The sequence below is a fragment of the Lentzea xinjiangensis genome, assembly GCF_900110955.1.
GTDB lineage: Bacteria > Actinomycetota > Actinomycetes > Mycobacteriales > Pseudonocardiaceae > Lentzea > Lentzea xinjiangensis.
On record NZ_FOFR01000007.1, the window covers coordinates 251,033 to 306,034 of the forward strand.

Sequence of the window (55,002 nt, forward strand, 5' to 3'; positions counted from 1 at the left end):
CCTGGTGATGCTGCAGCAGGGGCAGGCGGACGCGATCTCCACCGACGACACGATCCTGGCCGGGCTGGCGGCGCAGGACCCGTACACCGAGGTGGTGGGGGCGCGGTTCACCGAGGAGCCCTACGGCGTCGGCGTGCCCAAGGGCCGGGAGGACCTGGTCCGGTTCGTCAACGGCGTGCTGGAGCGGATGCGCGGCGACGGCACGTGGCGCGGGATGTACCAGCGGTGGCTCGGCACGCTGGGCCCGGCACCGGCGCCGCCGGTCGCGCGTTATCGGGACTAGGGAGGAGGCCGCGATGGCTGAACAACTCGACCTGCCGGCGACGGGTCCGTCGACGGCACCGGGCACGGCACCCGGCACCGCGCCCTGGTCGGCGTCGCAGGAGGCGATCCGGTCCAGTTCGGGACGGGCGCGCCGCGGCAGCGCGCGGTCGATGAGCCGCGGCCGGCTGGGCGCGGGGCTGGTCGAGGTGCCGCGGGTGCCCTACCGCGACCCCAAGACCGCGGTGCTGACCGATCCCGAGGTCCCCGAGGCGAAGCGGTTCTGCTCGAAGTGCGCCACGAAGGTCGGGCGGGCCCGGCACGGCAAGCCGGGCCGGGTGGAGGGGTTCTGCCCGCAGTGCGGGCACGCGTACTCGTTCACGCCGAAGCTGGCGCCGGGCGAGCTGCTGCACGACCAGTACGAGGTGCTGGGCTGCCTCGCGCACGGCGGGCTGGGGTGGCTGTACCTGGCGCTCGACCACGCGGTGAGCGACCGGTGGGTGGTGCTCAAGGGCCTGCTCGACTCGGGTGACGCCGACGCGATGGCGGCGGCGCTGGCCGAGCGGCGGTTCCTCGCCGAGGTCGAGCACCCCAACATCGTGAAGATCCACAACTTCATCCGGCACGCGAACCGCGAGAGCGGCGGCCTGGTCGACTACATCGTGATGGAGTACGTCGGCGGCGAGTCGATCAAGGACATGATCACGCGCCGCCGCCGGGAGGGCCGCGGTGACGAGGCGCTGCCGCTGGCGCAGGCCGTCGCCTACGTGCTGGAGATCCTGCCCGCGGTGGGCTACCTGCACGGCGTGGGGCTGCTGTACTGCGACTTCAAGCCGGACAACATGATCCACACAGAGGAGCAGCTCAAGCTGATCGACCTGGGCGCGGTGCGGCGCATCGACGACCACCACTCCCCCATCTACGGCACGGTCGGCTACCAGGCGCCGGAGATCGGCACGATCGGGCCGTCGGTGTTCTCCGACATCTACACCGTCGGGCGGGCGCTGGCGGTGATGAGCTTCCCGTTCGACTTCCGCGGCCGCTGCAAGGACCGGCTGCCCACGGTGGAGGAGGAACCGCTGCTGGGCCGGTTCGAGTCGTTCCACCGGCTGCTGCTGCGCGCGACCAACCCGAACCCGGAGCTGCGGTTCTGCTCGGCCGAGGAGATGGCCGAGCAGCTCACGGGCGTGCTGCGGGAGGTGCTGGCGATCGAGGACGGCGTGCCGCGGCCGGGCCTGTCGCGGCAGTTCACGCCGGAACGGCGCCGCTTCGGCGTGGAGGGCGGGCTGGACCTCGCGGAGGTGCTGCTCGCGTTGCCGGCGCCGAGCGTGAACACCTCCGACGCGGCGGCGTCGTGGCTCGCCACGGCGACGACGTCGGACCCGCAGGGGCTGCGCAAGGCGCCGGAGGTCACCGTGGAGGTGCGGCTGCGGATCGTGCGGGTGCTGATCGAGTCCGGTGACACCGCGGCCGCGCTGCGCGAGCTGGAGGCGCTGACGGCGCCGTCGATGTTCGACGAGCCGGAGCTGCACCCGGCCGAGGACTGGCGGCCGGACTGGTACCGGGGTCTCGCGGCGCTGGCCGACCGGCGGCCCGGTGACGCGCTGGGCTTCTTCGACGCGGTGTGCTCGGCGGTGCCGGGTGAGGCGGCGCCGAAGCTCGCGCTGGGCGTGTGCGCGGAGGCCACCGGCGACCTGAAGGCGGCGGCGGGCTGGTACGAGCTGGTCTGGCACACGGACCACTCGTACGTGTCGGCGGCGTTCGGGCTGGCGCGGGTGCTGCTCGCGTGCGGTGACCGGTCGCGGGCGGTCGAGGTGCTGCTGTCGGTGCCGGACACCTCGTCGCAGCACCTGGCCGCGCAGATCGCGGCGGTGCGCGCGCAGCTCGGCGACTGCGGCGCCGAGGACCTCGTGGCGGCCGGGGAACGGTTGCGCGCCTTGGACATCGACGTCCACTCGCACACCCAGCTCTCGACGGAGCTGCTGGAGGCGGCCTACGAGTACGTGACCCGCAATCAGGCCGCCGAGGGCAGGGTGCTGGACTGTGCACTCTCCGAACACGAGCTTCGGCTGGGTCTCGAGCGGCGCTACCGCACGCTGGCCCGGTTCGCGGCCACGCCGGAGGAACGGATCGCATTGGTGGACCGCGCGAACGCGGTAAGGCCTAGGACGTTGGTTTGATGGACACCCTGAAGTGCCCGGAGTGCTTCGCGCCCGTCGCGCCGGAAGACCGGTTCTGCGAGGCGTGCGGACGCAACCTGCTGGTCCGCCGCACGCCGCTGGGCGGGCCGACCGGTCCCGCGCAGGCGTCGTGCATCCTGTGCGGCTCGCCGGACATCGATGACGAGGACTACTGCACCCAGTGCGGCCGGCACCAGCCTTCGGCGCGTGACCGGGTCGAGTACGCGCTGGGCACGGTGTCGGGGGTGAGCGACCGGGGCAAGCGGCGGGCGCGCAACGAGGACTCGATGGCGTTCGGGCACGTGGCGGGCAAGGGTGTCGCCGCCGTCGTCTGCGACGGCGTGGCCTCGTCCGAACGCGCCGAGCAGGCCTCGCAGGCCGCCGCCGACGCCGCGGTGGACGTGCTGCTCAACGCGCTGATCGACGCGGCGGACCCGGAGCAGGCGATGGTCGACGCGGTCGCCGCGTCCTGCTTCGCGGTCGAGCAGCTGGTGGAGGCGGAGCCGGTCGAGCCGGGCGGGCGGGGTGTCGCGCCGTCGTGCACGTTCGTGGCGGCGCTGGTGACGGAGTCGGCGGCGACGATCGGCTGGGTGGGCGACTCGCGGGCGTACTGGCTGGCGGCGGAGGGCTCGCAGCAGCTCACGGCGGACGACACGTGGGCGGCGCAGCTGGTGGCGGAGGGTGTGCTGACCGAGGAGCAGGCGCGCACGGACCGCCGGGCGCACGTGCTGTCGCGGTGGATCGGCGCGGACGCCGGGCCGGTGGTGCCGCAGGTGGTGACGCTCAAGCCGTCCGGTCCGGGGGTGTTCCTGCTGTGCTCGGACGGGCTGCACAACTACCGGCCGCAGCCGGAGGACCTGCAGCCGTTGCTGCCGTGCGGGCCGGAGGAGTTCGTGAAGGTCGCGCTGGAGGCCGGTGGCCACGACAACATCACCGTGGTGCTGGTGCCGTTCGCGCCTGCCGAAGGGTGATCTCCGCGGGCTGGTTTACCGCGGGCTAACCGGAGCGGGGCACCGTCGCGGTGTGAGAATCGTTTCTGTCGCGGCGGTGGCCGCTTTCGCACTGGCCGGGTTGTCCTCTGGCGTGTTGTCCTCTGGGGTGGCGCACGCGGAGTCGGCGCCCGGCTGCGGCCCGGTGACGCAGATCGGCGGCACGGCCTACATCGGCTGGGAGGCCGGTGCGCAGTGGGCGTCGGTGAAGCAGTTCAAGGGCTGCGGGAAGAACTGGGCCTACGTCTACGTCTGGGACAGCTACCACAACCGGGGCGGTGACTACCGCGTCGCGGCCGGGATCCTGACCTCCGGTGGCGTGCAGGGCTACAAGAAGGGCGCCAACCGCCAGCAGGAGGTGTGGTCGTCGGGCACGGACACGCTCAGCGTGTGCACGCAGGCGCAGGGGCACCTGTTCGACAACCCGGAGTACGCGCACTTCGCCAACACGGACAAACGCTGCTGAGATGGGGGTGTGCGGAGGGCGGTGTTGATCGCGGTGGCGGTGGTTGTCACCATCGTCGCCGTGGTCTTCGCCTTTCAGCGCAAGCTGGTCTACTTCCCCTCCCCCGGTCCGCTGCCGTCCGCCGAGGAGGTGCTGCCCGGCGGGCGGGACGTCCGGCTGGTGACGGCGGACGGTCTGCTGCTGGCCGGGTGGCACTTCGTGGTGCCGGACGCGCCGGTGACGGTGATCGTGTTCCCGGGCAACGGCGGCAACCGGCTGGGGCGGGTGCCGCTGGCGCGTGAGCTGACCTCGCGCGGGTTGTCGGTGCTGTTGTTCGACTACCGCGGGTACGGCGACAACCCCGGCAAGCCCACGGAGGAGGGTCTGGCCTACGACGCGCGGGCGGCGCTGGACCTGCTGGACGGGCCGGTCGTCTACTTCGGCGAGTCGCTGGGTGCGGCGGTGGCGGTCGAGCTCGCGACCTACCGGGCGCCGCGCGGGATGGTGCTGCGGTCGCCGTTCACGTCGCTGGCGGCGGCCGGGTCGCACCACTACCCGTGGCTGCCGGTGCGGATGTTGCTGCAGGACAAGTTCCCGCTGGCGGAGCGGGTGGCCGCGGTGGACGTGCCGACGGTGGTGGTGCTGGGCACGGCGGACTCGGTGGTGCCGCCGGCGCAGAGCCGGGCGGTGGCGGCGGCCGCGCGGGCCAGGCTGATCGAGATCGCGGGCGCCGACCACAACGACGAGGTGCTGCTGTCGGGTCCGCAGGTCGTCGACGCGGTGCTGTCGCTCAGCTGAGCGGCGTCCCGCGCGAGTGGTCCCGGGGTGGCCGGCGGGTGTCGTAGGCCGCGCGGGCGGCGTCGATGTGCGCCAGGTGCGTGGTGCTCCACTCGAGCAGCGGCGCGGTGGCCTCGCGCAGGGTCCGGCCCATCTCGGTGAGCTCGTAGCTGACGTGCGGCGGCATGACGTTGTGGACCGTGCGGGTCAGGATGCCGTCGCGTTCGAGGTCGCGCAGCGTCACGGTGAGCATGCGCTGGCTGATGCCGTCGATGGCCCGCTTGAGTTCGGTGAAACGCCGCGGCCCGTCCTTGAGCGTGCGCACGACGAGCAGCGCCCACTTGTCGCCGACGATCCCGAGGACCTCGCGGGCTCGGCACGGGTCCTGCACGGGGTTACCTCCTGGGAACCGGGGCACCGGAAAGTGCCGTATTGCCCGGTGCGCGTGGTGGGGATGACGATGTTCTCGGTTACCGAATGGTACCGAGACACGAGGAGGAACCACACGCGATGGCGACATTTCTGCTGGTGCACGGCGCCTGGCACAGCGGGCGGTGCTGGGACCGGGTGGTCCCGCTGCTGGAGCCGGCCGGGCACCGGGTGCTCGCGCCGTCGCTGACCGGGTACGGCGACAAGGCGCACCTGCTGGGCCCCGGCGTCGGGCTCGGCACCCACGTCGACGACATCGCCGGTCTCATCGAAGGCGAGGGTCTCGACGACGTCGTGCTCGTCGGGCACAGCTACGCCGGGATGGTCATCTCGGGGGTGTCCCACCGCGTTCCGAAGCGGATCGCGCACCTGGTGTTCCTCGACGCGATGGTCCCGCGGGACGGTGAGACCGCGGTGGACGTCCTCCCGGTCGCCCGGCAGCTCGTCGACGCGGCCGTGGACGGCTGGCGGATCCCGCCGATGCCGGAGCAACCGCCGCCGCTGGGCCTGTTCGGGGTCACCGATCCCGGCGACGTCGCCTGGCTGCGCTCGATGCTGTCGGACCAGCCGGTGCGCTGCCTGCAGGAGCCGGTCCGGCTGGACGACCCGGCGGCGCGCACGATCCCGCGCACGCACATCCACTGCGTCGGGAGCCGGCCGGCGGGCATCACCCGGCGTCCCGTCCCGGCGGGCGAGCGGGTGCGGGAGCTGCAGACGGGGCACGACTGCATGATCACCACGCCGGTCGAGCTGGCCGGGCTGCTGCTCGAGGTGGCGTAGCCGGCTCCGGCGCGCGCGGGCGGTCAGCCGGTGGGTGGCGGGATCTCGCCGGAGCCGCGGCGCACCAGCGTCGCGGGGACGACGGCGTGCACGGGGGGTGAGGTGTCGCCGTCGATGCGGGCCAGGACGAGCTCGGCGGCTTTGCGGCCGATGCCGGGCACGTCCTGGCGCACGACGGTGATGCCGGGTTCGAGCAGGTCGGCGAGCCGGAAGTCGTCGAAGCCGATGAGGGCGACGCGGCGGTGCTCCCCGCGGGCGCGCAGCGCGCGCATGGCGCCGACGGTGACGAGGTTCTGCGCGGTGAACAGCGCTGTAGGCGGCCGGGCGAGGCCGAGCAGCGTGCGCGCGGCCGCCTCGGCGGGGGCGTCGCCGTGCAGGTCGGTGCGCACGAGCTCCTCGCGCAGGGTGAGGCCGGCCTGGGCGAGGCCTTCGAGATAGCCGGTGTAGCGCTCCTGGCTGGTCCACAGGGTGCGGCGGTCGCCGAGGAAGCCGATGTCGCGGTGGCCGAGCGCGGCGAGCCGCAGGACGGCGTCGCGGGAGCTGTCGCGGTTGGTGGTGGTGACGCAGTCGGTGCCGCCGAAGGTGGGCGGCCGGTCGACCAGGACCATCGGGGTGCCGCGTTCGCGTTCCTGGTGCAGGGCGTCCTGGTGGCCGCCCGCGGCCATGACGACGACGCCGTCGACGCGGCGCGCGGACAGCGAGACGAGCAGTTCCCGTTGCAGGGCGCGGTCGTCCTCGCTGCTGCCGGCCAGGACGAGGACGCCGCTGTGGCGGGCGCGGTCCTCCACGGCGCGCAGCAGGGCGGAGTCGAACGGGTTGGACAGGTCCTCGAACAGCACGCCGATGGTGGCGCTGCGGCGGTCGGAGCGGCGCAGGCTGCTGGCGGTGAGGTCGGGCCGGTAGCCCAGGGTGCGTGCGGCGGCGCGGACGCGGTCGGTGACCTCGGTGCCGGCGCCGGGCAGGCCGTTGATGACGCGCGAGACGGTCTTGGTGCTGACCTTCGCCAGCGCGGCGACCTCGCGCATGGTGGGCTCGCGGCGCCCGGCACCCTGTCCCATCTCGTCCTTCCCTGCTCCCGACGGCTATTGCGTCAACGATGACGCAACGGTATACCGAAATACTGGCTCGTGTAGCTGCTCTTCCGTTCACGGCAGAGGGATTGCGGACGGGTGGTTACGTCAACGATGACGTAGGAGTGGTCATGCGCAGAGCGGTCGGGTTTGTCAGCGCAGCGGCGGTGCTCGTGGCGGTCACCGCGTGCGGGGGTGGTGGCGGGTCCTCCGGCGGTGCGACGGTGGTGGGGCTGGTCACGAAGACGGACACGAACCCGTTCTTCGTGAAGATGAAGGAGGGCGCGCAGCAGGCGGCCTCGGCCTCGGGTGTGACGGTGCAGTCGTTCGCGGGCAAGCAGGACGGCGACAACCAGTCGCAGGTCGACGCGATCGAGAACCTGATCGCCTCGGGCGCCAAGGGCGTGCTGATCACGCCGAGCGACTCGAAGGCGATCGTGCCGTCGGTGGACAAGGCGCGGGCGGCGGGCCTGCTGGTGATCGCGCTGGACACGCCGCTGGAGCCCGCCGACGCGGCCGACGCGACGTTCGCGACGGACAACTACCAGGCCGGTCTGCTGATCGGGCGGTGGGCGAAGGCGAAGTTCGCGAAGGAGGGCCGGCAGGCCAGGATCGCGTTGCTGGACCTCAACCCGAACCAGGTGTCGGTGGACGTGCAGCGCGACCAGGGGTTCCTGGAGGGCTTCGGCGTCGACGTGAAGGACAAGACCCGCATCGGCGACGAGTCCGACCCGCGGATCGTGGGGCACGAGGTGACCAACGGCGACCCCGCCGGCGGCCGCACGGCGATGGAGAACCTGCTGCAGCGCGATCCCGGCATCACCCTCGTCTACACGATCAACGAACCCGCTGCGGCGGGCGCGTACGAGGCGTTGAAGGCGGCGGGCAAGGACAAGGACGTCGTGATCGTGTCGGTCGACGGCGGCTGCCCCGGCGTGAACAACGTCAAGGCGGGGGTGATCGGGGCGACGTCGCAGCAGTACCCGCTGAAGATGGCCCAGCTGGGTGTGGAGGCGGTCACGAAGTTCGCCGGTGACGGCTCCAAGCCGCAGGACACCGACACCGGGGTCACGCTGATCACCGACCAGCCGGCCGAGGGCGTGGAGTCGAAGGACTCGGCGTTCGGCCTGCAGAACTGCTGGGGCTGAGGATGACGGCCGCGGTGGAGCACCGGGATCGTTCGCTGCTGACGCGCGTGCAGCACCTGCTGCACGCGCAGGCCACGATCGGGCCGGCGGTGGTGCTGCTGGTGTCGGTGGTGGTGTTCGCGTTGCTGTCGGAGCGGTTCCTCACGCCGGGCAACATCTCGCTGGTCCTGCAGCAGGTCGCGGTGGTGGGGACGCTCGCGGTGGGGCAGACGATCGTGATCCTGACGGCGGGCATCGACCTGTCGTGCGGGGCGATCATGGTGCTGACCTCGATCGTGATCGCGAAGGTCGCCTCGGAGACCGGCCTGCCGGGCCTGCCGGCGCTGCTGCTGGGGTTCGTGGTGGGCACGCTGTGCGGGCTGCTCAACGGGCTGCTGGTGACGCGGTTGAAGCTGCCGCCGTTCATCGTCACGCTGGGCACGTTGAACGTGTTCTTCGCGCTGAACCTCTGGTACTCGGGCAGTGCCACGATCCGGGGCACGGACATGCCGTCGTTGCTGCTGTGGACCGGGCAGACGGTCACCGTGGGCGGCACGCGCATCACCTACGGCTCGATCCTGCTGGTGCTGCTGGTGGCGGCGATGGCGTTCGTGCTGAAGAACACCGCGTGGGGCCGGCACGTCTACTCGACCGGTGACGACCTGGAGGCCTCGCGGCTGTCGGGGATCCGGACGGCGCGGGTGCTGCTGAGCGTGTACGCGACGGCGGGGCTGATCTACGCGGTGGCGGCGTGGACGCTGGTCGGCCGGATCGCCTCGGCGAGCCCGCAGGCGGGGCAGACCGACAACCTGGACTCGATCACGGCGGTGGTGATCGGCGGGACGTCGCTGTTCGGCGGCCGCGGCGCGGTGGTGGGGTCGTTGATCGGCGCGTTGATCGTCGGCGTGTTCCGCAACGGTCTGGCGCTCGCGGGCGTGGACGTGCTGTGGCAGACGATGGCGGTGGGGGTGCTGATCATCGTGGCGGTGTCGCTGGACCAGTGGATCAGGAAGGTGAAGGCATGACCACCCCGGTGCTGCGGGCGAGAGGCCTGGTCAAGCGGTACGGCAGGGTGACGGCGCTGGCGGGCAGCGACCTGGAGCTGCTGCCGGGGGAGGTGCTCGCGGTGATCGGCGACAACGGGGCGGGCAAGTCGTCGCTGATCAAGGCGCTGTCGGGGGCGGTGGTGCCGGACGAGGGCGAGATCTTCCTGGACGGTTCGCCGGTGTCGTTCGCGACGCCGATCGACGCGCGGAAGGCGGGCATCGAGACGGTGCACCAGTCGCTGGCGGTGGCGCCGTCGCTGGACATCGCGGCGAACCTGTTCCTGGGCCGGGAACGCCGGCGCAAGGGTGTGCTGGGGTCGGTGTTCCGGATGCTGGACCGGCAGGGCATGCGGGAGGAGGCGCGCCGCCAGCTCGACGCGCTGGGGATCATGACGATCCAAAACCCGGGCCAGGCGGTGGAGACGCTGTCCGGCGGTCAGCGCCAGGCCGTGGCGGTCGCGCGGGCGGCGGCGTTCGGCAGCCGGGTGGTGATCATGGACGAGCCGACGGCGGCGCTGGGTGTGCGGGAGTCGCGCGCGGTGCTGGACCTGATCGGGCAGGTGCGCGATCGGGGCCTGCCGGTGATCCTGGTCAGCCACAACATGCCGCACGTGTTCGAGGTGGCCGACCGCATCCACATCCAGCGCCTGGGCCGGCGCAAGGCGGTGGTGGACCCGCGGTCGGTGTCGATGTCGGACGCGGTGGCGATCATGACCGGCGCGCTGGAGCCGCCGGGGTCCTAGGCGGTGCCGAAGGGGTTGTCGATCACGTACCGCCACCGGCCGTCGGCTGCTCTGCGGGCGACGTCGGTGGCGGTGCCGGTCACCTCGCCGATGGTCCAGTCGACGATGAGCAGCGCGATGCCGTCGTGTTCGTAGACGTGGCGCGGCCGGACGTCGATGGGCAGGCCGAGGCGGAGGAACCGCTGGTTGGCCGTGCGGCGGGCGGCGCCGGTGGCGGTGGTGCCGGGTTCGGGGACGAACAGGCCGCCGGGTTCGTAGACGGCGTCGACGGCCCGCGGGTCGCGGGAGTTGAACGCGGCGGCGAACTCGTGGGCCACACTGGCGGGGTGGATGGTCATGCTGTGAGCGTCGCGTTCGCCGGCGTGGGTCACCAAACGGTGACCTGGGACCGGCCGTCGGCGCAGTGCCCGGTGGAGGTGGCGCTGGCGGCGGTCAGCGGCCGGTGGGCGACGCTGGTGCTGCGGGACCTCATGCACGGGCCGCGGTCGTTCTCGGCGTTGCGGGCGGGGTTGCCGGCGCTGAGCGCGAAGGTGCTGACCGAGCGGCTGGAGTCGTTGACCGCGCAGGGCCTGGTGTCGTGCACCCGCTCCCCCGGTTTCCCGGTGCGGACGTCGTACGCGCTGACGTCCGCCGGGTTGTTGCTGCGGCCGTTGCTGGTGGAGTTGTACCGCACGGGTGAGGCGCTACTGGGCGAGCTTCCGGATGACTGACTCCAGTGGCGCGAGGACGTCGCGGGAGCGCATGAGGCCTTCGGAGACCTCCACGACGTCCGGTTTCAGCTGCTTCCAGTGCGGATCGTCGCCGGGGATCTGCACCAGGCTGAGCCCGAACACGGGTTCGTGGCCCAGTTCCTGCCTCAGCTCGACGAGGACCTCCCGCAGGGCGTCGTCGAACCGGGCTCGGGTGTCGTCGTATGCGTTGCGTACGTCGCTGGTGATCTGGACGGACCACGTGGAATATCCGTCGAGGTTCATGGCTCACGGTAGCGGCACGGCGTGGTGCCGTGCCATGGGTCACAGCGGCACGGCGTCGAGTGCTTTGTAGATCCGCTTGTCGCTGACGGTGTAGCGCGTCCCGATGGTCTGGGCGAAGTAGGACAGCCGCAGCTCCTCGATCATCCACCGGATCTCGTCGAGCTCCGGTGACGGCTCGTCGGCCGGTGTCTGCGCGCGCAGCTCCCGGTACTCGGCGTGCACCTGGTGGATCTTGTCGGTCCACTCCAGGTCGCGGCGCGGGTTCTCGGGCAGCTTCTCGATGCGCCGTGCGATGCCCTTGAGGTAGCGGACGAGGTCGGGCAGCCGGTCGTAGCCGGTGTCGGTGACGAACCCCTTGTACACCAGCGAGCCGAGGTGTGCGCGCAGGTCGGCCGCGGAGTCCGGGGCGCCTTTCAGCCCGGTCAGTGCCAGCTCGGCCTCGTGGGCGGCGTGCAGGATCTTGCGGACCTCCTGCACGACGACCCAGGTGGTGTCGTTGATGGCCGCCTGGACCTTCTTGAGCTGCGCGGCGTAGGCCGCGGCGTCCCAGGCGGGCTCGCCCATGAGCCGGTCGACGGCGGCGGTGATGCAGTCCGCGAGCAGGGGTGCGACGCCGCCGTGGGGGTTGCGGGTCAGGGCGAGCTTGGCGGCGTTGTCGAGGTGGCGTTGCAGGTGCTTGACGGGTGAGTTGATGCCGAGCAGCAGCAGCCGGCGCACGCCGCGGCGGTGGGCGTGGGCCTGGCGGCCGGGGGTGTCGAGGACCTTGATCGCGACGGTGTCGCCGTGGTCGATGAGCGAGGGGTAGGCGGTGACGGTGATGCCGGACTGCCGTTGCTCGATCGTGCGCGGCAGGGTGCCGAAGTCCCACGTGGTGATGCCGGTGCGTTCGAGGTGCCCGGCGGCCTGGCTGAGCGACTCGCGGACCTCGTCGCGCAGCTTGTCCTTGAGCGCGGCGATGTCCTTGCCCTCGGCCAGGGTGCGGTCGTGCTCGTCGACGACCTGGAAGGTGAGCTTGAGGTGGTCGGGGACGGCGTCGAGCTGCCAGTCCTCGCGGTGCACCGTGACGCCGGTGAGTGCTTTGAGCTCGCGTTCGACGCCGGTGAGCAGCGACGTCTCCTCGGGTTTGATGCGGGCCAGCACGGCGGTGGCGACGTCGGGGACGGGGACGAAGTTGCGGCGGATCTGCTTGGGCAGGGAGCGGATGAGCGCGACGACGAGGTCGTGGCGCAGGCCGGGGATCTGCCAGGAGAACGCGTCGTCGTCGAGCGTGGTGAGCGCGGGCAGCGGGAGCTTCACGGTGACGCCGTCGTGGCGGCTGCCCGGTTCGAAGTGGTAGCTCAGCGGCAGGGTCAGCTCGCCTTGGCGCCACTGGTCGGGGTAGGCGTCGGGGCTGACGTCGGCGCGGTCGTTGACCAGCATCTCCTTGGTGAAGGTGAGCTGGTTCTTGTCCTTCTGCTTCTTCCACCACGAGTCGAAGTGCCGGGCGGAGACGACCTCGGGGGCGACGCGTTTGTCGTAGAACTCGAACAGCGTCTCCTCGTCGACGACGATGTCGCGGCGGCGGGCGCGGTTCTCCAGCTCGCCGACTTCCTCGAGCATCGCGCGGTTGGTGTGGAAGAAGCGGTGGTGGGTGGTCCACTCCCCCTGCACGAGCGCGTGGCGGATGAACAGCTCACGTGACAGCACGGGGTCGATGCGGCCGTAGTTGACCTTGCGGCCGGCGACGATCGGCACCCCGTACAGCGTCACCTTCTCCAGGGCGACGACGCTGCCGCGTTTGGCTTCCCAGTGCGGTTCGGAGTACTGGCGTTTGACGACGTGTTCGCCGAGGCGTTCGGCCCACTCGGGTTCGATCTTGGCGACGATGCGTCCCCACAGCCGGCTGGTCTCGACGAGTTCGGCGGCCATGACCCACTGCGGTGGCTTCTTCGCGAGGGCGGAGCCGGGGAAGATCGCGAACTTGGCGTTGCGGGCGCCCAGGAACTCGGTCATCGGACGGCGTTTGTCGCCGGGCGCCTGTTTTTTGAGGACGTCCTTGACGCCGATGTGGCTGAGCAGCCCGGACAGCAGGGCGATGTGGATGTTGCGGGGGTCGCCGGGCTGGTCGTTGAGGTGCATGCCGATCTGCTTGGCGACCTGGCGCAGCTGCAGGTAGATGTCCTGCCACTCGCGCACGCGCAGGTAGTTGAGGAACTCGGCCTTGCAGCGCTTGCGGAACTGGTTGCCCGACAGCTCCTTCTGCTGCTGCTTGAGGTACTCCCACAGGTTGAGGAACGTGCCGAAGTCGGATTCGGGGTCGACGAACCTGGCGTGCTGCGCGGTCGCGGCTTCCTGCTGGTCGGCGGGGCGTTCGCGGGGGTCCTGGATGGACAGCGCCGCGGCGATGATCATGACTTCTTTGAGGCAGCCGGTGGTGTCGGCCTCGAGGACCATGCGGCCCAGGCGGGGGTCGACGGGCAGGGCGGCGAGCTTGCGGCCGGTGGGGGTGAGCTTCTTCTCGGCGGCGTTGATGGCGCCGAGCTCCTGCAGCAGACCGATGCCGTCGTTGATGTTGCGGGCGTCGGGCGGGTCGATGAAGGGGAACTTCGCGACGTCGCCGAGGCCGATGTTGGTCATCTGCAGGATGACGCTGGCGAGGTTGGTGCGCAGGATCTCGGCGTCGGTGAACTCCGGCCGCGCTTCGAAGTCCTCTTCGGAGTACAGGCGGATGCAGATGCCTTCGCTGACGCGGCCGCAGCGGCCCTTGCGCTGGTTCGCGCTCGCCTGGCTGATCGGTTCGATCGGCAGGCGCTGGACCTTGAGGCGGTGGCTGTAGCGGGAGATGCGGGCGTTGCCGGGGTCGATGACGTACTTGATGCCCGGCACGGTGAGGCTGGTCTCGGCGACGTTGGTGGCGAGCACGACGCGCCTGCCGGTGTGGCGCTGGAAGACCCGGTGCTGCTCGCCGACGCTGAGGCGTGCGTAGAGCGGGAGGATCTCGGTGTTGCGGAGGTCTTCGGCCTTGAGGGCGTCGGCGGTGTCGCGGATCTCGCGTTCGCCGGAGAGGAACACGAGGATGTCGCCGGGGCCTTCGGCCTGCAGCTCGTGGACGGCGTTGACGATGCCCTGGGTCTGGTCGTCGTCCTCCTGCAGCGGCCGGTAGCGGGTCTCGACGGGGTAGGTGCGGCCGGAGACCTCGATGACCGGGGCGTTGTCGAAGTGCTGGCTGAAGCGCTGCGGGTCGATCGTCGCGGAGGTGATGACGACCTTGAGGTCGGGGCGGCGCGGCAGCAGCTGCTTGAGGTAGCCGAGCAGGAAGTCGACGTTGAGGCTGCGTTCGTGGGCCTCGTCGATGATGATCGTGTCGTAGCGCGACAGGGTCCTGTCGGTCTGGATCTCGGCGAGCAGGATGCCGTCGGTCATGAGCTTGACCAGGGTCTCGTCACCGGACTGGTCGGTGAAGCGGACCTTGTAGCCGACGGTGTCGCCGAGCTTGGTGCCCAGTTCCTCGGCGACGCGTTCGGCGACGGTGCGCGCGGCGATGCGGCGGGGCTGGGTGTGGCCGATCTGGCCGGTGATGCCGCGGCCGAGCTCCAGGCAGATCTTGGGCAGCTGGGTGGTCTTGCCCGAGCCGGTCTCGCCGGCGACGATCACGACCTGGTGCCGCGCGATGAGCTCCTTGATGTCGTCCTTGTGCTGGCTGACCGGGAGCTCTTGCGGGTAGCTGATCGGGGGGACGGACTCCCGGCGCAGCGCGACCTTGAGGGCCGCCTCGTCGAACTGGGAGGCGATCTCCTCGGTGATCTTGCGGCGGGCCAGGGGGTCTTTGACCTTGCGTGCGCCGTCGAGGCGCCTGGCGAGCCGGCGTTGATCACGCGCCATGAGCTCGGGCAGGCGTTTGTGCAGTTCAGCGAGCGGGGTGTCCATTTGGGTTCCAGGATAGTCAGCCCGTGCGAGTTCGCTCGCGTCAATAACCCGCACGCGGCCGCGGCGGCGTGCGGCCCGGCCTGGCGAGGGAGGCGGAGGTGCGGGCGCGCGGCCAGGACCGCGGCCTGGCGGATGTGGCGTGAGCTGCGGCGATGCCGGGGTGCGCAAAATTGTCAGACCCCCTCGCTAGCGTGCTCGGCATGGACCTGAACGCGTTCTGGGCCCTGGTCGAGTCCTCCGGTGCGGAGACCTCCGGCCGGGACGAGCGGCTGCGGCGGCTGACGGCCGCGCTGGCCGCGCTGCCGCGGCAGGAGGTGGCGGAGTTCGCGGTGTGGCTGGACCGGGCGCGGCGCCGGGTGGACACGTGGGCGCACTGGCAGGCGGCCGACGTGATCTGCGGCGGCCTGTGCTCCGACGACGGGTTCTTCTACTTCCAGGCGTGGCTGGTCGGCCAGGGGCGGGCGGTGTTCGAGGCGGTGGCCGCGTCGCCGGACGCGCTGGCGGACGTGCCGCACGTGCGGGTGCTGGCCTCACGCGGGGGCGTGCACGCGTGGGCCGATGACGAGTGGCCGGACTGGGAGGACCTCGACCACGTGGCGGACGAGGTGTTCGAGGGTGGTCTGGACGAGGAGCTGGCCCGGCGCGGGGTGTGGTTGCTCACGGCGCCGGAGCCGGCGGGTGAGCAGTGGGACTTCGCCGATCCGGCGGAGATCTCGGCGCGGGTGCCGCGGCTGGGTGCGTTGTTCGGGAAGGTGGCGTGATGGTCGCGGTCGACGTGGTGGTGTGGCGGGCGCCCGGTCCGGCGTCGTCGGCGGAGGCGGCGGCCCGGTACGCGGAGCTGCGCGCGTCGCCGCTGGGCGCGTTCGAGCCGTCGGTGGCGGCGTTCGTGCGCGAGCTGCGGCAGACCTCCCCGGATCCGTCGTCGCCGGTGTCGTGGGAGCAGGCGCTGACGGTGGGCACGGACGCGGTGATCGTGCATGTGGTGTGGCCGCAGCGGCAGCGGGTGCTGGACCTGGTGGCGTTGCTGGCCGAGCGGCACGGCCTGGTGTGCTACGAGCCGGCGCGCCAGGTGGCGATGTCCTGACGCAGCGCCGTTTTGACCGCGGCGGGTGCGTAGGAGGCGTCGGCGGCGGCGGTGGCGATGCGCGCGAGGGCGTCGTCGCCGAAGCCGAGCTCCTCGCGCAGCAGCCGGTACTCGTCGGTGAGCGTGGTGCCGGTCGAGGAGGGGATGTCGGTGTTGAGCGTGACGGTCAGCCCGGCGTCGAGCAGGTGTGGCAGTGGATGAGAGGAGAGGGAGCCGACCAGTCCCAGTGCGACGTTGGACGACGGGCACACTTCGAGCGGGATGGCGCGGTCCCGCAGCAGCGCGACGACCTCGGGGTCCTCGAGCGCGCGGAACCCGTGCCCGATCCGGTCGGCCAGCCCGACGGTCACGGCTTCGGCGACGCTCGCCGCCCCGCAGCACTCCCCGGCGTGGTGCACGAGCCCGACGCCGGCGTCGCGCGCGGCACGGAACACGGTCGTGAACGGGGTGAGCGGGTGGTCCTCCGCTCCGGCCACCCCGATCGCCACGACCTGTGGGTGCGTGACCGCGAGCCGCAGTGAGGTCTCCAACCGTTCGACCGGCCGCTTGCGCGGGTGGTCCACGATCACACGGCAGACGATGCCGTGGGCGGCCTGTCCTGCGGCGAGCCCGGACAACACCGCCTCGAGCGGCATGTCCGGATCACCGAGCCGTTCGCCGTGCGCTGCCGCGGTGAACGTGACCTCGGCGTAACGGGTCCCCTGCGCTGCTTCCTCGGCGCAGAACTCGTACGCGATCCGGTGGAAGTCCTCGGCTCGCCGCAGGCAGTCCCGCACCGCGCCGTTGTGCGCGGCGAACTGCGCGAAGCCCTCGAACGGCCCCCGCGCCCGCGGCACCTCGACGCCGTGGTCGTCGACCAGGTCGGCGAGGGTGTCCGGCCGCACCGTGCTTTCCAGGTGCACGTGCAGGTGCGCCTTGGGCAGCGCCGCGAGATCACGCATGGGCCGCGACGCTACCCAAGGCCCTCCCGCCGGCGCTCGGGATTTTTCGCCGCGCGGCCCCGGCGGCGAAGTACCCGACGCGGTCCGCCTTGGACACGGACGTTGCCGTGGCCGCCGGGGTCGGTGCGCACAGGTCGCGCCGCGCGGAGTGCGCGGGACCGGGGAGCCGCCGAGAAGCCCCGACACGGCCGTGGTGGGTCCGGCGCCTCCGGCCGGCGCCGGAATTGCGCGCGACGCCGGGGCCCGGCCGCCGCTAGGTTGCGCTTCCATGCCTGATGTTGTGCAGACGCGCCACGGCGCGACGGTGTTGATGTGCGCCCCGGACGGTCCGCCGATCGCCGACGAGCAGTCCGCTGTGGACCTGATCGGCACGTTGTGGGGCCAGGACGTGCAGTGGCTGGTGCTGCCGGTGACGCGGCTGACGCCGGAGTTCTTCGTGCTGCGCACGCGGGTGGCGGGCGCGGTGGTGCAGAAGCTGCAGCAGTACGGGTTCCGGGTCGCGGTGGTCGGGGACATCACCGAGCAGGTGGCGGCGAGCACGGCGTTGCGGGACTTCGTGCACGAGTCGAACCGGGGCCGGCAGCTGTGGTTCGTGGCGGACGAGGCGGAGCTGGACGCGCGGCTGGGCGCGGCGGCCTGAACACGGCAAACGGCCCTATTGCAACTAGCTTGCAATAGCTAGGGTCGGGGTCATGGACATCCGTCGTTCCCTGTCGCACCACAGCGGCCCGCGCCGGTCACCGCTGGAGCTGCTGCGCCGCCTCACCGAGCACGTCACCGCGGACACCCGGCCCGAGGACCCGGTGCGGGTGCTGGAGCAACGGGTCGCGGACCTGCTGGGCAAGCCCAGGGCGCTGTTCTTCCCGTCCGGGACGATGGCGCAGCAGACGGCGCTGCGGGTGCACGCCGAACGCACCGGCAGGCTGACGTTCGCCGGGCACCCGCAGACACACCTGCAGGTCTGGGAGAACCAGGGCTACGCCGCCGTGCACGGCCTGCGGTTCCACCCGGCGGGCGACCGGCACTCGCTGCTCACGCTCGAGGACCTCCAGGCCGTCGGCGAACCCCTCGCGGCGGTGGTGATCGAGCTGCCGCAACGCGACATCGGCGGCCTGCTGCCCTCCTTCGCGGACCTGGCGGCGCAGACGGGCTGGGCGCGGCGCACCGGCGCGGCCGCGCACTGCGACGGCGCACGGCTGTGGGAGGCGCAGACCGGCTACGACGCGACGCTGCCCGAGATCGCCGCCCTGTTCGACACCGTGTACGTCTCGCTCTACAAGGGACTCGAAGGGGTGCGCGGCGCGGTGCTCGCCGGCGACACCGAGACGATCGAGCAGGCGGCGGTGTGGCGGCGCAGACTGGGCGGAGCCATCGCGGACGCCTGGCCGCTGGCGTCGATCGCGTTGCTGGGGATGGACGAGAACCTGCCGAGGATGGCGCAGTACAAGGCCCACGCGCAGGCGCTCGCGGAAGCGATCAACGCCGGCGGGTTCGCCCATACGAGCCCCGTCGTGCCGGCCACTCCCCTGTTCCACGTCCACCTGCCGATGCCGTGGCGCGACGCGCAACGCGCGGCGCAGGACCTGCTGGAGGAGACCGGCATCAAACTGTTCCTCCACGCGCGGTCCAACCCGGATCCGGGCCGCTGCAGCTTCGAGGTGGCGGTGGGCGCCGGCGGGCTGGAGTTCACGCCGCACGAGGTCGCCGAGTTGATCAAGGGGCTACCATCGCGGGTGTGAGCCTGCCCGAACCCGTCCGGCACGCGCTGGTGCGGGTGTCGCACTCGGTGCTGATCGACGTCGACGCGCTCGCCAGGGTGCGCGAGCGGTTCGACGACGAGCAGGCGGCCTCCCTGTCGTCCTACCTGCGCAGCGCGCAGTCGCCCAACACCGTGCGGGCCTACCGGTCGGACTGGATCGCGTGGGCGGGCTGGTGCCAGGCCGAGCAGCGCCAGGCGCTGCCGGCGGACCCGCTGGACGTGGCGGTGTACCTGGCGGCCGCGGCGGACACCGTGAAACCGGACGGCACCCCCGCCTTCGGCGCCTCCACCCTGGAGCGCAAGTCGGCGGCCATCGCGGCGGTGCACGCGGCGAACGGCCTGCCGAGCCCGACGCGCAGCGACGTGGTGCGCCTGACGCTGCGCGGCATCCGCCGCACCCGCAAGGCCCAGCCCCGCCGCAAACGGCCGGTGCTGCTCGACACGCTGCAGGCCCTGCTCGACGAACGCCCCGAGGCCGGCCCGGCCCGCGCCAGGGACGCCCTGCTGCTGCTGGTCGGTTTCGCCGGGGCGCTGCGGCGCAGCGAGCTCGCCGCCATCGAGTTCGACGACGTGTCGGTGGAGGTGGATCCGCGCACGCACGAACCGCTGCTGCTGATCCGGCTGGGCGCGACGAAAACCGACCAGACCGGCAGGCACCAGCAGTCGGTGGTGCTGCCACGGGGAAGCCGCCGGCCGACGTGCCCGGTGTGCGCGTTCGCCGACTGGGCCGACGTGCTCGACGGCGAGGACGTCACCGAGACCGGCCTGCACCGCTGCCACGGCTACGAGGGCACGCGCCGCGGCGGCGCGCTGTTCCCGGTGATCAACCGGCACGGCGGCGTCGGCGGCAAGGCGATGTCGGGACGCGCGGTGGCGGAACTGGTGAAGCGGTACGCGCTCAAGGCGGGACTGGATCCGGCGTTGTTCGGCGGGCACTCGCTGCGGGCGGGCTTCGCGACCCAGGCAGCGCTGGGCGGGGCGAGCGACCGGGAGATCATGCGGCAGGGCCGCTGGACCAACCCGCGCACGGTGCACCGCTACATCCGGACCGCGAACCCGCTCGAGGACAACGCCGTCACCCGCCTGGGCCTGTGAATCCGTGACCCAGATCTCACCGCGGGCGGTTAACTCTAAACAAGATCCCCCCCGGTAGGACTGCGCCGAAAAGATCAAGCCGCTGCGCCGCCGGCAGGATCGCCCCACTGGTTTCCGCCGTGTTTCCACACCCGGTGAGCAGGCCTTATGTCCCGGCATCCGGACCGGAACCCCTCGCCTGACCAGCACAGCCGTTCAATTCGTGAAGCGATCTCGCACTCTGGGAGCGGCTGATCACATGCACCCAGAGCAATACGATCACCACGCCCGGTCATCGCGGTGACGGGGCCAGTTCCACGGCGATCACCCCGGCGCCCCTGCAACGCCGGAGCGAACGCCACGGCACCCGCCACGAAGAAGTCCGGGGCCCGGACCGCACCCCTGCACGGTCCGGGCCCCGGCCCACCCGCTCACGGCCGGAGATCGGTCGCCGCCAGGAACGAGCCGTCCATGTGGAACGGCACCGACTCGTGCTCGTGCGTCACCAGCCACCGCCCACCCCGGCGCCGCAACCCCACCGTCGTGCGCATCCACATCGAGAACCCCTCCGCATACCCCACCGGCACCGCCGCCAGCCGCACTAGCCCGTACGCGAACGCCACGTCACCACACACCACGACCTCCACGTCCCGGTGCTCCAGCGTGATCGGCCCGGCGAACCCGGCCATCCACCCCGCCAACGCCTCCGGATCCCGCGCCGACAACCCCGTATGACGCAGCGGAGGCGCCAACGTGCACGTCACCGCGTCCTCGGCATACCGCGCGACGATGCGCCCGGGATCACGCAGACGCATCCCCTCCTCGTGCTCGGTGAACAACGCGCGGATCGCGACCTCATCCCGCACCGGCGTGTCGGTCATCCGGAAACCTCCCTCGAATCGGCAGACACACCGATGTCGAGACACCGCCCGCGGTCTCGACATGGCGGTGAGAGGATTTTCCCGCCAGCCACCAGCGGAGGCCCCGGTGAAGTACCTGATCCTGATCTACAGCAACCCGAAGTCACGCGCGGCCTGGGACAAGCTCACCGACGAGCAACAAGCCCAGTTCGGCCAAGCCCACCACGACCTCAGTGACAAGCTGCGCGCCTCCGGCGAACTCATCGTCAGCGAAGGCCTCCCCGGACCCGAAACCGGCAAAGGCGTGAGCATCCGCGACGGCGAAGTCGTCGTCACCGACGGCCCGTTCGCCGAGGCCAAGGAATACCTCGCCGGGTTCTACCTCGTCGAAGCCGACACCATCGACCAGGTCATCGCCCACGCCGCCACCCTGCCCGACGCCCACAACGACGGCATCGAGATCCGCCCCGTCTGGGACACCTCGATGCTCGACGACCTGTGAACCGCGACGTCGAGGGCCTGCTGCGCACACTCGCGCCGCAGGTCCTCGGCGTGCTCGTACGCCGGCACGGCCACTTCGACCTCTGCGAGGACGCCGTGCAGGAAGCCCTCATCCACGCCGCCCGGCAATGGCCCGCCGACGGCGTGCCCGACAACCCCAAGGGCTGGCTGATCACCACCGCCGGCCGCCGCCGCATCGAACAGCACCGCTCCGACACGGCACGCCGTCACCGGGAGGAGAAAGCCGCCGCCCTCACACCCCCGCCACCCGACCCCGTGCCCGCCCAGGACGACACCCTCACCATCCTCGCCCTGTGCTGCCACGACTCACTCACCACGGCCTCCCGGATCGCCCTCACGCTCCGCGCCGTCGGCGGCCTCACCACCGCCGAGATCGCCCGCGCCTTCCTCGTACCCGAAGCCACCATCGCCCAGCGCATCAGCCGAGCCAAACAGAAGATCAAGAACTCCGGCGCCCGGTTCCGCCCACCCGACGACCTCACCGCCGTCCTGCACGTGCTCTACCTCATCTTCACCGAAGGCTCCACCGCCAGCTCCGGCACCGACCTACTCCGCGTCGACCTCACCGCCGAAGCCCTCCGGCTCACCCGCCAACTGCACAAACGCCGGCCACACGACGGCGAGCTCACCGGCCTGCTCGCACTGATGCTGCTCACCGACGCCCGCCGGCCCGCCCGCACCGACCCCCACGGCACCCTCATCCCCCTCGCCGAGCAGGACCGCACCCGCTGGAACGCCGACGCCATCGCCGAAGGCACCACGCTCATCCGCACCGCACTGCGAACCGCGGCCATCGGCCCCTACCAGCTCCAAGCCGCCATCGCCGCCGTGCACGCCGAAGCCACCACCGCACACGACACCGGCTGGACCGAGATCCTCGGCCTCTACGACCTGCTCACCGCCATCGCCCCCGGCCCGATGGTCTCACTCAACCGCATCGTCGCCGTCGCCATGGTCCACGGCCCCGACGCAGCACTCACCGAACTGTCCACACTCGACCTCGACCACCACCGCGTCCACGCCGTCAAAGCACACCTGCTCGACCTGCGCGGCGACCACGACCACGCCCGCGACGAATACGACAAAGCCGCGAACCTCACGCTGAACGCCTCCGAACAGCGCTACCTCAGATCCCGGTCGCGCCACCCACGGTCGCGTCCGACGACGGCTCCTCCTGCGGCGGCGCCTTCGGCACCACCCCCGTCAGATCACCACCGTTGTCGTTGACCCGCAACACGAACGGCCGCGTCTGCGTGTACTGCACCACCGACACCGAACACGGATCCACCACGATCCGCTGAAACCCGTCCAAGTGCACACCCAGCGCATCCGCCAGAATCGACTTGATCACGTCACCGTGCGAGCACAACACCCACACCGCACCCGGACCGTGCTCCTCCGCGATCCGCGCATCATGCGCCCGAAGAGCCGCCACCGCACGCGCCTGCACGTGCGCCAACCCCTCACCCTCGGGAAAAACAGCCGCGGACGGGTGCTGCTGCACCACCGCCCACAACGGCTCGTTCAACAAATCCTTCAACGCCTTACCGGTCCACGCGCCGTAGTCCACCTCGGACACATCCGGCTCCGCCACCGCCTCCAGCGCACGATCCGCCAGCAACGGCGCCAGCGTCTCCTCACACCGCTGCAGAGGAGACGACACCACCGCGCTCACCGGAACATCCCGCAACCGGTCCACCAGCGCCGCGGCCTGCGCCCGCCCGCGCTCGTCCAAACCGACACCCAACGACCTCCCGGCCAGCACACCGGAACCATTGGCAGTCGAACGCGCATGTCGAAGCAGGATCACAGTGGCCACAACACCCACCTTAGATCGGCTGCAGCAACCCCATCGACAGCAGCCCCATCAGCACCAGACCCAGCATCAACCGGTACCACACGAAAGCCGAGTACGAGTGCTTCGACACGTACTTCAACAACCACGCGATCGTCGCGTACCCCACCACGAACGAGATCAGCGTCGCCACCACCATCTGCGGAACCGACGCCTGCACACCCTCACCCGACCGCTCCAGCACGTCCGGAATGGAGAACAACCCCGCCCCGAACACCGCCGGAATCGCCAGCAGGAACGAATACCGCGCCGCCGCCTCCCGCGTCAGCCCCAGGAACAACCCCGCCGTCAACGTCCCACCCGAACGCGACACACCCGGGATCAACGCCAGCGCCTGCGCCAGCCCCATCCCGATCGCGTCCTTCATCCCCAGCTCGTCACGCCGCTGCTTCGCCAAGTGGTCCGCCAGCCCCAGCAGCAGACCGAACACCACCAGCATCGTCGCCGTGATCCACAGATTCCGCGCCGACGTCCGGATCTCGTCCTTCAGCAGGTACCCCAGCACCGAGATCGGCACCGAACCGATGATCACGTACCACGCCAGCCGGTAGTCCTTCTCCTTGCGCGCCTCCGCGCTCACCAGGCCGCGGAACCAGGCGCTCAGAAAGCGCCCGATGTCCTTGGCGAAGTAGATCAGCACCGCCACCTCGGTACCCAGCTGGATCACCGCCGTGAACGAAGCGCCCGCGTCGTTGCCGAAGAACAGCGTCGACGTGATGCGCAGGTGCGCACTGCTGGAAATCGGCAGGAATTCCGTCAGTCCTTGGACGAGTCCGAGAACCAGAGCCTGCAACCAGCTCAACTACCCACTCCTGCCAGATCCAGAGCCTCGGCCGCGGTGCGAAGGCCCGCGATCCCCTGCTCGAGATCTTGCAGCATCGGCGAAACGGACAACGTGGTGACCCCCGCGGCGGCAAGAGCCCGCATCTTGTCTGCTATGCGCTCCTTCGGCCCCAGCAACGCCGTCGCATCCAGGAACTCCAGCGGGATCGCCGCCATCGCACCCGCGTAGTCCCGCGACAGGTACTTCTCCTGGATCTCCTCCGCCTCGGCCGGGAAACCCATCCGCACCATCAGGTTGTTGTAGAAGTTCTGCTTCCGCGACCCCATACCGCCCACGTACAACGCCGTGTACGCCCGAACCGGATCGGCGCACGCCTTCCAGTCCTCACCCACCACCAACGGCACGGTCGGCACGACGTCGAACCCCTCCATCGACCGCCCGGCCCGCTCACGACCCGCCCGCACACTCGCCAGCGACTCCGCCGAGTACTCCGGAGAGAAGAAGATCGCCAGCCACCCGTCCGCGATCTCCCCCGTCAGCTCCAGGTTCTTCGGACCCACCGCCGCCAGGTAAACCGGAATCCGCTCCCGCACCGGGTGCACCGTCAGCTGCAACGCCTTGCCAGGACCATCCGGCAACGGCAACGTGTAATGCTCCCCCTCGTACCGCAACTTCTCCCGCGTCAACGCCTTCTGCACGATCTCCACGTACTCGCGCGTCCGCGCCAACGGCTTGTCGAACCGCACACCGTGCCAGCCCTCCGACACCTGCGGACCCGACACCCCCAGCCCCATCCGGAACCGGCCACCCGACAACGTGTCCAAAGTGGCCGCCGTCATCGCCGCCATCGCGGGCGTCCGCGCCGGGATCTGGAAGATCGCGCTACCGACGTCGATGCGTTCGGTCTGCGCCGCCACCCACGCCAGCACCGTCGGCGCGTCGGAACCGTAGGCCTCCGCGGCCCACACCACCGAAAAGCCGAGCCGATCGGCCTCTTTGGCCAGCTCAAGGTTCGCGGCGTCGTTGCCGGCGCCCCAGTATCCGAGGTTCAGTCCGAGCTTCACGAGCCGAGACCCTACCGGTCAGTAACACCGATTGCCAGGCTCAACCGATGATCACCCCTTAGCATCCCGCACGTGGAACAGCGATACCTCGGCCGCAGCGGCCTGCGCGTCTCCAGAACAGCACTGGGCACGATGACGTGGGGCCGCGACACCGACCCGGACGAGGCCGCCACCCAGCTCATGGCCTTCACCGACGCCGGCGGCACCCTCGTCGACACCGCCGACGTCTACACCGAAGGCGAAGCCGAACGCATCCTCGGCAGCCTCCTCGACGAAGTCGTCCCCCGCGACGAACTCGTCATCGCCACCAAAGCCGTCGCCCGCCGCACCGACGGCCCCTTCGGCGGCGGCGCCTCCCGCGGCGCCCTGCTCACCGCCCTCGACGGATCACTGCGCCGCCTCGGCGTCGACCACATCGACCTCTGGCAACTGCACGCCTGGGACGCCGGCGTCCCCGTCGAAGAATCCCTCTCCGCCCTCGACCAGGCCATCTCCTCCGGCAAAGTCCGCTACGCCGGCATCTCCAACTACAGCGGCTGGCAACTCGCCACCGCCGCCATGACCCCCACCACCTACCCGCTCATCTCCACCCAGGTCGAGTACTCCCTGCTCGAACGCGGCATCGAACGCGAGGTCGCCCCCGCCGCACTGCACCACGGACTCGGCCTGCTGCCCTGGGCACCCCTCGGCCGCGGCGTGCTGACCGGCAAGTACCGCAACGGCACCCCACCGGACTCCCGAGGCGCGTCACCGCACTTCGCGGGCTACGTCGAACAGCACCGCAACGAGCGCGCCGCCCGGATCGTGCAGGCCGTCGCCACCGCGGCCGACGGCCTGGGCACCTCACCGCTGTGCGTCGCCCTGGCCTGGGTCCGCGACCGGCCCAACGTCGTCGCCCCCGTCATCGGCGCCCGCGACACGAACCAGCTCCTCGCGTCGCTCGAGTCCGAGCAGCTCACCCTGCCCCCGGCGATCCGGGCCGCACTGGACGACGTCAGCGCGATCGAGCTCGCCTATCCGGAACGCCCCATGCCCTGAGCCTCCTCTTCATTGCGCTTTGGGGTCTTCGCTTTCGTCTGCTTGCGTTCGCTTGGGCGTTGGTTTTGGTCAACACTGAAATAATAGAGAGTATTGGCAAGCAGGACCGGACGAGTTTCACCCCACCCCTTGCGTGACCTTCGGCCGAACGTCGTGGATGCTGGAAGTTCACGACGCGTCACAGGAGGACCCGATCTTGCGCCGGCTCGCTGCTCTGATCTTGACCACCGCCGCGCTGACAGCGTGCGGGCAGAGCGAGGGGCCCAGCGACCCGCTGCAGGTCGCGGAGACCCTCGAGGCCGCCAAGCCCGCCCACTCCCCCGCCCAGAACGCAGCCCTGCCCGGCGAGATCACACCCGGCGGCACGTTCACCGAGGGCGACACCACGCTGAAGTTCCAGGTCAACGGCCGCGACGTCCAGCTCGACCGGCTGCGCAGCGCGGTCTTCGAGATGACCACCGACGACCAGGGCGCCGAGGTCAGGGGCCCCGGCCTGCGCGCGGGTGACGGCGCCACCAACGCCGTCGCCGACCGCTTCGGCCGGCTGCTCGTCGTCGACACCCGCGGCGGCGAGTTCATCGCGTTCTCGATCAACCCGCTGATCATGCGTCAGCGCTACCCCGTGCCCGGCGCCCCCTACGGCATCGCCTACGACGCCAAGCGCGACATCGCGTGGATCACGCTCACCGAGCGCAACGAGGTCGTCGGGCTCGACATCGCCGGTGGGGAACCGACCGAGAAGCACCGGTTCCCCACCGTGCGCCAGCCCAACACGGTCAGCGTCGACCAGGAGACCGGACGCGTCACCGTGACGTCCGGCGACAACGGAGGGATACAGGTGATCTCGCCATGGACGAAGGGGTGATCGACGGGGACTGGGAGTACCGGCCGCTGCGCCTGCCGCCGGGCATCTCCCGCCGCACCGCGACCACGCAACTGACCATCCACGCCGAGTTCGCGGGCTGGGAGCTGTCCCGCACGCTGCTCTACGGCGACGGCTCCCGCAAGATCTGGCTGCGCCGCAAGCGCCAGCCCTCCCTGCTACCCGGCGTGATCACCTGAACGAGCAAGCCGAGGTCCTGGTGGCGTCGATCCGAAGGACCTCTTGACCGGGTCATCCGGCTGCTCGTGATCAACACTCCCCCTGGTCGTCCAGGACCACACCGGGGCACATCTGCGGCTGGCACCGGCGCCGCGGACCGCCCCGCTGCCCGAGGGACCCCGCCGAACAGCTCGACGCGCTGGTGCTCGGGGCGGCCGGCGCGGCGGGATCGACGTTGTCCCAGATCGCCAGGGCGGCGGGGCCGTGGTCTACGGCACCTCCAGCCCAGGCAGGTGCGCACCGTCGGCGGCGAACTGGTCCTGGTTCGGCAAGCCCGGTCCGCTGATCGCCTAAGCCCTGATCACGGCCTCACCGAACGCGAACGGGCTCGCCTCGCACTCCGCGATGAAGTCCGCCGGGAAGCCCCGCTCGAACGGGGCCGCCGCCTCCAGGCGCGCGACCGCTTCCGGCGGCAGCCCGACCTCGCCCAGGCAGTCGGCGACCTGTTCCGGTGTCCGCGCTCCCACCAGCGGCAACGCCCCGGACAGGCGCACCCACGCCAGCGCCACCTGAGCCGGCGTCGCCCCCAGCTCCTCCGCGACCGAGCGGACCGCCCACGCCGCGGTCTCCTCGGCCTGGCTGAGCTGCCCGGCCCGCTCGGTCCCACCGGACAGCTTCCCCGCGGCCAGCGGGGCCCACGCCGCCACGGTCAGCCCCATGCCCGCCGCCATCGGCAGCAGCTCCCGCTCCACGTCGCGCCGCAGCAGGTTGTACGGCACCTGCAACCCCGAGAACGCCGTCCAGTCCCGCCACTCCGCCAGCGTGTTCGCCCGCGCCACGAACCACGCCGGTGCGTCCGACACCCCGACGTAGAGCACCTTCCCCGCCCGCACCACGTCGTCGAGCGCCCGCATCGTCTCCTCCGCCGGCGTGTGGCGGTCCCACAGGTGCACCCACAGCACGTCGACGTAGTCGGTCCGCAACCGCCGCAACGACCGCTCCAGCGACAGCACCAGGTTCTTGCGGTGGTTGCCGCTCGCGTTCGGATCCCGCTCGTCCCGCGACAACGTGTACTTCGTCGCCACCACGAACCGGTCCCGCCGCCGCATCGCCGCGCCCAGGACCTCCTCGCTCTCCCCGTACGCCGAGGCCGTGTCCAGGAAGTTCCCGCCCGCGTCGGCGTACACGTCCAGCACCCGCCGCGCCACGTCCTCCGAGCGCAACGTCATGGTGCCCAGCAGCAGTTCCGAGACGCGCAGGCCGGTCCTGCCGAACAGTCGATATCGCATGATCCACAGCATCGCCGCACCCACGCCGGTCGAGGGAGACCGGCTCAGGGCCCCTCTCTCCCGCACGAGTCCGACGCCTCCGCACCACCGACGCAGCCGGGCGCCGACGCAGCCGGGCGCCGACGCAGCCGGGCGCCGACGCAGCCGGGCGTCGACGCCTAGACTCGGCGGTCATGGCCGACAACGCCCTGGGCCGCTTCCTGCGCGCCCGCCGCGAGGCGACCACCCCTCCCGCCGGCACCGGACGCCGCCGCACCCCGGGACTGCGCCGCGGCGAGCTCGCCGACCGCGCCGGGATCAGCGTCGAGTACCTCACCCGCCTCGAACGCGGTACCGACCGCTCCCCCTCCGGCCAGGTCCTCGCCTCCCTCGCCGACGCGCTCGCCATGACGGCGGACGAACGCGTCCACCTCTACCGCCTGATCAAGGCGGGCAGCACCTGCGCTCCCGCGCCGCCACCACCGCTGCGGCCGACCCTCCTCGCGGTGCTCGACTCCCTCTCCCCCGCCGCCGCCTGCGTGCTCACCCCGTCCGGCGACGTCCTCGCGTGCAACGAGGCGTTCCGCGCGATCTCGGGCATGGGCGAGGAGCGGAACCTGGTCCGCTTCACGTTCAGCCCGGAGGCGAAGGCCCACTACCCCGACTGGGACCGGATCGCCCACGACCGCGCCGCCGCGCTGCGAGCGGCCGCCGACCTCGGCGACCACGCCGCGGCCGTGCTCGCGTTCGAGCTGTCCATCACCGCCGGCGCCACCTTCACCGACCGCTACGACGCCGCGGCGGCCCTGCCCCCGGCCACCGGCACCGAACGGTGGGGCCCTGCTCTCCTGGTTTTCGAGACCTTGCACCTGCCCGGTGAAGGCGAACACCGGGTGATGGTTTATTTTAGTCAACACTGAAGCAATAGAGATAATCTAAATCGAGGCGGGTGAAAGAATCCCGGCATGCCCCGCCCGGAAAGACCGCTCGACCCGTTCGCCGGGCCCGTCGAACAGTTCGCCTTCGACCTGCGCAAGCTCCGCGAGAAGGCAGGCTCCCCCGGCTACCGCGAGCTCGGCAGGCTCAGCCACTACTCCGCGAGCACCCTCGCCGACGCCGCCCGCGGCCAACGGCTGCCCAGCCTCGCCGTGACGCTCGCGTTCGTCCGGGCCTGCGGCGGCGACGAGCAGACGTGGGAACGGCGCTGGCGCGACATCGCCGAGACGACCGCCGCGGAACCCGAGGGCCCCTCCCCCTACGTCGGCCTCAAGGCGTTCACCGAGCAGGACGCCGACCGCTTCTTCGGCCGGGAACGGCTCGTCGGCAAGCTGCTGGGCAAGCTGGAGCACCACGACACCGTCCTGGTCGTCGGCGCGTCCGGCTCGGGCAAGTCCTCGCTGCTGCGGGCCGGGCTGCTGGCCCGCAGGACCGGCCGGCTGATCACGCCGAGCACCTGCGAGCAGCTCCCCCGGACCGAGGAACTGCTGGTCGTCGACCAGTTCGAGGAGATCTTCTCCCTGCCCCACCGCGACGAGTTCATCGCCGACCTGACGGACCGCCGCCACCAGACCGTCATCGGCCTGCGCGCCGACTTCTACGGCCACTGCGCCCGCTACCCCGGCCTGGCGGGCGCCGTCGAGGACGCCCAGGTGCTGGTCGGGCCGATGACCACGGACGAGCTGCGCAAGGCCATCACGCAACCCGCGGTCGAGGTCGGCTGCGCGCTCGAGACCGGTCTCGTCGCCCGGCTCATCGCGGACGCCACCGGCGAACCCGGCGTGCTCCCCCACGTCAGCCACGCGCTGCTGGAGACCTGGCGGCGACGGCGCGGCAACACCCTCACGCTCACCAGCTACCACGAGAGCGGCGGCATCGCCCGCGCCGTCGCCAACACCGCCGAGCACGCCTTCACCGGCCTCGACGCCCAGCAGCGGCTCCGGGCGCGCCAGGTGTTCCTGCGCCTGGTCACGCCCGGCGACGGCACGGAGGACACCAAGCGCCGGGTCAAGCGGTCCGAGCTCGCGGCCGACGAGGTCGTCGAACACCTCGCGAAGGCCCGCATCCTCACCGTGGACGACGACAGCGTCGAGATCAGCCACGAGGCCGTGATCCGGAGCTGGCCGCGCCTGCGGGACTGGCTCGCCGAAGCGCGCGACGACCTGCGCGTGCACCGCAGGCTGACCACCGCGGCCGCCGACTGGGAGGCGCACGGCCGCGACGCCGGGTCGCTGTACCGGGGCGCTCCCCTCACCCAGGCCGCCGACTGGGCCCAGCGCGAGCCGGACGCCCTCAACGCCGCGGAGAAGGCGTTCCTCGACGCCAGCAAGGCCGCCGCCGAGCACGACCTGGCCACCGAGCGGCGCCGCACGACCACCCTCCGGCGCGTCGTCGCGCTGCTGGCCGCACTGCTGCTGGTGGCCACCACCGCGACCGTGTTCGCGGTGCGAGCGCAACGGCAGACCACGGAACAACGCACCAATGCGTTCGCCCAGAAGGCCATCGCCGAGGCCAACGGCCTGCAGGACCGCGACCCCGGTCTCGCCGCCCAGCTGCGCCTCGCCGCCTACCGGCTGAGCGGCCTCCCGGTCGCCCGCGACAGCCTGCTCAGCACGTTCGCCGCGCCCCAGGTCACCGTGGTCCGCGGGCACCGGGAGGCCGCGTCGTTCGCGTTGTTCAGCCCGGACGGCAAGGTCATGGCTACAGTCGCCGACGACAAGACGCTGATCCTCTGGGACTTCACCGACCGCCACCACCCCACCGAGCTCGGCCGCGCGCACGCCGGTGACGGCGCCACGCACGGCATGGCCTTCAGCCCCGACGGCCGCACGCTGGCCACCGCCGGCTGGGACGGCGCCATCCGCCTGTTCGACGTCTCCGATCCGCGCAGGCCCGTCGAGAAGGCCCGCGTCGTCGGCCACGAGGGCCAGGTGCAGGCCGTGCAGTTCACCCCGGACAGCCGCCGGCTGGTCAGCAGCGGGCAGGACAAGACGATCAGGGTCTGGGACATCGCCGGCCCCGCCACCCTCCTGCGCACGATCCAGGCCCACGAGGAGCTCGTGCACTCCATCTCGCTCAACCGCGCCGGGACCACCATCGCGTCGTCGTCATGGGACGGCACGGTCAAGCTGTGGGAGGCCGCGACAGGCGCGCACCTCGCCACGATCACCTCCCCCGACGTCATCGCGTTCGACGCGGTCGTCTTCCACCCCAACGGCCGGATGATCGCCACCGGTGCCGACAACGGCGAAGTGCGGCTGTGGGACGTCACCGACCCGCGCAACCCGGCGCCGCTCGGCCTGCTGAGCGGGCACATCTTCTCGATCCACGCCCTGGCCTTCTCCCCCGACGGCAGGTTCCTCGCGAGCGGCGGCGGCGACAAGACCACCCGGCTGTGGGACGTCACCGACCCCCGCGACGCACAGCTCGCCACCGCCCTGGCAGGCCACACCGACACGCTGTGGTCCGTGGCGTTCAGCCCGGACTCCCGGCACGCGGTCACCGCGACCACCGACGCCGAGGTGCGCGTCCTGGACGTCGCCAACCTCAACTACCCGCAGCACCGGCAGACCGTCTGGAAGATCGACTACGACCGGCGCGGGCGGTACTTCGCGACCGTCTCCTCCGACGGCACGATCAAGCTGTGGCGCCCGGAGGACCGGCACGCCGCGCCCATCGTGACGCTGCCCGAGCTGGCGGCCGACGACGAGGCGATCACCGTCGACCTGCACCCGGAGCGCGACGTCGTGTTCGGGGCCAGCAAGGCGGGCAACGTGCTGTGGGACGTCACCGACCGCGACCGGCCGCGCGAGCTCAGCAGGGCGATCACCGGGAACCTCATGATCGTCGGCGCCACGTTCAGCCACGACGGCAGGACGCTCGCCGTCTCCGAGTACGACGGCGTGATCGGGCTCTGGAACGTCAGCGATCCGGCCAACCCGGTGAAGACCGGCAGCTTCGCCGTCCCCAAGACCGACACCGTGTGGCAGGTCGAGTTCTCCCAGGACGACCGCACGATCGTCATCGCGAGCGGCAGCCGCGAGCTGCAACTGTGGGACGTCAGCGACCCGTCGGCGCCCAGGGCCCACCCCGCCCTGCGCACCGACGAGAACCCGAACCCCATCCGCCGCGGCGGTCAGGCCGGACGCGAGGAGGTCATGACCGTCGTGATCCACGGCAACGTCATGGCGTTCGCGAACATGGACAACAGCGGCGCGCTCTACGACATCAGCGATCCGTCACACCCGCGCAAGCTCGGCTCCCTGCCCAACGACGGCGGGCCGCTGCAACGCCTCGCCTTCTCCCCCGACGGCACCCTCATCGCCGCCGGGACCACCGACGACGTCATCCGCGTGTGGGACGTGCGCGATCCCCGCAACCCCCAGCTGCGGGCAGTGCTGCACGGACACACGGAACGGGTGTGGGGCGTGGCCTTCGCACCGGACAACCGCACCCTCACGACCGCCGGCGCGGACCGCACCGTCCGGGTGTGGGACATCGACGTCGAGGCCACAGCGGCCCGCGTGTGCGCCGCTACGACGGCGCACCTGTCCAGTCGGCACTGGGAGCAGTACTTCCCCGGCGTCGACCCGAGGCCTCTCTGCTGAACACCACCCTTCCCCCTCCTCGTCACCTCCTTTGTAGTGCGAAAACGTTGTTTGGTGTCGGTGCCCCGGCGCCTTACAACAACGTTCGTGCAACGGCGGTGACGACCGGGGGAAGGTGACTCTTCAGTCAACACTGAAACAATAAAATATACCGAACTTGTTGCGGATGTGATCAGATTCCGGGTCATGGAGCTCGTGCCGCACGAAGTCGGGGTTGCGCACAGCGCACTGCCGCACGACGAAACATCCGCCCGCGCCCTGCTCGCCGAAGCCGCGGCGCAGGGCCTGCACACCGTCGTCGTCACCGCTGACGAAGGTGACGACCGCGCCATCGCCGTCCTGCGCGAACTGCGCGCCGAATGGCATGCGGAGGGCGGTCGGATCACCGCCCGGCTGGACACGGACGCCCAGGGGCAGCTCGCGCACCTGTGGGGCCTGACAGCGGACGAGCGGGCCGCGTGGCTCGCCGCGTTCCCCCGCCACGACGACCCGAACTGGTGGATGCACCGCCTGCTGGTGCTCAACCACCACCCGGAGTGGGCGCCGCTCAAGGACTGGCTGGTCGACGAGCACGTGCGGCTCTTCGGCCGGCCGCCGGGCAGGCGCCGCTCTAGCGCGGCAGGCCGCTGAGGTCGGGCTGGCGCAGCCGCTGGATCCAGGGAACCGGGTCTTCCTTCGGGGTGTCCCGGTCCGGCTGGACCACGGCGAACGTCAGCACGCGCACCCTCGGCACCCCCACCGCGATCACGTCGCCGTGCGTGCCGGCGATCCACATGACGCCGGTGTCGGCGATGTTCGCGATCACGTCCAGATCCGTGACCACGAACTGCACGAGCGCGAGGCCGCCGGGCATCTCGGCGAGCCCGGCGACGTTCTGGTTGGGCTCCCACGGGAACAGCGTGATCGGCACCGGCGTCCACCGGTCCGAGTTCTCGACCGCCGTCACGGCGTCGCGGTACCAGCGGCCGATCTCGATCGAGACCGGGATGCCGAGCAGCCCCGCCCCGAGCAGCAGCCCGCCGACGACCAGCCCGGCCGGGGCGAGCGGGAACAGGCTGAGCAGCACCAGCACCCCGCCGGCACCCGCGGGCACCGCCGCCCACAACCACGCCCGCGCGCCCCACCGCAGACCCTGGTGCGCCCCGGCGACCGCCGGATCGTCCAGCGGCCGGCCGAGCGGCCGCTCCACGCGCTCGCGCGCGGGGTAGTCGCCGGTGTCGACCACGGCGTTCTCCATCTTCGCGAGCCCCGCCGCCCGGACGACCGCCTTGCCGTGCTCGTCCGGACCGCAGACGAAGACCTCCTGCCGCTCCAGCACCATGTCCGCGAGGTCGTCGAACCAGCCCTTGAGCACCAGCCCGTCCAGCAGCAGGCGGTCCGACACGTCCTCGGGCTGCTTCTCGGCGGCCGTGGCCCGGACCCGCCGCCACGGCTGCTCGAGCAGACCACGCCGCTCGGCGCGGGTGCCCGTCCAGTGGATCAGCGGCGTCAGCCCGCACGTGAGCGCGGCCAGGACCAGCACCGACATCGCACCGATGGTGCCCGGTGTCGTCGGCATGAACAGGCACGCCACCGCGGCCGCGGCCGCCACGAGCCCGACAACGCCGAGGGCTCTCGTCCCCCAGCGCAGGTCCTGCAGGATGAGACCGGTGGACCAGTCGTCCTTCGCGGGCACGTCCGTCCGCGGCTCCAGGTACTGCACCACCGGTCCCCCAGCTACGCCTTCGCGGCCACCTCGCGGATCAGGTTCGCGATCTCCACCGGCCGTTCCAGCGGAAGCATATGACCCGCGTCGGTGAGCACGACCGAGGTTCCGCCGAACTTGACCGCGTCCGTCTCGGGCACCAGCCGGTCCTCGTCCCCCACCACGGCGACCACGGTCTTCTCCTGGGCCACCATCAGCCCCGCCTCGCGGTCGTACCGGTCCACGGCGGGCCGGAACAGCGCGACCGTCTCCGGCCAGTGCCCCCACACCATGTCCGCGGTCAGCTCCACGTCCTCGTCCGCCGGCTCGTCACCGAACAGCCACCAGCGCAGCCCCGCGGTCTTGGTCGGCTCGATCTTCTCCCGCACCGCCCGCACGATCGGCCCGAACGCCCGCTCCAGCTCCCGCACGAGCTTGCCGAGCGCCTTGGGCCAGGCGAGCGAGGTCTCGCTCAGCCCGCTCGCCGCCATCGACACGAAGACGGTGCCCAGCACCCGTTGCCGGAACAGCCGCGGCCGCCGCTCGGCCATCGCCAGCGCCGCCATACCGCCCATGGAGTGCCCGGCGAGCACGATGTGCCCTTCCGGCACCGCGCGTTCGACCAGCTCCCCCAGGTCGTCGCCGAGCTGCTCGATCGTCGCCGACTCCTTGGTGGCGCCGGCCGACCTGCCGTGGCCGCGGTGGTCGTAGGCGATGACCTGGAAGTCCCCGCTCAGCTGCTCGACCACCTTGTGCCAGCTGCGGTGGTCGAGCGCGTAGCCGTGCGCCAGCACGACCGTGACCGGTGAGTCGGGGTTGCCCGCGCGCAGCACGTTGAGCTCGGTCCCGTCCTCCAGCAGCACCATGGGGTTCCTTTCGCCGTGTCGTCTGTTCGTCCTAACGAGACGACACGGCGAAAGGACACGGTGTTATGTCCGACCCAGCACGACATCCGGCGGCATCTGTCCCGGGACGCCGCGGAACCGGTAGGCCGACGCCTGCCCGCCGGGCTGGATGATCCACGCCTCCCCCGGCTGCCCCTGCGCGAGCACGACCTGCACCGCGTCGGCGATGTCGGAGGGCGTCAGCAACGGGAAGCCGACGGCGTCGAACTCCTCCCTCGCCGCTCCGAGCAGCAACGTGTCCACGAAGCCGGGGCACAGCGCCGAGACCACGATGCCCTCGTCCGCCAGCGCCTTGCCCGCCGCCCGCGCGTACCCGACGACCGCGTGCTTGGTGAGCGTGTACAGCGGATCCGCCGGCATCGCGGCCAGCCCGGCCAGCGACGCGGTGATCACGACCTTCCCGCCGCCCTGCCGCCGCAACGCGGGCACCGCGGCGCACAGCCCGTACACCACGTGGTCGACGTTGACGCCGACCAGCTTGCGGTAGCGGGCGACGTCCAGCGCGTCGTCGACACCGGCCTGCCCGCCGCCGATCCCGGCGTTGAGGTGCACGACGTCGAGCCGGCCGAGCTCCTCCTCCACCCGCTCGACCGCGGCGGGCATCGTCGCCGGGTCGGCGACGTCACCGCCCAAGGCGATGCCGTCCACCGCGGAGGCGACCCGCCGGGCGCCGGCGGCGTCGAGGTCGAGCACCGCCACCCGTGCGCCGAGCTTCGCGAGCCGGTGCACGACGGCGGCGCCGATCCCGCCCGCGCCGCCGGTGACCAGCGCGACCCGGCCGGTCAGGTCCACACTGGACATGGCATCTCCCTTAGCTGTTGCGCAGGAAGCGGTCGAGGACGCGGACGCCGAACTTGAGCGCGTCCACCGGCACGCGCTCGTCCACGCCGTGGAAGAGACCGGAGAAGTCGAGGTCCGGCGGCAGCTTCAGCGGCGCGAAGCCGAAGTTGCGGATGCCGAGCTGCTGGAACGACTTGGCGTCGGTGCCGCCGGAGAGCATGTACGGCAGCACGCGGGCGCCGGGGTCCTCGGCGATGATCGACGCCGTCATCGCGTCGACCAGGGCGCCGTCGAACGTCGTCTCCACCGGCGGCAAGCCGACCCACTCGCGTTCCACGTCCGGGCCGAGGAGCTCGGCGAGCTCGCGGTCGAACGCCTCCTCGCGGCCCGGCAGGATGCGGCAGTCCACAGTGGCCTCGGCCGTCGACGGGATGACGTTCGCCTTGTAGCCCGCGGACAGCATCGTGGGGTTCGCGGTGTCGCGCAGCGTCGCGCCGATCATCCGCGACAGCGCGCCGAGCTTGCCGATCGAGCCCTCGACGTCGTCGTCCGGGAACTCCAGGCCGGTGATCTCGCTGACACCGTCGAGGAACTCCCGCACCGACGGCCGGATGACCAGCGGCCACCTGTGCTGGTCCAGGCGCGTCACCGCGGCGGCGAGCTTCGCGACCGCGTTGTCGCGGTGGATCATGCTGCCGTGGCCGGCGGTGCCCTTGACCCGCAGCTTGAGCCAGCGGATGCCCTTCTCGGCGGTCTCGACCAGGTAGGCGCGGACGTCGTCCTTGAGCGTGACCGAGAACCCGCCGACCTCGCTGATCGCCTCCGTGACGCCCTCGAAGAGCTCGGGCCGGTTCTCCACCAGCCACTTCGCGCCGAACAGGCCGCCCGCCTCCTCGTCGGCGAGGAAGGCGAACACGATGTCGCGCAGCGGCACGACGTTCTCGCGCTTGAAGTGCCTGGCCAGCGCGAGCGTCATGCCGACCATGTCCTTCATGTCGACCGCGCCGCGCCCCCACACGTAGCCGTCCTGCACGGCGCCGGAGAACGGGTGCACCGACCACTCGGAGGCGTCGGCCGGGACGACGTCGAGGTGGCCGTGGACCAGCAGCGCACCGCGGCCGGGGTCCGCACCGGCCAGGCGCGCGACCACGTTGCCGCGGCCCTTCGCACCCGACTCGACGTAGGTGGTCTCGTAGCCGACCTCGGACAGCTTCTCGGCCACCCACTCGGCGGCCGCGCGCTCCCCCACCAGCGTCGCGGGATCACCGGTGTTGGTGGTGTCGATCCTGATCAGCTCGCTGACCAGTGCCACTGCCTCGTCCTGCGCCCGTGCCAGCGCGTTCTCCACTGTGCTCACCCCGTCTTCCTACCACCCCGTTCCGGCGGCGGTCAGAACACCGACCAGCCCGTGAGAGTCGTGAACCGGTCCAGCGCGTCGACCCCGGCCACGGAGTTGCCGCGGGCGTCCAGACCGGGGCTCCACACGCAGATCGCGCACCTGCCGGGGACGACCGCGATGACGCCGCCGCCGACGCCGCTCTTGCCGGGCAGGCCGACGCGGTAGGCGAACTGGCCGGCGGCGTCGTAGGTGCCGCAGGTGAGCATCACCGCGTTGACGCGCTTGGCGCCGCTGACGCCGAGCAGCCGGGTACCGTCGTTGCGGACGCCGTGACGGGCGAGGAACAGGGTGGCCCGGGCCAGGTCCGCGCAGCTCATCGCGATCGAGCACTGCCGCACGTACTCCCGCACGACGACGTCGACGTCGTTGCGCATGTTGCCGTACGAGCTCATGAAGTGCGCGAGAGCGCGGTTGCGATCGGAGTGGCCTAGCTCGGACTTGGCGACCTCGGGATCGACGTCGAGGGCCGGATTGCCGCTCTCCCGGCGCAGGAAGCCGAGCAGCCGGTCCGCGGCACCGAGTCCGAGGTGGTCGGTGACGACGAGCGCGCCGGCGTTGATGAACGGGTTGCGCGGGATGCCCTGCTCGGTCTCCAGCTGCACGAGCGAGTTGAACGGCGACCCGGACGGCTCGCGGCCCACGCGCGACCACACGCCGTCGTCCCGGGACAGGGCCAGCGCGAGGGTGAAGACCTTGGAGATGCTCTGGATCGAGAACGGCGTGAGGTGGTCCCCCGCGCCGAAGACCTCGCCGTCGAGGGTGGCGACGGCGAGGCCGAAGGCGTGCGGGTCGGTCCTGGCGAGGGCCGGGATGTACCCGGCCACCTCACCCCCTGGCGTGACCTCGGCGGCGATGCGGTTCACCAGTTGCTGGAGCTCCATGCCGCCGATCCCACCACGGGATCAGGAGGCCGCCACCGGGAACTCGTGGAACTTGGTGACCTGGCCGGGCTTGACCGTGCAGGGGACGTGCACGACGCCGATCCACGTCGGCTCGCCGTTGGCGTAGCGCGGCGTCAGCGCGAGGTCCGCGTTGCCGAGGTTGATCGTGGTCGGGCCGGCGTTCGCGAGCGTCAGCCCCGGCAGGGTGCCGGTGGCGACGACCTCGAAGGAGCCGGAGGAGGGCACCGGCGTGTTCGGGATGGTCAGCGTCGACGTCAGGTTCTGGACGCTGCCGGCGTTGTCCACCGCGATGGTCGTGGTCATCGTGCCGTCGACGGAACGGCCGCCGATCCACCACAGCGTGTTGCGGACGTCGTCGGACACGGTGGTGGTGACCGTCGCCGAGGCCGGCGCGGTCGGCACCCCGACGACGGCCGAGTCCGGCAGATTGGGCGAGCTGACCACGGACGGCATGTCGTGCGTGCCGGCGATCGAGAACTGGCACGAGTAGGTGATGTTCAGCTCCGCCTCGGCGGCCGAGCCGGTGCCGGCGGTCGCCACGCCGAACGCTCCGGCGAGCAGAACGCAGGCGGCGGCACGCGCGAGAAATCCGGTCTTCATCTGCAGGGACCTCCTGAGTACGACATTGAACTGCAAGAAGGCGGTGTTGCGTTACTCGCCAGTAAAGTAACCGCGCCGCATTCCGGGAGGCAAGCGAAAAGGCGCTTTTGTCATCCGCGTGCGGAATTGCTTCCGGCGATTTGTCAGTCACGCTGCAACAAATAGTGGGCGCGCAGTGCGAGTTCGAGGGTGAAGCGCTCCTCGGCGTCGTGCATCCGGTCGCCGAAGAGTTCGTCCAACTGGTTCACGCGGTAGCGGACGGTCTGCGGGTGCACCTGCAGCCGGGCGGCGACCTCGGGCGCGCCGCCCCGCGCCGACAGCCACACGAGCAGCGTCTCGGCGAGCTTGGTGCGCTGCCGGTCGGTGAGCGGGGCGAGCGGCGCGAGCGCCCGTTCGGCGAGCTGGCGGGCCAGGAACTCGTCGGCGAGCAGGGTCAGCTCGACGAGGTGGTCGGCGCAGTCGAGGACCGGCTGGTCCGGCAGGACCTTCGCCCTGACCAGGGCGAGCACCTGCCGTGCGCAGGTCAGCGACCGGCGGGCCTGGGCCGGCGCCACCGGCAGTCCCACCGCGGCCCGCCACCCCGGCAGGGCCCGGCGCAGCCGCTGCGGCACGGCCACCGGGTCCGGCACCAGCAGGTAGGGCGTGGCGTCCTCGAAGTTGACCAGCACCTCCGCGGGCAGGTCGCCGACCGGCGCGGCGGAGGGTTCCAGGGCCACCGCGCACAGCCGGCCGGGCATCGGCCAGGCCGCCGCCCGCGCCGCGTCCAGCACCGCCTGCCAGTTGCCGGCCGGGTCGCCGACGAGCAGCTCCATCAGCTTGCGGCGCTTGCGCTCCAGCGTGCCCGCCGCACTCGCCTGGGCGGCCGCGTAGCCCTCGACCGACAGGCTCACCAGCTCGTCGACGTGGGCGAACATCGCCTCGCCCAGCACCGAAACCAGGTGCAGCGGCAGCCCGCGCCGCTCGGCGAACCCGCAGACGTGCCGCCAGGCGATCCGCGCCCCGATCCGGTAGGCCGCCTGCAGGCTGTCCAGGCTGCGGCCGGACTTGAACTCCCAGGCGCCGAGCTTGCGGTGGATGTCGTCGTGCGGGTCCGGCTCGGACTCCGGCGCGGCGATCCGGTCGACGAACTTCACCAGCGCCTGCCGAATGCCGTCGACGACGTTGTCCCGGAACCGGCTGTATTCGGGAATGGCTTTCTCGATGGCCTCGAAAATGCTCAGCGACACCGGCGCCACCTCCATCCGGAGCAGCGGCGCCAGCTCTCGCGGGACCGATCTGCGCGGATCGTCCGGCTGAGTCATCCTCGCGAGTGTAGGAGGAAAACGAAACCGGGTCGTTCAGCCAACCGGACCAAGTGGTTCACATCAGGAACAACCGCGCGACCGCGTCGCGTGCCACCAGGAACCCGGCGATGCCGAGGACCCAGCCCGTGGTGCTCGCCCCCTTCTCGGTGAACCACGTGGAGATCCGGTTCAGCAGGGGCTCGACCCGGCGGCGCAGCGCGAGCCTGGCCGCGAGCAGGACCACCGCGGGCACGATCATGACCAGGCAGTACCCGGCGAGCAGCAGCCCGACCTGGGCGGGCCTCAGGTCGGCGGCGCTCATCATGCCGATCGCGCCCAGGTACGGCAGCATCGTCGCGAGCTCGACCACACCCGCCAGCACCGCCACGCCCGCGAGCGCGAGCACGGACCCGTTGGCGCTGATCCGGTCCCGCCACTTCCCCGTGTTCGGCTTCTTCTTGCTGTCGAACCGGAAGCTGATGACGAACAGGAACACGCCGATCGCGAGCTGTACCCACAGGGCGACCGGGCCGTCGAGGTGGCCGGCCACCTGCGAGGCGCCGAGCACGATCAGGACGCCGACCACGAAGTAGAACACCGTGATCGTGCCGAGGTAGACGCCGAACCGGCTGAGCCTCAGCCGCCCCGGTGTGAGCATGAGCCAGATCGGGATGAAGAGCGTCCCGATGCTCGTCGAGTCGAGCAGCGCCAGTCCCGCCAGCGCCGCCACCAGTCCCCAGGTCATCCGTTCCCCCACAGTCTGGCGAGGTGGCGGGCGATCACCCGGCTCGCCACCTCCGCCGTCATCACGTCCGGCTCCAGGGCGCGTTGCGTCGTCACCCCGTCGACCAGGGCGGCGAGCCCGACGGCCTCCCCGCCGTCACGACCCGCCACCTCCAGCACATGCCGGCACAGCTCCCTGATCTCTTGTGCACCCACTACGTGCCGTTGCAGCAGCACGGGATTGGCCGCCGCGCGTGCGGCGAACGCGAGCCACACCCGTGCACGCGCCGCGTCGTCGACGAGCGCGATGGCGCACAACGCCTTGTGCAGCCGGTCCTGAAGGCTCCCCTCTTGGTTCAGCACCTCCCGCACGCTCGCGGTGAGCTCCTCCACGAGCTGGTCCTGCGCGAACAGCAGCAGCTCGTCCTTGCTGCGGAAGTACTTCTGCAGCAGGCCCGTGGTGGCGTTCAGCTCCCTGGCGATCCTGGGCAGGCTCGCCGCGTCGAGCCCCTCGGCGTCCACCACCCGGTAGAGGGCGGCGACCACCTGCTGACGGCGCTCGACGGGATCCGCGTGTTTTGGCACGACCGTTAGATTACGTCCTTAATCTAACGGTCGCAAGTCGCGTCCATGACATCTGTCATGGGGAACTGATGTGGGGCGGCACTGCCCAACGGCCGTCTCGGCCGAGATCGTGAACGCATGACAGCGATCGAGGTGCGCGGGCTGACTCGCCGGTACAGCGGGGGTTTCGAGGCCGTACGCAACGTGTCGTTCGACGTCGAGCGCGGCGAGATGTTCGCCCTCCTCGGCACGAACGGCGCGGGCAAGACGTCCACAGTGGAGGTGGTGGAGGGACTCTCCCGCCCGGCCGAGGGGACCGTGCGGGTGCTCGGGCACGACCCGTTCAGCGAACGCAGGCTCGTCCGGCCACGGGTCGGCGTGATGTTGCAGGAAGGCGGCTTCCCGCCCGACCTGACGGTGAGCGAGGCCACCGGGATGTGGGCGGGGACGCTGACCTCGCCGCGGCCGGTCGACGAGGCGTTGTCCCTGGTGGACCTGACGCACCGGGCCTCGGTGCGGGTGAAGCAGCTCTCCGGCGGCGAGCGGCGCCGCCTCGACCTGGCGCTGGCCCTGCTGGGCAAGCCCGAGGTGCTCTTCCTCGACGAGCCGACCACCGGGCTCGACCCGGAGAGCCGCCGCAACACGTGGAAGCTGATCCGTGCGCTGCTGCTCGAAGGCGTGACCGTGCTGCTGACCACGCACTACCTGGAGGAGGCGCAGGCGCTGGCCGACCGGCTCGCGATCATGCACCGCGGCCGGATCGTCGCGCAGGGAACGGTCTCGGAGGTCGTGGACGCCTACCCGGCCCGCATCTCGTTCGTACCGCCCGAGGGCGTGCCCCTGCCGGTCGTGGTGGAGGCGGAGGTGTCGGGGCGCGTGACGGTGCGGACCAACAACTTGCAGGAGTCGCTGCACGAGCTGCTCTCGTGGGCTCACGCGAACGGCGTCGTGCTGTCCGGTCTGGACGCGCGGTCGGCTTCGCTCGAGGAAGCGTTCCTGGCGATCGCGGAGGAGGCGGCATGAGGGCCGTGGCCGTGGGCAAGGCCGAGCTGAAGCTGTTCTGGCGCAACCGGACCGCGCTGTTCAACTCGCTGGTGCTGCCGTTGTTGCTCGTGCCGCTGCTGATCTCGGTGGACCTCGACGGCAGGGCCCTGGTGGTCGGCGTCATCGGGTTCGTGCTGCTGATGGCGGTGTACTACAACCTCGTCACCACGTTCGTGGCGCGGCGCGAGGAGCTGGTGCTCAAACGGCTGCGCGTCGGTGAGCTGACGGACCCGGAGATCCTCCTCGGCGCGTCCCTGCCGTCCGTCGTCGTGGGCCTGGGGCAGACGGCGTTGTTCGCGGTGATCATCGGCGCGATGACGGACGTGGCGCTGCCGGCCCGCCCGTGGTTCCTCCTGGCCGGCGTGGCCGGCGGCGTGGTCGTGTTCGTGCTGCTCGCGGCGGCGTCCTCGGCGTTCACCCGCACCGTCGAGATGGCGCAGGTGACGTCACTGCCGGTGCTGATGGCGTGCATGCTGGGCTCCGGGCTGGTGATCCCGCTGTCCGCACTGCCGGAGCAGGTCGCGTCGGTGCTGGAGTTCCTGCCGCTGACGCCCGTGCTCGACCTGCTGCGCGCCGGCTGGGAAGACGGTCCGGTGCTGCGCCCGATGCTCGTCCTGGCGGTGTGGACCGGCCTCGGGACCTACGCTGTACGCCGGTGGTTCCGGTGGGATCCTCGGAGGTGAGCTTGCTCGGCTGGTGGTCGTCACGTGGCAACGCGGCGCGGTTCGACCTGTTCGTCCGCGGCACGTTCTACGTGACCTACCTGTTCCTGCCACCGCTGCTGCTCCTGGGCATGGCCGGCGAGATCGGCACGGCCGCCGTCCTCGTACTCACGACGGCCGTGCTGGTCCACACCCTGCTCAGCGTGCGGCTGGTCCACCTCGGCATCGAGCACTACCTCGGCAGGGTCCCGTACCCCCGGCTGTGGCTGGCGATCTTCCTGGTCGTCACCTGCGTCGTGCTGGCCGCCGGAGAGCTCGCCTACCCCCACCCGGCTCCCGGCAAGCCCGACAGCCCCGCCGACGGCATCGCGGTGCTGCTCCTGGTGCTGACAATCACGGCGCTCTCCACGGTGCTCCGCCCGCTCCCCCTGACCCTGGCGACCGCGGCGGGCAGCACCTTCCTCTTCCTCACCGCGCCCCCAGGCCACGCGATGGCGATGAGCCTCATGCTGGCGTTCGTGGCGCTCGCCTTCCGCACCACGCTGTGGATGCTCAGCCTGGTCTGGGAGCTCGACCGCTCCCGCGAGGTCCGCGCAAGCCTCGCCGTGGCCGAGGAACGCCTCCGCTTCGCCCGCGACCTGCACGACGTGGTCGGCCGCAACCTCTCCGTCGTGGCCCTGAAAGCCGAACTGGCGGCCCAGCTGGCCCGCCGCGGCCGCACGTCGTCCGCCGTCGACGAGATGCTCGAGGTCCGCCGCCTCGCCCAGGACTCGATGGACGAACTGCGCGCCGTCGTGAGCGGCTACCGCACCGCCGACCTGTCCGTGGAACTGGCCGGCGCACGATCCCTGCTCGCCTCCGCGGGCATCGACTGCCGCGTGATCGGCGACGTGACGTTCGACGGCGAACCAGCCGGCGCGCTGGGCTGGGCGGTGCGCGAGGGAGTGACCAACGTGCTGCGCCACAGCGAGGCCCGCACGTGCACGATCATGTTGCGGGGCAAGAAGCTCACGATGTCCAACGACGGCGCCTCGACCACCGGCTTCCGCTTCGGCAGCGGCCTGACAGGCCTGCGTGAACGAGTCTCGGCCCTGGGCGGCTCCGTGACCGCGGCGTCCGAAGCCCCCAACCGCTTCGTGCTGACCGTGGAGCTCCCGTGATCCGCATCCTGCTGGCCGACGACGAACACCTGATCCGCGGAGCCATGGCCGCCCTGCTCTCCCTGGAAGACGACCTGCAGGTAGTGGCCCAAGCCGCCACCGGCGCCGAAGCCCTGGCCACCGCCAGGGTCGTCCACCCCGACGTAGCCGTGATCGACCTGCAGATGCCGGACCTCGACGGCGTCTCCGTGGCCCAAGCCCTCGCCACCGACCTCCCCACCTGCCGCACCATGATCGTCACCAGCCACGGCCGCCCGGGCCACCTGAAACGAGCCCTGGCCGCAGGCGTGCGGGGCTTCCTCCCGAAAACCGTCTCGGCGGACGTCCTGGCCACCGTCGTCCGCACCGTCCACACAGGAGGCCGCTACGTCGACCCGGCCCTGGCCGCCGAAGCCATCAGCGCCGGCGACAGCCCCCTGACCCCACGCGAGGCAGACGTCCTGGAACTGGCCCTGGAAGGCGCCCCCATCGACGAAATAGCCCGCCGAGCCTCCCTATCCCCCGGCACGGTCCGCAACTACCTCTCCTCAGCCGTGGGCAAAACCGGCGCCTCGAACCGCCACGAAGCAGCCCGCTTCGCACGCGCCAAAGGCTGGATTTAGGTCCCCCGGCCCCTCGAGACCGCCGCACAGAGTTTCGGCCAGACGCCACACCCCCACCACCTGCGCTACCAGCACAAACATCGCCCGGCACCCCCGATTTTGGCCCACGGCGACGATCATGTAACCTATGCACACACCACGGCGAGAGCCGAGGCAGAACTGAATACGTCCGGGTGGCGGAATGGCAGACGCGCTAGCTTGAGGTGCTAGTCCCCGCAAGGGGGTGGGGGTTCAAGTCCCCCCTCGGACACGAAAAAGTGGCACGTGTGCCACGTCTACGTGACAGGTGCTCAAGTACGCTTGAGCACCTGTTTTGCGTTTCGGCGCCACTTCCGGGTGGCGTTCGATGACCATTTCCTACATCCGTCCCATCGTTCCTGACACCGCGCCAGGAAACACACGGGGCGCATCTGCCCGTATTGCCGGTCAGCCTCTCCCGCTTATCGCCGTTCCGGTATCACCGCCGCAACGGCTGAGCAACGTCCTGTACAGCGTCGCCACGGTCGACGAACGCGGCCGGGTCGCTGACCGCCAGATGACCGCCGCGTTGAACTGGACCGCCGCAACCCGCCTGAGCATCCGCGAACACGACGGCCTGCTGGCTGTGGCCGCCGACCCGCACGGCGTCTTCAAGCTCACTAGACAAGGACACGTCCGGCTACCGGCCGACGCCCGTCGAGCAGCGCACCTGGGTACCGGCGACCGGGTGCTGCTCGTCGCTCACCTCGACCAGCAGACGGTCACGGTGTTCCCGCCCGGCGCGCTGGACCAGTTGGTGCTGCCCGTCCTGCAAGGCGGTGAGGACCTGTGACCGGCGCACCGACCCAGGCTGAGCTCGACGCCGCACGCTTGGTTCTCGACCGGATGGGTGTGACGGCGGAGGACCTGCTCAAGGCTGTGAAGTCGCCGGCCCCGACCTTCGCCGAATACATCCCGGTCGTGGCTGCGGCCGTGAGCGACGGCACCCGCCGCGCCTACAGCCCGTACTGGAACCGCGTCCTCGATCAATGGGCGGACATCTCACTCAGCGACCGCACTCCCACCGACATCCAACGGCTGGTCCAGCACATCAAGGCGAACCTCACCGTGCGCCGTAACACCCGCAACGGCAACTCCGCTGCCGAGCACCTGATCGCCGCGTTGCGCTGCCTCTACCGGCATGCCGTCAACGACGAACTAGTCGACGAACGCTCCAACCCGGCCGCAAAGGTGCCGAAGCCCCGACGCCAGCCCAGCAACCGGCGGGCGTTGTCCGGCAAACAGATGAACCAACTCAACGATGTCGTCGCCACCACGGGCAACGACCCTCAACTCGATTCGCTGATCATCCGGTTCCACACCGAGACCGCTGCCCGTCGCGGCGGCGCGCTGGCCCTGCGCCCTAAAGATCTCGACGAGGAGCAGTGTCTGGTCTACCTCCGGGAGAAGGGTGAGTCCTCACGGTGGCAACCGGTCTCCCCCACGTTGATGTGGCACCTGCTCCAGCACGTCGAACATCGCGGCGCACCGATGAACGGTCGTCTCCTGCGCTACGCGGACGGCCGCCCGATCACCTATCACCGCTACGACAACCTGTGGAATCGCGTCGGCGAGAACCTCGCGTGGGCGGGCAAACAAGGCGTGAGTACGCACTGGCTCAGGTACACCACACTCACGTGGGTCGAACGGCAATTCGGCTACGCCGTCGCCCGTGCGTTCGCCGGACACAACGACACCAACACCGACGCAGGGAGCACTACGACCTACGTCCGGGCGACCCTCGAAGAAGTCGCCACAGCGCTGGCCGCGCTCACCGGTGAGCACCACCCGCTGGCCGCGTAGCTGATTCCAGGAACGTTGGGGCTGCCTGCTCATGGCACGGGCGAGCAGGCAGCCCCCGACTCACAACCTGTAGCCGCCGGGGAAGGGCACGCCAGCGGCCAGTGCACCTGGTAGGTGCCTGGCGGGTCCCGAGGAGTCAGCGGCCGACAACCGCTCGCCGAGTTGGAGCAGCATCGTTTTGGACTGTTCCTCGTTGAGGCTGGATCTGTCGAGCGAGCGGACAATCTCCTGGTAGCTCTCGACCGCTGTTTTGTCTTCCTGGATGAGCGTGGAGTTCTCGTGTTCGAGGAAGACCAGTGGCTCGTACGCCGGGAAGGTCAGCTGAGTAAACGCCCCGCTCATGCCTGCGTGAGCACCGACGGCCGTCGGCAAGATCCGGATCGTGACGTTGCTGCGAACCGCCATCAGCAACAGGTGATGCACCTGGCCGACATGAACGTCATGTCCACCGACAGGCAGATGTAGCGCCTGCTCGTGGAGGTAAACCGCGCACTGCACCCCACCGCCGAACAGCAGTTCCTGCAACTCCTGCCCAGCCTTGACACGTCGGTCCATCTCCCCGTCCGGCACATTCGGACAAGCCGAGATCGCCGCACGCAGGTGGTCCACCGACTGCAGAAACACCGGAATCCCGTAGGGATGCCACGTGGTCAGGGTCTTCGCCGCCGCAACGTTCTGGACGAGCGTGCGAAGCCGCACCGGCACACACGAGCCGTGCTGCTGCCACCACCCTTTGACATACGTCTCGGGCAGGAGGTTCAGCAGGCGGTCACGTTCCTCAACGGCCGTGCGGCAGACCCCCAGCAGAAGAGCAAGTTCGGTCTCGGTACATCCGATCTTGCCGTTCAGGAAGTCCGACAGCTTCGCCTCCTGCCAGCCGACGAGTTCAGCGACCCGTCGCGCGGGCATTCCGGAGGCCTTGATAGCCGCCCGCACGCCTTCACCGAACTCACGGCCACGAGCCGTGGAGCATCTCTGCGGCATGAGAGTTTCCTTGCAGTAGCTGGGATCTGTTGTGCCAGGCACAATCAGCCAACTGCTCCACCGCAGGTCAGACCAGCTCATCAATCGCGCAGCGACCTAGCACGAATCCCGCAACTGCTATGTCTCACCTGCAGAAACACCGCTGGTCGCCCGATCGGGTGTTACGTCATGGCCAGACCGCTCACATGAGCGATTCGGCGTGGACCGCGAGCACCGCGGCGAGATCGGGGTGATCACCCTTGTCCATCCGGCGGAAGAGCCTGGATGCGACGTAGAGCTGGGCAAGCCGGCCTGGCTCTGACTCCAGCACGTCGCCGAAGACGGAACGAACCCGCTCGACCATCTCCGGCACGAGCAGGCTGTAACAGAGCAAGGTCGCGGCGTCGGTGCCCGCTGGACCACGTCCCCACCACTCCCAGTCGAGCAGGCCGAAGCCCGGCCCCATGAGATTGGCCCAATGCAGATCTCCGTGCACCGTTTCCCACTGGGAGACAACGGGTTTCATGGCATCCCCGAACCGCTGCCGGATTCGGTTGCTGACCAGTTCCTGGTCCGCGTTGACCCGATTTGTTGGCGTGGAAGCGACCGCGTCGATCGTGCGGCGGAGTTCAGCCCACCATGCGTCGGGCAGGTCGATCGGTTCGCGAAGCGCATCGGTGTGGGAGCACGGCAAGCCTGGCAACAAGGTCAGCACCTCGGCGCGCTGTTGCCGGTACTCCTCCCACTCGTAGACGTCCAGCACGCGAGGTTTGGCCAAGTCGGTGAACACGTTGGCGTCGAGGTTGCCAGTCCAGAAGGCGCCATCGATCCACTGCTTGTTCTCGGACACCACCCTCAACCAGAACCGCTCCTCACCGCGACCGGCAAGGGCGCCAATCGAGCGATCGATCCAACCGAGCCGAGGCTCGCCGATTAGAACAAGACTGAAGTGCGCTGCGGCTCGCTGAAGGTTCTCGCGCATCCATTCGCGGAACTGGGCATCGGCGTCGCTGAGGTCGACGGGCACCGCTACTCCTCGGTGACGTAGCGCAGATAGACCTCGGGCGTGGCCATGTACCGGCGCCAGTGGTCGACCAGCGCGAGGTCCTCCCACTTCGTCCGTTGGAAGCCGTGCTCCCCCACTTCGATGATGTCGGCGTCCGGTGTGGACGCCAGGATCGGTGAGTGGGTCGCGCAGATGATCTGCGCACCCGACTTGCCGAGCTCGTACATGAGGTGCATCAGCCGCAGGCAGGACTGGAACGACAGCGCGGCCTCGGGCTCGTCCATCAGGTAGAAGCCCGGTTCGCGGAACATCGCGGCGAACACGGTGAGGAAGCCCTCTCCGTGGCTCATCTCGCTCGTGTCCTCGTCCCAGTACCCGTTCATTCCGCTGACCGCGTTCATGAACCCGAACGCGGTCTCCGCACGCAGGAAGTAGCCCTTGCGCTTCGTCCGCGGACCGATGCGGTGCCGGGCACCGAGAGCGGTGGTCTCGAACCGCACCATCTCACCGAGCTCTGACTTCGGCCGGTCGTTGACGTACTTCCGTCCAGCCCGCCCGCCCTGCCCATCCAGCCCCCAGGCCTCGGCGAAAGCCTCGACCAGCGTGGATTTGCCGGAGCCGTTCTCGCCGACCAGGAAGGTCACCGGCCGCTCGAATGTCATCCCCTCGTCGGCCAGCTGGGCGACGCACGGCACGTCGAGCGGCCACGGTCTCCGGGAGCCACGGGACAGTAGCTCTTCGGGGATGTACGCGCGGCGGGCGAGCATAGGTGGAAGTTCCTTCGATCAGTCGTAGTCCGGAGCGCAGGCTCCCGAAGGTACGCAGTTGCCGGCAGGTCGACACGCCGGGCTGCAGCTCGGCCCGCACTGCGGATCACACATGTTGGGCACACACGGGTTTAGGGGCCGCCGAGCGAACTCCGTCGCGAGCACAGCTGCAGTCTCCGTCATCCTCGATCCCGTCAGGATGTCGGCGAGCGACTCCTCCCGCACGTTCCCTACCGGTAACCATCGGGAGAACACGCACGGCCACACCGACCCGTCCGGTGCGATCGCGACCCTACCGTCACCACACTGACCACACAGTTCACCGAGGTCAGGCCCACGATCGCGGACACCGCGGCCGACCTGGCGCAGACGATCGATCCGCACCTCGCCGACGACCCCAAGGTCTCTTAGCTGCGTCACTGCCTCGTTGACGCCTTGCCTCTCATCGACGTCGATCACGCCCACCCGTACCGGAATCGATCGCCGAACAGCTTCTATAAGGTTCGACCTCGTCCGCTCGTAACTTCGCCGACCTCGTGTGATCCGTTCATGCTGCTCGGCCGCATCCGAGTAGTAGCTGGTGGCGAGCTGGACGCCGGACCGCGAGAAGACCTCCCACAGCTCCGGGCGGACGTGCACCAGGTTCGTGAACACTTCGACCCTCAGCCCGCGGTCAAGCGCGTGATGGACGAGGCCAGGCAGCGCACGGTGCAGAGTCGGCTCTCCCCCGATGAACTGGACCATCCTCGTTCCGAGGCCGGCGAGCTGATCGATCGACCTAACCCAGTCCTCGGCAGTCATCGCACCGTGCGAACCAATCGGGCCAGAGTCGGCATAGCAGTGGTCGCACTGCAGCTGGCACTTTCCAGTCAGTTCGAGCCACGCGAACGTCACCTGCGTTCGCAGGTCAGGTTGAGCCCCCACGTGTTTCCCCTCGCTTCTCGCGCTCCGCCGTACTACCTGCGTAGTTGTTGGAGGCACTCCAAGCCAGAAGACATCGCTGAGCCGATCAGGTAGTCACAGGCCAGACACGTTGCGCTGAGCTGCCCGCGACGCGAGCGCCGGAATGGCAGCGATCTTCGCTGGATCCAGCTCCGACCACAGGATCCCCGCCGGACGTCGAGGCGGTCCACACTCGATGACCTGAGTCGGGGTGACGATCAGGTCGACGGAGAAGTCGTGGCTGGTCTCCGGGAGGTCTCCCTCGACCACCTGGAGATCGTGGACCGTCGTCACAATCGTCGTCGCCTCACTGATCAGCCCTGCCTCCTGCAACAGGGCGACTTCGATGTCGGCGTATCCCGCGCCCTTGCCGAGCCTGACACCTCGGCGGTTCACCGCCACGGTTCCACACACGAGCAGGTCGATCTTCGGCATCTCGTCCGTGTCGACGGTCCTCGCGAACAACGCGGCCTTCTTCGGCACCGCCGCTTCCTCTGGCGAAACAGGCAGCTTCGCCGGGTCAAGCTCGTAGAACGGCTTCTCAGCAGCGATCTTCGGAACCGCCACGTAAAGCAGCTTGCCCTGCTGAAGACCCAGCACCCTGACCGGAGCCTGCGGCTTGTCCGGGACTGCCTTCACCACGCGCGCAAGCTTCCAGACCGACAACTCCGCGAGCCTCTGAGCAGCCAGCTCAGCGCCCACGAAGTTCGGGATCGAGCCGTGCACGTCCGGTTGAGCGGCGCGGTGTTCGGTGAGCAAGTCCCAGACGCGGTGGCGGATCTCGTTCTTGGCCTCGTCCGGATTCGCCACAGGCAAACCTTTCTACGACGCCGCCATCATGGTGAAAAGGCGGTCATACACCTGATCTACCACAGGTTCCTTCCGCCAGGGACGGAGTTCCTGGGCCACGCCGAAGATCACCTTGAGGCCACCGCCGCCCCATGTGGCCTCGACGGAGTCGATCGCGATGTGCAGGGCTGCCGCGGCGTGATCGAGTTCGCGCTGTTGGATGTGCGCCAAGCTCAAATTCGCCAGCACGATGCTGCGCGACTTCGAGCGGGATGGTGCTTGGGATGCAACCCGTTCCAACGTCAACTGGGCTTTCGATGCCTCGTTCAAGCGCAAGTAGCAGGACCCTGCCAGGCGGTCGTGTTGTGTTTCGGAGAACATCTCGACGACGGGTTCGTCGGCCGAAATCCGTCCGAAGTGGTCTTGCGCTCGTTCCAGCGAACGCTCACACGCGACGCGTTCGCCGAGCATCGCCCGTGCTTCAGCTGCATGTATTTCTGCCAGCCCCGTCAACACATCGCTGTGCCCTCGAGCCACGTCGGCCGCACGTTCAGTGAGAACCAGGCCCTCGGCTGGATCTTCGGTGCCGTAGAGCTCGACGTACGACGTGCGCAGAAGCGCGATTGCTTCCAGCACCGGATCATTGATCTTGCGTGCTGCTTCGGCCGCAGTCGTGAAATGCCCCTTCGCGGCATCGTGATCGCGACGCTGAGATGCATCCCAGACGAACTGGCCCATCAGGGTGGAGGCTTCCGCTTCGGCCGCGAGCAGGTCCCGCTTCACCCGGTACTCACGTGCGTGTTCGCGCAGCAAACGGGTCTGGCCGAGCGCCTGCCCTGCCTCAGCCAACAGCCCGGTCGACCGCTCACCGTCGTACCTGTGGCTCAGCAGAGCGATGTGCTGGCGCAGTTCCGCCACCGTGACGAGGTCGACCTTCGATGGATTCGCGAGCGCACGATCTAGACGATCGGTGTCCGCAGTCTCGTCTGCCGGCGAATCCGCCTGCGGATTCAGAAGATCGATCAGTTCCTGAACGGACACCTCCAGTGCCGTCGCGAGACGCGGCTGCAGCCAGGGTTCCGGAGTGGACTTGCCCTGCTCCCAGCGACCGACGGTTCCGGGAGTGATTCGCAGGAGCTCGGCGAGGCTCTCCTGTGAATACCCCATGGCCCTGCGGCGGGCGGCCAGCCCTTTCCTCGGCTTCGCCATCGGTCTCCCCTGACGCGAATTCGGCGCATTGTGCCTGCACAGGCTAGCTCGGAACACCTGCCGAACAACCGTTCCACCAAGAGAACTTCATTTTCACCCGGTCGGGTCATCCCGGCGTTTACGCAGGCAGGAGCGCCAGATGACGGATTCCTGCTGGGTTGTGGCTGGGTACCCGCCCTGGTTCTCCACAGTTATGTCGATTTCCGTGGATCACAGCCGACATCAGGCGCGCTGTTCGCGCAGACGTTCACGGGAAGTGATCGGGCATGGTTCGAAGTTACAAATGGCAGCCCCACGACGAGGGCCGCCACGCGATACCCCAAGAACTAGGCGTCAACGACGTCGGCCACACCCTCTGCGGCATAGAGTTGACGGCCGGTCCTGACAGGTGGCCCAACGAAGCTCGCTATTGGCCGACGTGCAACGAGTGCGACCTGACATGGCGAGAATCCGAGGGCATCCTTCCTTGGCCGCGGAAGGGCCGAGACGGCGGACCCTTGTCTTCACGTCGCCCTGGAACTTCCACGGCGCCCAAGACCGACAGCCCGATCGACGTGGTTGAGCTCGTCATCGACACGCTGATCGCTCAGGGCGCGCATCTCCAAGAACCTCGCTGATGAAGATCACCGAACGGACACCCAAGGACGAACGCCTCTCCTGGACCCGCAAAGGCGGCATCGTCTTGGTGGCTTTCCTCGAACGAGTGGCCGTTGAGCACAACGTCGCTCGCCTCACGGAGTTGGTGCACCTCTCTGACGTCGACCTGCTCAACCAGTTGCGCCGGTTCACCAAGGCATGCGTGGTCGGTCGGCGCACCGATGTGGACGTCGTCCCTGCCGAGGATCACTTCTGGCTGTCGGCTGAACGCGTCGACCGTGCGCGGGCGCTTCTCCAACAAGCAGACGACGCCGACCTCCGGGAACTGGTGGCGGAGCGCGGCCTCGACATCGACCGCGCCCTGGGTGATTTCTCCACCCAGCAGCCGTATCCCGTCGCGCTGGGCAAGGCACTGCGCGATGCGCGCATTGCCTCCGGACCGAGTCAGGCGGAGGTCGCTGAGAAGGTGCCGACCCTCTCGAACGTTGAGTTGTCGCAGTTCGAGAACGGGCACGCACTGCCAACCCTGATCACGCTTGCTGAACTCGCTCACGTCTACAAGGTCGACGCGGCCGACCTGATCGTCCAGGCCGTCTGTCACTCGAAGCCCGACAAGCAGGTGTTGGCTTTGCGCGTTGCCGAACCGACGTTCCGCGCGGTGCTGACGCACAAATTCGCGGAACGTCGCGTTCGGGAACTTAATCGGACGAAGTCCGCTACGGCTCGACGATCCGGTGCTTCCTGATCAGACTCGTGGTTGTCCCAACGAACACCTGCGGTCATGGGGTGAACCGGTGAGGCTGGGCGGAGTGGTCACGTAGTAGGCGTTGACGACCTTGTGCTGCCCGTCCCTGTAGAAGGGAATCTGCCACCACGGCGGCACGCACGTTGTGCCGGTGCTGCCCGTGCTCCAGTGGAACTTGATGAGGATGAAGCTGTCTGCGCAGTGCACGTACCGACTGGTGAGCTCTCCCACCGGCGGTGACACCTCGTAGAAGCCGCAGCGGGGCGGCATGATCCGCGCAGCGGAGCTGGGTGGTGAGTCGATCAAACCCAAAGCGGTGGTGGCGAGCAGCATGCCTGCCGCAGTGGTGGCACGAGCGAGTCGTCCGTTCATCGTCAGTTCCGCCCTCTCCTGAAGTAGTTGGTGCACTTCAGTTTTCGGGCGTCCACAACGGATTGGGAAGACGTCTTCCGTCTGCCCGTGTAGAGCAGACGGAAGACGTCCGACCTACAGCGGATCGAGGTACAGGGCGCCACCCGCAGCTAAAGTCTTGCTGATCAGTTGCCCGTTGGCCTCGTGCATCGCGGTGACGATCTGCGGCGATGCCGCTGGCGCGTACCTCAGAGCCGCGACGAGGAACACCACCTCGTCGTCGGGCAGGCGGATCAGCGGCGTGGTGATCCTGTCGGTGCGCAGCGGGTAAGCGAGAACGAGGCCGAAGTCGCTGTAGAGATCGGCGCCGAGTTCGCGATCAGCGTGGTGAAGCAGAGCCTCTGCCGCGGCGCTTGGTACGAGCAGGTTGCACCACGGGTGCGGCGAGTCCCAGAGCCCGACGTCACGCAGGACCGGTTCTCCAGGTGCGAGCCGATCGACGAAGTCCCAGTAGGTCACGGCCTGGGTTTCCGCTTCGCGGAACGACATGCCGCTGAGATCGCCTGACCCGCTGCTCGTTCCGGTGAACGTGACAGCCTCCAGTTCAGCGACATGTTCACCTTCGCGGATCTTGAGTTGACCCTCTACATAGTCGAACGACCCCTTGGTCACCAGCTGACGCTGATCGACGATGAGCTGGCCGATCGTGTTGTAGTGGAGTTTGTGCCAGGAAACGGTTTCAGGAGCACGGACGAGACGCAGGGTTGCGCGGGTGATGACCCCATTGCGACCCCGGCCCGCGCGAACGGCGTCGAACACGGAGCGGTTCGTACTCGGTGAACACGTCACGACATCGCCGGTAGGGGTGACGACGTCGAGCGA

The 55,002-nt window shown here is 70.0% G+C and carries 59 protein-coding genes and 1 tRNA gene (2 of these 60 only partly in view); 32 read left to right on the forward strand and 28 right to left on the reverse strand.

Features of this window, described 5'->3' with window-relative positions; translation table 11 throughout:
- The 5 genes in view from BMW88_RS18155 to BMW88_RS18175 are tightly spaced (at most 52 nt apart) and all read left to right on the forward strand, a layout consistent with a single transcriptional unit that may run on beyond the window.
- Positions 1-283, forward strand: the 3' end of a protein-coding gene (locus BMW88_RS18155) for a glutamate ABC transporter substrate-binding protein (RefSeq protein WP_245777882.1). 446 nt of this gene lie to the left of the window's left edge; the window shows 283 of its 729 coding nt (coding positions 447-729); its start codon lies off the left edge, out of view; it ends in the stop codon at positions 281-283.
- A gap of 13 nt (positions 284-296) precedes the next feature.
- Positions 297-2,441: a serine/threonine-protein kinase gene (locus BMW88_RS18160; protein ID WP_089952046.1), complete on the forward strand. Its 2,145-nt coding sequence runs from the start codon at positions 297-299 to the stop codon at positions 2,439-2,441.
- A complete protein-coding gene (locus tag BMW88_RS18165; protein ID WP_089952048.1) occupies positions 2,441-3,412 on the forward strand; it encodes a PP2C family protein-serine/threonine phosphatase in 972 nt (323 codons plus the stop codon). Before BMW88_RS18160 ends, BMW88_RS18165 begins: the two co-directional genes overlap by 1 nt.
- A 52-nt stretch (positions 3,413-3,464) precedes the next feature.
- The gene (locus BMW88_RS18170) at positions 3,465-3,896 is read left to right on the forward strand and encodes a hypothetical protein (RefSeq protein ID WP_143116129.1); all 432 of its coding nucleotides are present in this window, start codon (positions 3,465-3,467) and stop codon (positions 3,894-3,896) included.
- 9 nt (positions 3,897-3,905) lie between these two features.
- A complete protein-coding gene (locus BMW88_RS18175) occupies positions 3,906-4,673 on the forward strand; it encodes an alpha/beta hydrolase (RefSeq protein ID WP_089952051.1) in 768 nt (255 codons plus the stop codon).
- On the opposite strand, the gene BMW88_RS18180 is transcribed toward BMW88_RS18175, so the two are convergent.
- Positions 4,666-5,043 carry a winged helix-turn-helix transcriptional regulator gene (locus tag BMW88_RS18180; RefSeq protein WP_177221166.1) on the reverse strand — a complete coding sequence of 126 codons (378 nt, stop codon included), beginning with the start codon at positions 5,041-5,043 and terminating at the stop codon, positions 4,666-4,668. The genes BMW88_RS18175 and BMW88_RS18180 overlap by 8 nt on opposite strands.
- A 119-nt stretch (positions 5,044-5,162) precedes the next feature.
- Here BMW88_RS18180 and BMW88_RS18185 point away from each other — a divergent pair, with 119 nt between their 5' ends.
- A complete protein-coding gene (locus tag BMW88_RS18185) occupies positions 5,163-5,861 on the forward strand; it encodes an alpha/beta fold hydrolase (RefSeq protein WP_089952054.1) in 699 nt (232 codons plus the stop codon).
- A 23-nt stretch (positions 5,862-5,884) separates the two neighbouring features.
- Here BMW88_RS18185 and BMW88_RS18190 read toward each other — a convergent pair whose 3' ends face one another.
- The gene (locus tag BMW88_RS18190) at positions 5,885-6,919 is read right to left on the reverse strand and encodes a LacI family DNA-binding transcriptional regulator (RefSeq protein WP_089952056.1); all 1,035 of its coding nucleotides are present in this window, start codon (positions 6,917-6,919) and stop codon (positions 5,885-5,887) included.
- 143 nt (positions 6,920-7,062) lie between these two features.
- Here BMW88_RS18190 and BMW88_RS18195 point away from each other — a divergent pair, with 143 nt between their 5' ends.
- Genes BMW88_RS18195 through BMW88_RS18205 form a run of 3 tightly spaced genes read left to right on the forward strand, consistent with a single transcriptional unit; the run spans position 7,063 to position 9,847 of the window.
- Positions 7,063-8,079: a sugar ABC transporter substrate-binding protein gene (locus BMW88_RS18195; RefSeq protein WP_089952212.1), complete on the forward strand. Its 1,017-nt coding sequence runs from the start codon at positions 7,063-7,065 to the stop codon at positions 8,077-8,079.
- Positions 8,080-8,081: 2 nt separating this feature from the next.
- Positions 8,082-9,083 carry an ABC transporter permease gene (locus BMW88_RS18200; protein WP_089952057.1) on the forward strand — a complete coding sequence of 334 codons (1,002 nt, stop codon included), beginning with the start codon at positions 8,082-8,084 and terminating at the stop codon, positions 9,081-9,083.
- A complete protein-coding gene (locus BMW88_RS18205) occupies positions 9,080-9,847 on the forward strand; it encodes an ATP-binding cassette domain-containing protein (RefSeq protein WP_089952060.1) in 768 nt (255 codons plus the stop codon). The genes BMW88_RS18200 and BMW88_RS18205 overlap by 4 nt, the downstream gene beginning before the upstream one ends.
- On the opposite strand, the gene BMW88_RS18210 is transcribed toward BMW88_RS18205, so the two are convergent.
- Positions 9,844-10,185 (reverse strand): YybH family protein, encoded by a 342-nt coding sequence (locus tag BMW88_RS18210; RefSeq protein WP_089952214.1) that lies wholly within the window; start codon positions 10,183-10,185, stop codon positions 9,844-9,846. The genes BMW88_RS18205 and BMW88_RS18210 overlap by 4 nt on opposite strands.
- Before the next feature lie 3 nt (positions 10,186-10,188).
- On the opposite strand from BMW88_RS18210, the gene BMW88_RS18215 reads away from it, so the two are divergent.
- Complete coding sequence (locus tag BMW88_RS18215; RefSeq protein ID WP_245777883.1) at positions 10,189-10,557, forward strand: winged helix-turn-helix transcriptional regulator; 369 nt, start codon at positions 10,189-10,191, stop codon at positions 10,555-10,557.
- Here BMW88_RS18215 and BMW88_RS18220 read toward each other — a convergent pair.
- Together BMW88_RS18220 and hrpA are read right to left on the reverse strand one after the other, a co-directional pair.
- The gene (locus BMW88_RS18220) at positions 10,531-10,821 is read right to left on the reverse strand and encodes a hypothetical protein (RefSeq protein WP_089952061.1); all 291 of its coding nucleotides are present in this window, start codon (positions 10,819-10,821) and stop codon (positions 10,531-10,533) included. The two genes, BMW88_RS18215 and BMW88_RS18220, sit on opposite strands and share 27 nt — an antisense overlap.
- A 39-nt stretch (positions 10,822-10,860) precedes the next feature.
- Positions 10,861-14,727, reverse strand: a complete 3,867-nt coding sequence (gene hrpA, locus BMW88_RS18225; protein ID WP_089952064.1) for an ATP-dependent RNA helicase HrpA — start codon at positions 14,725-14,727, stop codon at positions 10,861-10,863.
- Between the two features lie 200 nt (positions 14,728-14,927).
- Between hrpA and BMW88_RS18230 the strand changes: the two genes are divergently transcribed.
- Positions 14,928-15,488 carry a DUF4240 domain-containing protein gene (locus BMW88_RS18230; protein ID WP_177221167.1) on the forward strand — a complete coding sequence of 187 codons (561 nt, stop codon included), beginning with the start codon at positions 14,928-14,930 and terminating at the stop codon, positions 15,486-15,488.
- Positions 15,488-15,811, forward strand: coding sequence for a hypothetical protein (locus BMW88_RS18235; protein WP_089952067.1), 324 nt, complete (start codon positions 15,488-15,490; stop codon positions 15,809-15,811). The genes BMW88_RS18230 and BMW88_RS18235 overlap by 1 nt, the downstream gene beginning before the upstream one ends.
- Here BMW88_RS18235 and add read toward each other — a convergent pair.
- Positions 15,778-16,752, reverse strand: a complete 975-nt coding sequence (gene add, locus BMW88_RS18240; RefSeq protein ID WP_089952069.1) for an adenosine deaminase — start codon at positions 16,750-16,752, stop codon at positions 15,778-15,780. The genes BMW88_RS18235 and add overlap by 34 nt on opposite strands.
- Before the next feature lie 268 nt (positions 16,753-17,020).
- On the opposite strand from add, the gene BMW88_RS18245 reads away from it, so the two are divergent.
- The 3 genes from BMW88_RS18245 to BMW88_RS18255 are packed head-to-tail and all read left to right on the forward strand — an operon-like array spanning position 17,021 to position 19,606.
- Positions 17,021-17,392: a DUF4180 domain-containing protein gene (locus tag BMW88_RS18245; RefSeq protein ID WP_089952070.1), complete on the forward strand. Its 372-nt coding sequence runs from the start codon at positions 17,021-17,023 to the stop codon at positions 17,390-17,392.
- Between the two features lie 52 nt (positions 17,393-17,444).
- Positions 17,445-18,491, forward strand: a complete 1,047-nt coding sequence (locus BMW88_RS18250) for a threonine aldolase family protein (RefSeq protein WP_089952072.1) — start codon at positions 17,445-17,447, stop codon at positions 18,489-18,491.
- A complete protein-coding gene (locus BMW88_RS18255; RefSeq protein ID WP_245777884.1) occupies positions 18,488-19,606 on the forward strand; it encodes a site-specific integrase in 1,119 nt (372 codons plus the stop codon). The genes BMW88_RS18250 and BMW88_RS18255 overlap by 4 nt, the downstream gene beginning before the upstream one ends.
- Positions 19,607-20,016: 410 nt before the next feature.
- Here BMW88_RS18255 and BMW88_RS18260 read toward each other — a convergent pair whose 3' ends face one another.
- On the reverse strand, positions 20,017-20,466 hold the full coding sequence (locus BMW88_RS18260) for a YybH family protein (RefSeq protein ID WP_089952074.1): 450 nt from the start codon (positions 20,464-20,466) through the stop codon (positions 20,017-20,019).
- Positions 20,467-20,572: 106 nt separating this feature from the next.
- On the opposite strand from BMW88_RS18260, the gene BMW88_RS18265 reads away from it, so the two are divergent.
- Both BMW88_RS18265 and BMW88_RS18270 read left to right on the forward strand, forming a co-directional pair.
- Positions 20,573-20,947 carry a YciI family protein gene (locus tag BMW88_RS18265; RefSeq protein WP_089952075.1) on the forward strand — a complete coding sequence of 125 codons (375 nt, stop codon included), beginning with the start codon at positions 20,573-20,575 and terminating at the stop codon, positions 20,945-20,947.
- On the forward strand, positions 20,944-22,194 hold the full coding sequence (locus BMW88_RS18270) for an RNA polymerase sigma factor (RefSeq protein WP_089952077.1): 1,251 nt from the start codon (positions 20,944-20,946) through the stop codon (positions 22,192-22,194). Before BMW88_RS18265 ends, BMW88_RS18270 begins: the two co-directional genes overlap by 4 nt.
- Here BMW88_RS18270 and BMW88_RS18275 read toward each other — a convergent pair.
- Genes BMW88_RS18275 through BMW88_RS18285 form a run of 3 tightly spaced genes read right to left on the reverse strand, consistent with a single transcriptional unit; the run spans position 22,094 to position 24,670 of the window.
- Positions 22,094-22,786: a histidine phosphatase family protein gene (locus tag BMW88_RS18275; protein WP_245777885.1), complete on the reverse strand. Its 693-nt coding sequence runs from the start codon at positions 22,784-22,786 to the stop codon at positions 22,094-22,096. The two genes, BMW88_RS18270 and BMW88_RS18275, sit on opposite strands and share 101 nt — an antisense overlap.
- A 10-nt stretch (positions 22,787-22,796) precedes the next feature.
- Positions 22,797-23,624 (reverse strand): undecaprenyl-diphosphate phosphatase, encoded by an 828-nt coding sequence (locus BMW88_RS18280; protein WP_089952079.1) that lies wholly within the window; start codon positions 23,622-23,624, stop codon positions 22,797-22,799.
- Positions 23,621-24,670, reverse strand: coding sequence for an LLM class F420-dependent oxidoreductase (locus tag BMW88_RS18285; RefSeq protein WP_089952081.1), 1,050 nt, complete (start codon positions 24,668-24,670; stop codon positions 23,621-23,623). Before BMW88_RS18285 ends, BMW88_RS18280 begins: the two co-directional genes overlap by 4 nt.
- Positions 24,671-24,742: 72 nt before the next feature.
- On the opposite strand from BMW88_RS18285, the gene BMW88_RS18290 reads away from it, so the two are divergent.
- The 3 genes from BMW88_RS18290 to BMW88_RS18300 all read left to right on the forward strand — a co-directional run bounded on the left by BMW88_RS18290 (position 24,743) and on the right by BMW88_RS18300 (position 26,770).
- Positions 24,743-25,708, forward strand: coding sequence for an aldo/keto reductase (locus BMW88_RS18290; RefSeq protein WP_089952083.1), 966 nt, complete (start codon positions 24,743-24,745; stop codon positions 25,706-25,708).
- 157 nt (positions 25,709-25,865) lie between these two features.
- Positions 25,866-26,573 carry a YncE family protein gene (locus tag BMW88_RS44430; protein ID WP_425434661.1) on the forward strand — a complete coding sequence of 236 codons (708 nt, stop codon included), beginning with the start codon at positions 25,866-25,868 and terminating at the stop codon, positions 26,571-26,573.
- Positions 26,558-26,770, forward strand: a complete 213-nt coding sequence (locus BMW88_RS18300; RefSeq protein WP_089952085.1) for a DUF5703 family protein — start codon at positions 26,558-26,560, stop codon at positions 26,768-26,770. Before BMW88_RS44430 ends, BMW88_RS18300 begins: the two co-directional genes overlap by 16 nt.
- 330 nt (positions 26,771-27,100) lie before the next feature.
- Here the strand turns inward: BMW88_RS18300 and BMW88_RS18305 are convergent, their stop codons facing one another.
- Positions 27,101-28,039, reverse strand: coding sequence for an aldo/keto reductase (locus tag BMW88_RS18305; RefSeq protein ID WP_177221168.1), 939 nt, complete (start codon positions 28,037-28,039; stop codon positions 27,101-27,103).
- Positions 28,040-28,212: 173 nt separating this feature from the next.
- Here BMW88_RS18305 and BMW88_RS18310 point away from each other — a divergent pair, with 173 nt between their 5' ends.
- From BMW88_RS18310 to BMW88_RS18320, 3 genes are all read left to right on the forward strand, one after another.
- Positions 28,213-28,938, forward strand: a complete 726-nt coding sequence (locus BMW88_RS18310) for a helix-turn-helix domain-containing protein (RefSeq protein ID WP_089952086.1) — start codon at positions 28,213-28,215, stop codon at positions 28,936-28,938.
- 45 nt (positions 28,939-28,983) lie between these two features.
- Positions 28,984-32,622, forward strand: a complete 3,639-nt coding sequence (locus BMW88_RS18315) for an nSTAND1 domain-containing NTPase (protein WP_089952088.1) — start codon at positions 28,984-28,986, stop codon at positions 32,620-32,622.
- 186 nt (positions 32,623-32,808) lie between these two features.
- A complete protein-coding gene (locus BMW88_RS18320) occupies positions 32,809-33,252 on the forward strand; it encodes a hypothetical protein (protein ID WP_089952090.1) in 444 nt (147 codons plus the stop codon).
- On the opposite strand, the gene BMW88_RS18325 is transcribed toward BMW88_RS18320, so the two are convergent.
- The 9 genes from BMW88_RS18325 to BMW88_RS18365 form a co-directional block, all read right to left on the reverse strand.
- Positions 33,233-34,324 (reverse strand): hypothetical protein, encoded by a 1,092-nt coding sequence (locus BMW88_RS18325; protein WP_143116130.1) that lies wholly within the window; start codon positions 34,322-34,324, stop codon positions 33,233-33,235. The two genes, BMW88_RS18320 and BMW88_RS18325, sit on opposite strands and share 20 nt — an antisense overlap.
- Before the next feature lie 14 nt (positions 34,325-34,338).
- Positions 34,339-35,172 (reverse strand): alpha/beta fold hydrolase, encoded by an 834-nt coding sequence (locus BMW88_RS18330; protein WP_089952094.1) that lies wholly within the window; start codon positions 35,170-35,172, stop codon positions 34,339-34,341.
- Positions 35,173-35,235: 63 nt separating this feature from the next.
- Positions 35,236-36,012 carry an SDR family oxidoreductase gene (locus BMW88_RS18335; protein WP_089952096.1) on the reverse strand — a complete coding sequence of 259 codons (777 nt, stop codon included), beginning with the start codon at positions 36,010-36,012 and terminating at the stop codon, positions 35,236-35,238.
- A gap of 10 nt (positions 36,013-36,022) precedes the next feature.
- Positions 36,023-37,339 (reverse strand): M20/M25/M40 family metallo-hydrolase, encoded by a 1,317-nt coding sequence (locus tag BMW88_RS18340; RefSeq protein ID WP_089952098.1) that lies wholly within the window; start codon positions 37,337-37,339, stop codon positions 36,023-36,025.
- Positions 37,340-37,380: 41 nt separating this feature from the next.
- A complete protein-coding gene (locus BMW88_RS18345; protein ID WP_089952100.1) occupies positions 37,381-38,271 on the reverse strand; it encodes a glutaminase in 891 nt (296 codons plus the stop codon).
- Positions 38,272-38,292: 21 nt separating this feature from the next.
- Positions 38,293-38,892, reverse strand: a complete 600-nt coding sequence (locus tag BMW88_RS18350) for a DUF6801 domain-containing protein (protein WP_089952102.1) — start codon at positions 38,890-38,892, stop codon at positions 38,293-38,295.
- Positions 38,893-39,035: 143 nt separating this feature from the next.
- The gene (locus tag BMW88_RS18355; RefSeq protein ID WP_089952104.1) at positions 39,036-40,193 is read right to left on the reverse strand and encodes a PucR family transcriptional regulator; all 1,158 of its coding nucleotides are present in this window, start codon (positions 40,191-40,193) and stop codon (positions 39,036-39,038) included.
- A 58-nt stretch (positions 40,194-40,251) separates the two neighbouring features.
- On the reverse strand, positions 40,252-40,920 hold the full coding sequence (locus BMW88_RS18360) for a GAP family protein (protein ID WP_089952106.1): 669 nt from the start codon (positions 40,918-40,920) through the stop codon (positions 40,252-40,254).
- The gene (locus BMW88_RS18365) at positions 40,917-41,483 is read right to left on the reverse strand and encodes a TetR/AcrR family transcriptional regulator (protein WP_089952108.1); all 567 of its coding nucleotides are present in this window, start codon (positions 41,481-41,483) and stop codon (positions 40,917-40,919) included. The genes BMW88_RS18360 and BMW88_RS18365 overlap by 4 nt, the downstream gene beginning before the upstream one ends.
- A gap of 117 nt (positions 41,484-41,600) precedes the next feature.
- Between BMW88_RS18365 and BMW88_RS18370 the strand changes: the two genes are divergently transcribed.
- The 7 genes from BMW88_RS18370 to BMW88_RS18400 all read left to right on the forward strand — a co-directional run bounded on the left by BMW88_RS18370 (position 41,601) and on the right by BMW88_RS18400 (position 46,751).
- The gene (locus BMW88_RS18370; RefSeq protein WP_089952110.1) at positions 41,601-42,485 is read left to right on the forward strand and encodes an ABC transporter ATP-binding protein; all 885 of its coding nucleotides are present in this window, start codon (positions 41,601-41,603) and stop codon (positions 42,483-42,485) included.
- Positions 42,482-43,189 (forward strand): ABC transporter permease, encoded by a 708-nt coding sequence (locus BMW88_RS18375; RefSeq protein ID WP_089952112.1) that lies wholly within the window; start codon positions 42,482-42,484, stop codon positions 43,187-43,189. The genes BMW88_RS18370 and BMW88_RS18375 overlap by 4 nt, the downstream gene beginning before the upstream one ends.
- Positions 43,186-44,328, forward strand: coding sequence for a sensor histidine kinase (locus tag BMW88_RS18380; RefSeq protein WP_218148112.1), 1,143 nt, complete (start codon positions 43,186-43,188; stop codon positions 44,326-44,328). Before BMW88_RS18375 ends, BMW88_RS18380 begins: the two co-directional genes overlap by 4 nt.
- On the forward strand, positions 44,325-44,930 hold the full coding sequence (locus tag BMW88_RS18385) for a response regulator transcription factor (RefSeq protein ID WP_089952114.1): 606 nt from the start codon (positions 44,325-44,327) through the stop codon (positions 44,928-44,930). Before BMW88_RS18380 ends, BMW88_RS18385 begins: the two co-directional genes overlap by 4 nt.
- 167 nt (positions 44,931-45,097) lie before the next feature.
- Positions 45,098-45,180 (forward strand) — tRNA-Leu (locus BMW88_RS18390).
- A 285-nt stretch (positions 45,181-45,465) separates the two neighbouring features.
- On the forward strand, positions 45,466-45,741 hold the full coding sequence (locus BMW88_RS18395) for an AbrB/MazE/SpoVT family DNA-binding domain-containing protein (RefSeq protein ID WP_245777886.1): 276 nt from the start codon (positions 45,466-45,468) through the stop codon (positions 45,739-45,741).
- Positions 45,738-46,751, forward strand: a complete 1,014-nt coding sequence (locus BMW88_RS18400; RefSeq protein ID WP_245777887.1) for a tyrosine-type recombinase/integrase — start codon at positions 45,738-45,740, stop codon at positions 46,749-46,751. The genes BMW88_RS18395 and BMW88_RS18400 overlap by 4 nt, the downstream gene beginning before the upstream one ends.
- A gap of 60 nt (positions 46,752-46,811) precedes the next feature.
- Here BMW88_RS18400 and BMW88_RS18405 read toward each other — a convergent pair whose 3' ends face one another.
- From BMW88_RS18405 to BMW88_RS18430, 6 genes are all read right to left on the reverse strand, one after another.
- On the reverse strand, positions 46,812-47,687 hold the full coding sequence (locus BMW88_RS18405; RefSeq protein ID WP_177221169.1) for a helix-turn-helix domain-containing protein: 876 nt from the start codon (positions 47,685-47,687) through the stop codon (positions 46,812-46,814).
- 229 nt (positions 47,688-47,916) lie between these two features.
- Positions 47,917-48,741, reverse strand: a complete 825-nt coding sequence (locus BMW88_RS18410) for an aminoglycoside phosphotransferase (protein WP_245777888.1) — start codon at positions 48,739-48,741, stop codon at positions 47,917-47,919.
- Between the two features lie 2 nt (positions 48,742-48,743).
- On the reverse strand, positions 48,744-49,487 hold the full coding sequence (locus BMW88_RS18415; protein WP_089952118.1) for an AAA family ATPase: 744 nt from the start codon (positions 49,485-49,487) through the stop codon (positions 48,744-48,746).
- Between the two features lie 18 nt (positions 49,488-49,505).
- Entirely contained in the window at positions 49,506-50,411 is a 906-nt protein-coding gene (locus BMW88_RS18420; RefSeq protein ID WP_089952119.1) for a radical SAM/SPASM domain-containing protein, read from the reverse strand.
- Between the two features lie 93 nt (positions 50,412-50,504).
- On the reverse strand, positions 50,505-51,245 hold the full coding sequence (locus tag BMW88_RS18425; protein WP_425434662.1) for a 5-formyltetrahydrofolate cyclo-ligase: 741 nt from the start codon (positions 51,243-51,245) through the stop codon (positions 50,505-50,507).
- A gap of 6 nt (positions 51,246-51,251) precedes the next feature.
- Complete coding sequence (locus tag BMW88_RS18430; protein WP_089952123.1) at positions 51,252-52,427, reverse strand: helix-turn-helix domain-containing protein; 1,176 nt, start codon at positions 52,425-52,427, stop codon at positions 51,252-51,254.
- Between the two features lie 266 nt (positions 52,428-52,693).
- Here BMW88_RS18430 and BMW88_RS18435 point away from each other — a divergent pair, with 266 nt between their 5' ends.
- Together BMW88_RS18435 and BMW88_RS18440 are read left to right on the forward strand one after the other, a co-directional pair.
- Positions 52,694-53,044: an HC3 family zinc finger protein gene (locus tag BMW88_RS18435; protein ID WP_089952125.1), complete on the forward strand. Its 351-nt coding sequence runs from the start codon at positions 52,694-52,696 to the stop codon at positions 53,042-53,044.
- Positions 53,044-53,769 carry a helix-turn-helix domain-containing protein gene (locus tag BMW88_RS18440; protein WP_089952127.1) on the forward strand — a complete coding sequence of 242 codons (726 nt, stop codon included), beginning with the start codon at positions 53,044-53,046 and terminating at the stop codon, positions 53,767-53,769. Before BMW88_RS18435 ends, BMW88_RS18440 begins: the two co-directional genes overlap by 1 nt.
- Here BMW88_RS18440 and BMW88_RS18445 read toward each other — a convergent pair whose 3' ends face one another.
- Entirely contained in the window at positions 53,770-54,102 is a 333-nt protein-coding gene (locus BMW88_RS18445) for a DUF6355 family natural product biosynthesis protein (RefSeq protein ID WP_089952128.1), read from the reverse strand.
- A 153-nt stretch (positions 54,103-54,255) separates the two neighbouring features.
- A protein-coding gene (locus tag BMW88_RS18450; protein ID WP_089952131.1) for an FAD-binding protein crosses the window boundary here: on the reverse strand, positions 54,256-55,002 show its 3' portion. The gene runs 471 nt beyond the window's last position; the window shows 747 of its 1,218 coding nt (coding positions 472-1,218); the start codon falls outside the window, past its right edge; it ends in the stop codon at positions 54,256-54,258.

What these genes read in the sequence shown, in the direction of transcription:
- BMW88_RS18160 (WP_089952046.1), top strand. Translation starts at nt 297, where the DNA reads ATGGCTGAACAACTCGACCTGCCGGCGACGGGTCCGTCGACGGCACCG.
- BMW88_RS18165 (WP_089952048.1), top strand. Translation starts at nt 2,441, where the DNA reads ATGGACACCCTGAAGTGCCCGGAGTGCTTCGCGCCCGTCGCGCCGGAA.
- BMW88_RS18185 (WP_089952054.1), top strand. Translation starts at nt 5,163, where the DNA reads ATGGCGACATTTCTGCTGGTGCACGGCGCCTGGCACAGCGGGCGGTGC.
- BMW88_RS18190 (WP_089952056.1), bottom strand. Translation starts at nt 6,919, where the DNA reads ATGGGACAGGGTGCCGGGCGCCGCGAGCCCACCATGCGCGAGGTCGCC.
- BMW88_RS18195 (WP_089952212.1), top strand. Translation starts at nt 7,063, where the DNA reads ATGCGCAGAGCGGTCGGGTTTGTCAGCGCAGCGGCGGTGCTCGTGGCG.
- BMW88_RS18200 (WP_089952057.1), top strand. Translation starts at nt 8,082, where the DNA reads ATGACGGCCGCGGTGGAGCACCGGGATCGTTCGCTGCTGACGCGCGTG.
- BMW88_RS18205 (WP_089952060.1), top strand. Translation starts at nt 9,080, where the DNA reads ATGACCACCCCGGTGCTGCGGGCGAGAGGCCTGGTCAAGCGGTACGGC.
- BMW88_RS18210 (WP_089952214.1), bottom strand. Translation starts at nt 10,185, where the DNA reads ATGACCATCCACCCCGCCAGTGTGGCCCACGAGTTCGCCGCCGCGTTC.
- BMW88_RS18220 (WP_089952061.1), bottom strand. Translation starts at nt 10,821, where the DNA reads ATGAACCTCGACGGATATTCCACGTGGTCCGTCCAGATCACCAGCGAC.
- hrpA (WP_089952064.1), bottom strand. Translation starts at nt 14,727, where the DNA reads ATGGACACCCCGCTCGCTGAACTGCACAAACGCCTGCCCGAGCTCATG.
- BMW88_RS18230 (WP_177221167.1), top strand. Translation starts at nt 14,928, where the DNA reads ATGGACCTGAACGCGTTCTGGGCCCTGGTCGAGTCCTCCGGTGCGGAG.
- BMW88_RS18235 (WP_089952067.1), top strand. Translation starts at nt 15,488, where the DNA reads ATGGTCGCGGTCGACGTGGTGGTGTGGCGGGCGCCCGGTCCGGCGTCG.
- add (WP_089952069.1), bottom strand. Translation starts at nt 16,752, where the DNA reads ATGCGTGATCTCGCGGCGCTGCCCAAGGCGCACCTGCACGTGCACCTG.
- BMW88_RS18245 (WP_089952070.1), top strand. Translation starts at nt 17,021, where the DNA reads ATGCCTGATGTTGTGCAGACGCGCCACGGCGCGACGGTGTTGATGTGC.
- BMW88_RS18250 (WP_089952072.1), top strand. Translation starts at nt 17,445, where the DNA reads ATGGACATCCGTCGTTCCCTGTCGCACCACAGCGGCCCGCGCCGGTCA.
- BMW88_RS18260 (WP_089952074.1), bottom strand. Translation starts at nt 20,466, where the DNA reads ATGACCGACACGCCGGTGCGGGATGAGGTCGCGATCCGCGCGTTGTTC.
- BMW88_RS44430 (WP_425434661.1), top strand. Translation starts at nt 25,866, where the DNA reads ATGCTGGAAGTTCACGACGCGTCACAGGAGGACCCGATCTTGCGCCGG.
- BMW88_RS18300 (WP_089952085.1), top strand. Translation starts at nt 26,558, where the DNA reads ATGGACGAAGGGGTGATCGACGGGGACTGGGAGTACCGGCCGCTGCGC.
- BMW88_RS18305 (WP_177221168.1), bottom strand. Translation starts at nt 28,039, where the DNA reads ATGCGATATCGACTGTTCGGCAGGACCGGCCTGCGCGTCTCGGAACTG.
- BMW88_RS18310 (WP_089952086.1), top strand. Translation starts at nt 28,213, where the DNA reads ATGGCCGACAACGCCCTGGGCCGCTTCCTGCGCGCCCGCCGCGAGGCG.
- BMW88_RS18315 (WP_089952088.1), top strand. Translation starts at nt 28,984, where the DNA reads ATGCCCCGCCCGGAAAGACCGCTCGACCCGTTCGCCGGGCCCGTCGAA.
- BMW88_RS18320 (WP_089952090.1), top strand. Translation starts at nt 32,809, where the DNA reads ATGGAGCTCGTGCCGCACGAAGTCGGGGTTGCGCACAGCGCACTGCCG.
- BMW88_RS18330 (WP_089952094.1), bottom strand. Translation starts at nt 35,172, where the DNA reads ATGGTGCTGCTGGAGGACGGGACCGAGCTCAACGTGCTGCGCGCGGGC.
- BMW88_RS18335 (WP_089952096.1), bottom strand. Translation starts at nt 36,012, where the DNA reads ATGTCCAGTGTGGACCTGACCGGCCGGGTCGCGCTGGTCACCGGCGGC.
- BMW88_RS18345 (WP_089952100.1), bottom strand. Translation starts at nt 38,271, where the DNA reads ATGGAGCTCCAGCAACTGGTGAACCGCATCGCCGCCGAGGTCACGCCA.
- BMW88_RS18350 (WP_089952102.1), bottom strand. Translation starts at nt 38,892, where the DNA reads ATGAAGACCGGATTTCTCGCGCGTGCCGCCGCCTGCGTTCTGCTCGCC.
- BMW88_RS18355 (WP_089952104.1), bottom strand. Translation starts at nt 40,193, where the DNA reads ATGACTCAGCCGGACGATCCGCGCAGATCGGTCCCGCGAGAGCTGGCG.
- BMW88_RS18360 (WP_089952106.1), bottom strand. Translation starts at nt 40,920, where the DNA reads ATGACCTGGGGACTGGTGGCGGCGCTGGCGGGACTGGCGCTGCTCGAC.
- BMW88_RS18370 (WP_089952110.1), top strand. Translation starts at nt 41,601, where the DNA reads ATGACAGCGATCGAGGTGCGCGGGCTGACTCGCCGGTACAGCGGGGGT.
- BMW88_RS18375 (WP_089952112.1), top strand. Translation starts at nt 42,482, where the DNA reads ATGAGGGCCGTGGCCGTGGGCAAGGCCGAGCTGAAGCTGTTCTGGCGC.
- BMW88_RS18395 (WP_245777886.1), top strand. Translation starts at nt 45,466, where the DNA reads ATGACCGCCGCGTTGAACTGGACCGCCGCAACCCGCCTGAGCATCCGC.
- BMW88_RS18415 (WP_089952118.1), bottom strand. Translation starts at nt 49,487, where the DNA reads ATGCTCGCCCGCCGCGCGTACATCCCCGAAGAGCTACTGTCCCGTGGC.
- BMW88_RS18430 (WP_089952123.1), bottom strand. Translation starts at nt 52,427, where the DNA reads ATGGCGAAGCCGAGGAAAGGGCTGGCCGCCCGCCGCAGGGCCATGGGG.
- BMW88_RS18435 (WP_089952125.1), top strand. Translation starts at nt 52,694, where the DNA reads ATGGTTCGAAGTTACAAATGGCAGCCCCACGACGAGGGCCGCCACGCG.
- BMW88_RS18440 (WP_089952127.1), top strand. Translation starts at nt 53,044, where the DNA reads ATGAAGATCACCGAACGGACACCCAAGGACGAACGCCTCTCCTGGACC.
- BMW88_RS18445 (WP_089952128.1), bottom strand. Translation starts at nt 54,102, where the DNA reads ATGCTGCTCGCCACCACCGCTTTGGGTTTGATCGACTCACCACCCAGC.